This window comes from Actinomadura physcomitrii (genome assembly GCF_008923205.2).
Taxonomy (GTDB): Bacteria; Actinomycetota; Actinomycetes; order Streptosporangiales; family Streptosporangiaceae; genus Spirillospora; species Spirillospora physcomitrii.
Genome location: NZ_WBMS02000007.1, coordinates 1 through 57,671, shown reverse-complemented (window position 1 = coordinate 57,671; position 57,671 = coordinate 1). Strand labels below are relative to the sequence as shown.

Below are 57,671 nucleotides of genomic sequence, written 5' to 3'. Positions count from 1 at the left end.
ACCGACCATCTCGCCGGTCGTCAGGTATGCGTTGTGGTCGGCGAACTCGCCGGCGCAGAACGCCGAAGCCCCGGCCTTCTCGGCCTCCGCCGCCACCTCTGCTCCGGGCCAGGGAAGTCCCCACTGCATCAGTCCGCCTCCTCGTCAGTCCGTTCCATATGGTAGATAACCTAGTAAACCATGTATGCTTCGTTTGGGTAGAATCAAGTTCGAATCGACACGCGAGGAGGATGGATGTCCACCGTCCAGACCGGAGTCCAGGGATCGTCCCGCGACGCCGCGTCCGACACCGGCTCCGACTGGCGGGTGCGGTTGGGCGACTTCCTCACGGATCACCAGGGCCGTCCGCCCCGCGACCGGGAAGCCCGCCTCCAATGGGCCAGGGCGTTCCATGCGGACCTCGAAGAGGCGGGACTCGCCGCGCCGGGCTGGCCGGTCGACGCCGGAGGCATGGCGCTCGGTCTCGCCGACCAGATCGCCTACCACCGTCTGATGACCAAGGCGCGAGCACCGAAGCATCCCTGCGGCCTCTCGTTCATCGTTGCGCCCACGCTCATCAAGCACGGAACCCCCGAGCAGAAGGCGCGTTTCCTTCGGCCGCTGCTGCGCGCCGACGAGTTCTGGTGCCAAGGCTTCTCCGAGCCCGGAGCCGGCAGCGACCTGACGGCCCTGTCGACCCGCGCGGTGCGCGACGGCGACGACTACCTCGTCACCGGCCAGAAGATCTGGACGTCGATGGCCGACAAGGCCGACTGGATGTTCGCGCTCGTCCGCACCGGTCCGCCAGAGCCCGGCCCGGCAGGCATCAGCTACCTGCTCATTCCGATGGACGCGCCTGGTATCACCGTTCGGCCGCTGCGCGACATCAGCGGCGGAGCCCACTTCGCCGAAGTGTTCCTCGACGATGTCCGTGTTCCGGCGGCGAACCTGGTGGGTGAGGAAGGCGGTGGCTGGGCCATCGCCCGCACGAGCCTCGGCCACGAGCGCGCGACCGCGTTCCTCTCCGATGAGTTCCGCTACCGCCGGATCGTGGACGAGCTGTTCTCCCTGGCCCTCAGTACGGGCGAGGCCGATGATCCCGTTGTTCGACAGGCGCTCGCCGGCCTTGAAGCGGCGGTGCGCGTACTGGCGTCCAACAGCCGGCGCGCTTTGGAGGCCGTACTTCGCGGAGACGACCCCGGGGCGGCCGCTTCGGTGAACCGGCTCGTCAAGTCGGAATTCGACCAGCGGCTGCACGAAGTGGCGCTCCGCGTGCTCGGCCCGGCCGCGGTCCTCGGCCAGCGGGAGCCGTCCGCGCCCGAACGCGGCCGATGGACGTACGGATACCTGATGAGCCGCTCGTCGACGATCGGTGCGGGCACGGCCGAGATCCAGCGCAACACGATCGCGGAGAAGGTGCTCGGGCTGCCCTCCCACCGCGGTGATCTGCAGATCGGAGGCGGCCGATGAGCGGATCCGAGGTCGAAACGGAGCTGCGCGGCGCGATCGCCCGTCTGCTGCGGGACCGCTGCGCCGTCGACACCGTGGCCGCTCTGGCGGACGGCCCCGAGCAGTGGGACGAGGGGCTCTGGGGCGCCCTCGCCGAAGTGGGCGTGCCCGGACTGGCCGTGGGCGAGGAGCACGGCGGCGGCGGAGCGGGATTCGCGCTCGCCGCCGCCGTCCAGGAGGAACTGGGGCGCCGGCTGGCGCCGGTTCCGACCGTCTCGCTGTTCGCCGTGCAGGCCGCGCTGATGGCCGCCGGATCCGACATTGCGGAACGGTGGCTGCCACGGCTGGCGTCCGGCGAGGTCATCGCCGCGGTCGCCACCGGCCGGACCGCGAACGGCTGGGGCGCCGCCGAAGACGTCCATGCGGTCCGCGGACGCGATGGCTGGTCGCTTCATGGCCACGTGCCGGTCGTCGCCGACGCCGCCGCAGCCGGACTGCTGCTCGTCGCGTCCATCACCGACGACGGGGACCCGAGCCTCTTCCTCACCGAGATCGATCCGTCGACCGGAGTGCACGCCCTGGAAGCCCTGGACCCGACGCGGTCCCTCGGCGCCGTCACGCTGGACGGCCCCGCGGAATGCGTCACCGGGCCGTTCAAATACGACACCGTACTGGCCATTGCGGAGAACGCCGCACTGGTGATGCTGGCCGCCGACATGGTGGGCGTCGGTGCCGAGGCGACCGACCTCGCCGTCGAATACGCCAAGACCCGCCACCAGTTCGGCCGTGCCATCGGCTCGTTCCAGGCGATCTCGCACCGCGCCGCCGACATGTTCGTGGCCGTCGAGTCGGCCCGTGCGCTGGTCGCCGCCGCGGCGGGCGCGCTCGATGAGGACCCGGGTTCCGGCGAGACCCGGATCGCGGTCCGGCTCGCCGCCGCGCAAGCCCTCGACGCGGCCGTCGCCGCCACCCAGGGCTGCGTCCAGATCCACGGCGGGATGGGCTTCACCTGGGAGCATCCCGCCCACCGTTACCTGCGCCGAGCCAAGGGCGCCGAGGCGCTGATCGCCCTTCCCGACCGCCTGCGCGAGCAGGCCGTGACCGCTGTGCTCCACAGCCGAAAAGAGGACTCCCATGCGTGACGCAGTGATCGTCGATGCGGTCCGTACCCCGGTCGGCCGCCGCAACGGCGCGCTGTCCGGCGTCCACCCGGTCGACCTGTCCGCGACGGTACTGACCGCGCTGGCAGCGCGCACCGGTGTCGACCCGTCCCTCGTCGACGATGTCATCTGGGGTTGCGTCCAGCAGGTCGCCGACCAGGCGAACAACATCGCCCGCAGCGCGGTGCTGTCGGCGGGATGGCCCGAGTCGGTGCCCGGCACCTCCGTGGACCGGCAGTGCGGATCGTCTCAGCAGACCGTGCACTTCGCCGCCGCCGGACTGATCTCCGGACAGTACGACGTGGTCGTCGCCGGCGGTGTGGAGAGCATGTCCCGCGTCCCCATGGGCACCTCCGTGCTCGATGGGAACCCGATGGGGCCGGGCTTCCAGAAGCGCTACGGCATCGCGATGGCCAACCAGGGCATCGGCGCCGAGATGATCGTCGAGCGGTGGGGGATGTCCCGCCAGCGGCTGGACGAGTTCTCCCTCGCCTCGCACGCCAAGGCCGCCGCCGCGATCGACGCCGGCCGGTTCCAGGACCAGATCGTCCCGGTCACCCTGGACGACGGCGCCCGCGTCGACACCGACGAGGGCGTCCGGCGCGGCGGGACTCTGGAGTCACTGGCCAAGCTCAAGCCGGCCTTCAAGGAGGACGGGACGATCCACGCGGGCAACAGCTCGCAGATCAGCGACGGCGCGGCGGGGCTGCTGATGACCACCTCGGAGAAGGCCGCCGAGCTGGGGTTGACGCCGATCGCCCGCGTGCACACCGCCGTGGTCGCCGCCGACGACCCGGTGATCATGCTGACGGCGCCGATCCCGGCCACCCGCAGGGCTCTCGAGCGCAGCGGCCTGTCGCTCGACCAGATCGGCGTGTTCGAGGTGAACGAGGCGTTCGCGCCCGTGCCGCTGGCCTGGCTGCAGGACCTCGGCGCCGACGAGAAGGCCCTCAACGTCAACGGTGGCGCCATCGCGCTGGGTCATCCGCTCGGTGGCAGCGGGGCTCGGCTGATGACCACCCTCGTCCACCAGATGCGCGACTCCGGCACCACCTACGGGCTCCAGACGATGTGCGAGGGCGGCGGCATGGCCAACGCCACCATCCTCGAACTGCTGTGAAGGAGACCTCGGTGACCTCGTCCACGATCGCCGGGCGGTTGCGGGCCTTGCAGGACGTCGGCGACGACGTCCCGGCCGTCGAGTTCGGCGGCGCCTGGGTCGCCTGGGGCGACCTGCGACGACTGGCCGAACGGGCGTCCGCGGAGCTTGACGCCCTCGGCCTGGGGGAGGGCGCGCGGGTCGGGGTCGTCCTGGAGAACCGGCCGGAGTCGATCGCGCTGGTCTGGCTCGCCCTGACGACCGGCCGGTGCCTGACCGTCTTCAATCCGCTCCAGCCGATGGAGCGGCTGAGCGCCGAAATCGGACGCGGCGCCCCACCGGTGCTGTTCGCCACTTCGCGGTTCTGGGAAGACCAGGCGTTCACGTTCGCGGCCGTGAAGGCGGGAGCCGCCGGGTTCGTCATGGACGGTCCCGAAGCGCGCTCCGCCGAGCTCCCGTCCGTCCTGCAGCCGGCGACCCCGGCGCGCACCGCGCCGGGGATCGCCGTCGAACTGTCGACTTCCGGGACGACAGGGCCGCCCAAACGGATCCCGCTGTCCTACCACCAGATCGAAGCGGCGCTCGGCTCGGTCAACGGCCACATGGCACCCGGGCAGCGCCGACGTGCGCCGTTCACCGGCGGCGTCGGCCTCGTCACCACGCCGATGGTCCACATCGGCGGGCTCTGGGGCGTGTTGCAAGGGCTGGCCGAGACCCGCCGGCTCGTCCTGCTGGAACGCTTCACCGTGGACGCCTGGCGCGACGCCGTGCGCCGGCACCGCCCGCGGATCGCGGGACTGCCGCCGGCCGCCATCCGCAGCGTGCTCGATGCGGACGTCCCGGCCGAGGACCTGGAGAGTCTGCGGGCCATCACCGCGGGCGCCGCGCCGACTCCGCCCGAGCTGGCCGACGCGTTCCTCGACCGGTACGGAATACCCGTGCTGGTGGTGTACGGGGCGACGGAGTTCTCCGGCGCCGTGGCGGGCTGGTCGCTGCGCGACCACGGCAAGTGGTGGGTGCGCAAGCGCGGCAGCGTCGGCCGCCCGTTCCCCGGCGTCGAACTGCGCGTGACCGGTGAGGACGGAGAACCGCTCGCCACCGGCAGGGTCGGCGTGCTGGAGATCCGGACTCCGCAGGCCGGCGGTGACGGTGGCTGGATCCGCACCAGCGATCTCGCCCGAGTGGACGAAGACGGGTTCCTGTGGCTGCGCGGCCGCGCGGACGACGTGATCATCCGGGGCGGGTTCAAGGTGCTGCCCTCGACCGTCGTGAGCGCGCTCGAGCGGCATCCCGCCATCGCCGAGGCGGCGGTCGCGGGGGTGCCCGACCGTCGGCTCGGGCATGTGCCCGTCGCCGCTTTCGAGCTGGCGCCCGGCCACGATGCGCCGGCCGACGACGAGCTGCGCACCTTCTGCCGTAAGGAACTGCTGCCCTATGAGGTGCCTGTCCGGTTCTTGCCGGTCGACGCCCTGCCGCGCGGCGTCTCGCAGAAGGTCAGCCGCACCGATCTGCTCGCCCTCTTTGCCGAAACCGAAAGGAAGTGACCGCCATGGAACGCGACGTATTCGAGGCCGATCACCGGGCGTTCCGCGAGGTCGTCCGGGACTTCGTCACCCGCGAGATGGCGCCCCACATGGAGCGCTGGGAGAAGGCGGGGATCGCCGACCGGGAGATCTTCGCCGCCGCGGCGAAGGTCGGGCTGGTGGGGTTCAACGTGCCCGAGGAGTTCGGCGGGGGAGGCGTGGACGACTTCCGTTTCAACGCCATCGTCGCCGAGGAACTCGCCGCCTCGGATGTCCACGGGCCCGGGTTCACTCTGCACAACGACGTCGTCGCGCCGTACCTGCTGAAGATGGCGAACGATGAGCAGAAGGCCCGCTGGCTGCCGCCGTTCGCCTCTGGCGAGGAGATCTGGGCGATCGCGATGACCGAGCCCGGCACGGGCAGCGACCTGAAGGGCATCGCCACGACGGCGGTGCGCGACGGTGACGACTGGATCATCAACGGTGCGAAGACCTTCATCTCGAACGGCATCAACTCCGACCGGGTCATCGTCGTCGCCAAGACCGACCCGGCGGGCGGCAGCAAAGCCTTCACTCTCTTCGTCGTCGAGCGGGGTATGGACGGGTTCACCCGTGGCCGCAACCTGGACAAGATGGGCCTGCACGCGCAGGACACCGCGGAGCTGAACTTCGACAACGTGCGCGTCCCCGCCGCGAACCTGCTCGGCGAGGAGGGCAGGGGCTTCTACCAGCTCATGACCAACCTCCCCGAGGAGCGGATGTCCATTGCCGTGTCGGCGGTCGCCGCCTCCCGCTCGATCCTGGACCAGACGATCGAGTACGCCAAGACGCGCACCGCGTTCGGGCAGCCGATCGGCTCCTTCCAGAACAGCCGGTTCCTGCTCGCCGAGCTCGACACCGAGGTCGACATCGCCCAGGTGTTCGTCGACCGCTGCCTGCGCGCCCTGTCGGCCAAGAAGCTGACCCACGTCGAGGCGGCCAAGGCCAAGTGGTGGACGACCGAGCTGCAGCAGCGCGTCGTCGACCGCTGCGTGCAGTTGCACGGCGGATACGGGTACATGAACGAGTATCCGGTCGCGAAGGCGTTCGTGAACGCCCGGATCCAGACCATCTACGGCGGCACCACCGAAATCATGAAGGAGATCGTGGGCCGCGCCCTGGGCGTCTGAGACCCGCCCCGCCGGCCGCAGGCCGGCACCGCAGACCGCAGCCGGACCGCCGCCACGGCGGTCCGGCTCAGCCGAGGAGGAGAACGACCGTGGAGTTCGGTGCCGGTACACCGCTGGAGGACTTCCGCCGGGAAGTGCGGGAATTCGTCGCCGCGCACGCGCCTCGCTTCAAGGTGCGCGCGGGGGTGCGAAGCCCGGAGGACGAAGGCGAGCTGAAGGCGTCACTGCGGTGGACGGCCGAGCTTTACGCCGCCGGATACCTGGGCGCCGACTGGCCCGAGCGGTTCGGCGGTGTCCCGGATCACGACCCGCTCCGCGACGTGGTCGTCCGGGAGGAGATCGCGCGAGCCCGGGCGCCGATGCCCGGCTCCGGCAGCGATCTCGCCGCGCATGCGCTGATCGGCTTCGGCACGGAAGCGCAGAGGCAGACGTACCTGCCGGCGATCCGGGCGGGCGAGCAGCTCTGGTGCCAGCTGTTCAGCGAACCCGATGCGGGCAGCGACCTGGCGTCGCTGCGCACTTCGGCCGTCAAGGACGGCGACGACTGGGTGATCAACGGCCAGAAGGTGTGGACCACCAACGGGCATTGGGCCGACCTCGGCTACCTGCTCGCCCGCACGGACCCCGACGCGCCCAAGCACAAGGGCATCAGCGCCTTCGTCCTGGACATGCGGGCCCCCGGTGTCCAGGTGAGGCCGCTGCGCGAGCTGACCGGGACCTCCGACTTCAACGAGGTCTTCTTCGACCAGGTGCGCGTCCCCGCCGAGGCGATGATCGGGAAGCCCGGGCAGGGCTGGGCCATCGCCAACACCTCGCTCGCGCAGGAGCGGCACGGGGTCGGCGCCTCCGTCGTCTCGGTGGAGATGGCTTGGGAGGACCTCGTCGAGACCGCCCGCGCCCTGAAGATCGACGGGCGGCCCGCGATCGACCTGGAGGACGTCCGGCAGCAACTCGCCGCCTTCCGCGCCGAGGTCGACGCGGTCGCGACTCTTGCGCACGCGTCGCTGATGCGCTGGAGCGCGGGCAAGGACCGCATCACCGACGCGCCGATGGCCAAGCTCGGCTTCAGCGAGCTGAACCTGCGCCTCGCCGAGTACGCGGTGTCGCTGCTCGGCGAGCGCGGCGTGCTGACCGAAGGCGACGACGAGGCCGTCGACGAGGGCCGCTGGCAGGACGCCTACCTGTACGCCCGCGCCTACACGATCGCGGGCGGCAGCTCCGAGGTCATGCGCAACATCATCGCCGAGCGCGGCCTCGGCCTGCCGCGCGAGCCGCGCTGAGGAGGGACGGTGCACCTGTCGGAACTGGCCCGCCGGTACCCGGACAAACCGGCCGTCATCACCGCGGCCACCGGCGCGGTCGTCACCTACCGGGAGCTGGACGACGCCTCCGTCCGGCTGGCCCGGCTGCTGGACCGGCACGGCATCGGCTACGGCGACCACATCGCGCTGCTGTTCGACAACACCGACGGCTACTTCACCGCCGCCTGGGCGTGCCAGCGGTCGGGCATCCTCTGGACGCCGGTCAACCACCACCTGACCGCGGACGAGGCCGCCTACATCGTCCGGGACTGCGGCGCCCGCGCCCTCATCGCCTCCGCGGGCCTCGGCGACCTGCCGAAGCAGGTCGCCGACGCCTCGCCCGGCGTCGAACTGCGGCTGATGTCAGGCGGACCAGGCGGTGGCGGCTTCGTAGGTCTCGCCGAGGCCACCGCATCGGTGCCGGCGGGAGAGCGCAGCGGCGAGCGCGAGGGCTACTACATGTTCTATTCGTCCGGGACGACCGGGCGGCCCAAGGGCATCCTCCCCTCCCTGCAGGGCGAACCGTTCGGGACGGGCCTGCGTATCGACCACACCATGCCGCGGCTCTTCGGCTTCGACGCCCAGACCGTCTACCTGTGCCCGGCCCCGCTCTACCATGCCGCGCCGACCGGCTGGACTCTCGGCACCATGCGCAACGGCGGAACCGTCGTGATCATGGACCGCTTCCATCCCGAGCGCACCCTCGCCTTCATCGAGAAGTACCGGGTGACGCATGCCCAGTTCGTCCCGACGATGCTCGTCCGGATGCTGAAGCTTCCGGGCGACGTCCGCCGGAGATACGACCTGTCGAGCCTGCGGATGGTCGTGCACGCCGCGGCGCCCTGCCCGGTGGAGGTCAAACGGCGGATCATCGAGTGGCTCGGCCCGATCGTTCATGAGTACTACTCGGGCAGCGAGGGCAACTGCTTCTTCCTCATCGACTCCCATGATTGGCTCGCCCACCCCGGTTCGGTCGGTCGCCCCACCTTCGGCAAGGTGCACGTGCTTGACGACGCCCACCACGAGCTTCCGCCCGGTGAAGTCGGCACCATCTGGTTCGAGGGAGCGCCCAAGTTCAGCTATCACAACGACCCGGACAAGACCGCCGGAGCCTTCGACGAACGGGGCTGGAGCACGCTCGGCGACGTGGGGCGGGTCGACGCCGACGGCAACCTTTACTTGGTCGACCGCCGTACGGACCTCATCATCACCGGCGGCGTCAACATCTACCCGCAGGAGATCGAGGACGTCCTGCTTCCGCATCCGGCGGTCGAGGATGTCGCGGTCATCGGCGTGCCCGATTCCGACCTGGGACGGCGCGTGCACGCTGTCGTCCAGCCTGCGGACCCGTCGGCAGCCGGTCCGGAACTGGAGGCGGCGCTCATCGCGCACTGCCGTGAGCACCTCGCGCTCTACAAGACGCCGCGTTCCCTCGAGTTCGTCACAGAACTTCCTCGCACCCCCACCGGCAAGCTGCTGCGACGTGTTCTGGTCGCCGCGGCCGAAGAGAGGCTGACATGAAGCTGAGCATGACCCTGAAGTACGCCGGCGACCCCGTGGAGACGATCGAGCAGGCTGCCGCCATGGAGCGCGCGGGTGTGGACGTCCTGTGGGTCGCCGAGGCCTACGGGTTCGACGCCCCGACCCTCATGGGCTACCTCGCGGCCCGCACCGACCGCGTCCGGATCGGCTCCGGCATCCTCAACGTCTACTCTCGCACTCCGGCGCTGATGGCACAGACCGCCGCAGGCCTCGACGCGATCTCCGGCGGCCGCGGGATTCTCGGTCTCGGTGCCTCGGGGCCGCAGGTCATCGAGGGCTTCCACGGTGTGCCCTACGAGCGGCCGCTCGCCCGGACCCGCGACGTCGTCGAGATCGTCCGGCAGGGGCTGCGCCGCGAGCCGCTGCGCTACGAGGGCCGGACCGCGACCGTCCCGCTCCCCGCCGATCAGGGAACCGGGCTCGGCAAGCCGCTGAAGATGCTGACCAGGCCCGTCCGCGACTCGATCCCGATCTACCTGGCGGCGCTGGGCGCGAAGAACGTCGAACTGGCGGCGGAGATCGCCGAGGGCTGGCTTCCGCTGTTCTACCTGCCCGAGCGGGCGAAGGAGACCTGGGGTGAGGCCGTCGCCACGGGAGAGGCGCGCCGCGATCCCGAGCGCGGCGCTCTGCAGGTCGTGGCGGGCGGCATCCTCGCCATCGGCGAGAACCGCGACGAGCTGCGCGATCTGGCTCGCCCGCACCTCGCCCTCTACGTGGGCGGGATGGGCGCCAAGGGGCGCAATTTCTACAACGACCTGGTCCGCCGGTACGGCTTCGAGAAGGAGGCCGAGCGGATTCAGGAGCTGTACCTGTCGGGTCGCAAGAACGAGGCCATCGCGGCCGTCCCGGACGAGTTGGTCGACCTGACGAACCTGATCGGCCCGGAGTCCTTCGTCCGGGAGCGCATCGCCGCCTACCGCGAGTCGGGCGTCACCATGCTCAACCTCGACCCGGTCGGACCGGACCCGGTGGCCGCGATGGAGAAGGTGCGCGGATGGCTGTAGACGCCGCGGGCGCCGACATCGCCTCGCTGGTGCTGCGAGTGTCGGTCGGCGGCACGCTCATCGCGCACGGCTGGAACCACGCATTCGGGGGCGGCCGGATCGAGGGCACCGCCGGCTGGTTCGAGTCCATGGGCCTGCGTCCCGGGCGCCTGCACGCCCTGATGGCCACGGGCACCGAACTGGGCGCCGGGCTGCTGCTGATCCTCGGCCTGCTGACGCCCCTCGCCGCCGCCGGCGCGGTCGGGACGATGGCCGTCGCCTTCGTCACCGCCCATCTGCGCAACGGCTTCTTCATCTTCCGGCCCGGACAGGGCTACGAGTACGTCGTCATGATCATTCTCGTGGCGTGCGGTATCGGGGCCCTGGGCGGCGGAGGAGCCTCTCTCGACGCAGCCTTGAACATCTCCGACGATCTGTCCGGCTGGACCGGGCTGATCATCACGGCGGGAGCCGGGATCCTGGGCGCCGCCCTCCTCTTGGCGGTCTTCTGGCGCCCTGGCCGCCTCGCCGAGCAGGAATGAACGCCCGGGCTCGGGGGGGCGTCGCAGATGGCACCCCCCAAGCCCAGGTGCATCACAGGGAGTCCCGAAGCCAGCCCGATAAGGCGTCCAGGTGACGCGCCATGCGGTGCCGGGCCAGGCTCGCATCGCCGGTCAGAGCCGCATCGGCGATCTGCTCGTGGATCGCCGCCGAGCGTTCCCGGTACTCGTCGTTCCCGGGCAGCCTGAGCGGGGTCGTCGCGGCCAGCACGGCGGTGAAGAGCGTGAGCAGCCGGTTGCCGCTCAACCGCGACAGCGCCACGTGCAGGTCGGCGTGCGCGCGATGGCGGACCTCGGCGACCCGTTCGTGGCGGAGGGCCGCGACCACCTCCTGTCGCTGTTCCGCGGCCGCCGGTTCCGCCGCACGGGCCGCCGCCAGTTCGACAGCCTTGAGTTCAACGGCCGTCCGCACCTCGAAGAGGTCTGTGGACTTCACCTTCAGGTAGCGCAGGTACAGCGCGAGAGCCTCGACGACCCTGGCGGGGTCCGGAGCGAGCACCATCAGCCCGCCGCCCGGTCCCTGCCGCATCCGCGCCACCCCGTTGTGCTCGAGGATGCGCACCGCCTCGCGGAAGACCGCCCTGCTCACGCCCAGCTCCTCGCACAGCGTCGGCTCGTTCCCGAGGACGTCCCCGGTCGGCCAGCCGAGCCGGTGAATCTCCTGGCGGACGATCAGCGCGACCTTCTCGGGCAGCTTGGCGGAGGCGGAGTCCGCCCCGGCCTCTGCGAGTTGTTCGGCGAGTGACAGGGGCGGCGCGACCGCACGGCCGGCGGTTCGCGCCTCCCGCACGCCGAGCAGCCAGGTGCGCTCGCCCTGCAGATGGCTGCGGACACGCCGTTCGGCCTTGACCTCGTCGCCGGACACGATCGCCTCGGCAATGGCGCGCAGCGCTCTGCTCCGCTCGGCAGAGCTGCTCTCTCCGAGGTCGTAGTCATCGGCCGGGGGGCCGGCGAGGACGCCGGTCACTCTGGTCAGCGTCGGGATGAAGATCGACAGCACCGGATTGGCGCTGGCCCGCGCGATCGCGACGCTGAGCGGCCGGGCCACGGTGTCCGTGGCGGCGACGTCGCGCAGGTGCGCTATGTCGCCCTCGCCGATGCGGCGCGCGGCCAGCTGTGCGGCCAGGACTTCCAGCGTGATGCGAGCCTCGTACAGTTCGTCGACCGACACATCCGCGAAGTGGAAGAAGGCGGCCACCGACTCGGCGACCGCGGCGCCCGCGGGAGCCCGCACCACCAGCCCGCCACCCCTACCGCGCCGCATCGCCGCGACCTGCTTGTACTCCAGGATGCTGATCGCCTCGCGGATCGCCGCGCGCGAGACTCCGTAACGCTCGATCAACTCCGCCTCTGCGCCGAGCGCCTCGCCCACCGGCCAGCCGCGATCGATGATGTCGTCCTCGATGCGCCGGGCCACCTGCTCGGCGAGCTTGCGTCGTGGCTCCGCGGGAGCGGCTTCCTCGCGCACAGTCACTTCGCAACCCCCAGCCGGTTCTCTCCACGGTCGGGGAAATCGTAGCGAGCATCTTGGCGGCGCGGGTTAAACATGCTACTAATTTGCCAAGAGAGACCTGCATCACGAGATGGCCGGCACCCTTCCCGGCCATCGAAGTGGTGTGCGAACCCGTCCGAAGACCGGTTTCAGGTTGCTGAGCCCCCGTTCTCGGCCAGCTGATTCGATCGGTTCTGCGGAGAGAGGTGGCCTGATGGGGCCGATGGCGGACCTGGCGTCGACGCAACCGGACACTCATCCGATCATCTGCAAAATAGTGAACGAAATAGCCTTGATCACGCTCAACCGGCCGAGTCGCCTCAATGCCTTCACACCGGAGATGCGCGAGGCGTACCTGGAGGCCCTCGACCGCGCGGACCACGACGCGGACGTCCGCGCCATCGTGGTCACGGGAGCCGGCCGGGCGTTCTGCGCCGGCGCCGACTTCACCGCCCTGGACGGGCTGAACGCCGCGGCGATGCGGTCGCGCATGCAGAACCAGAAAGTTCCGTTCGACCGGGCGCTGCGGCTCGGCAAGCCGCTCATCGCCGCCGTGAACGGCGCCGTCGCCGGAATCGGAATGGCTCATGCGCTCATGGCCGACATCCGGTTCGCTGCGCCCGAGGCCAAGTTCACCACCGCGTTCGCCCGGCTCGGGCTCACCGCGGAGGGCGGCACGGCCTGGTTGCTGACCCGCCTGGTCGGCACGGCGCGGGCCATGGACATGCTCTGCTCGTCCCGCGTCATCGGGGCAGGCGAGGCCGAACGCATCGGCCTCGTCCAGTGGATCGTTCCCGCCGACGAACTGCTCGACCGGGCCCTCGCCTATGCCGCCGCCCTCGCCGCCAACTCCGCGTACTCCTTGGCACGGATGCGAGACCAGGTCTACTCCGCCTGGGAACAGGACTGGCCGTCCGCCTACGAGCGCTCCCAGCAGCTCGTCTACGAGAGCCTCGACCGCCCTGAGTTCACCGAACTCGCCGCGCGCCGCAATGCCGAACGCGGGAGCCGCGCGGCGTCCGCCGGGACGGAACCCGCTTGAACGGCCCTCCGCCGAGCCGACCGCGCCCCTCGCGGCGCCCGGCACCCTTCCCAGCAGCGCATGAAGGAGTTACAACCGTGACCCGAACGGCGACCGAGACGCCGGCCCGCCCGACCACCCTCACTCCGCTCGTCTCGCCGCGCTCGATCGCGGTGGTCGGCGCTTCCGACCAGCCGGCGCGCATCGGCGGGCGCATCCTCGCCCGTCTCAAGGAGACCTACGGCGGCGGGATCTTCCCGGTGAACAGTTCCCGCAGCACCGTCCAGGACCTGGAGGCCTTCCCCGACATCTCCGCGGTCCCCGAGCCGGTCGACCTCGCCATCGTCGCCGCGCCGGGCCCCGCGGTCCCGCAGATCGCCCGGGACGCCGCCGCACGCGGCGTCGGCGCGCTGCTCGTCCTGTCGGCCGGCTTCGGCGAGGTCGGCGAGGAAGGGCGCCGCGCCCAGGACGAGCTCGTGGCGATCGGCAGCGGGGCGGGCATGCGGATCTGCGGCCCGAACTGCATCGGCATCATGAACCTGACGGTCGGGCTCCGCGCCGTCTTCTCCACCATCACCGGCGTCCCGCAGGAGACCGGGAACGTCGGCATCGTCAGCCAGAGCGGCGGCTTCGGCATGGGGATGTTCGAGACCGCCCAGCAGTCCGGGCTGGGAGTCTCCTACATGCTCGCCACGGGCAACGAGGCGGACGTGACATGTGGCGAGATGGTCGCACATCTCGTCGAACAGCCCGACGTGCAGGTCGTCGCCCTCTTCATGGAGGGAGTGCGCAAACCCGGGACCCTCATGGCCGCGGCACGTCGGGCGGTGGAACTGGGCAAGCCGATCCTCGCGGTCCGTACGGGCCGGTCGAAGGTCGGTGCCCGTGCCGCGGCGAGCCACACCGGCGCGCTGTCGTCCGCCGACGACGTGGTGTCGGCCGCGTTCGAGGCGGCGGGCATCATCCGGGTGGACGGACCGGCCGAACTGGTGGAGTTCGCCCGTGTCTTCTCCGCCGGCCGCCGCCCGCGCGGCCGGCGCCTGGCGGTCATCACCTCCAGCGGCGGTGCAGGTGTACTGATGGCCGATGCCGCCGAAAGCGCCGGTCTGGAAATGCCGCGGCCCGCCGGGGCACTGGAGGGCGAACTCACGTCGCTGGTGCCGTCGTTCGGGTCGATCGCCAACCCCATCGATCCGACCGCGCAGATCGTCAACGACCAGTCGATGCTTCGCGAGCTGTTCACCAAGGTCGCGGGGGCCCCGGACTACGACATGGTGGTCGTCGCGGGTGCCGCGCGGGGCCTGGGGCCCCAGCTCCGCGAAACGATGCAGGCGGCGCACGAGGCCACTGCCAAGCCCTTCGCGGTGTGGGCGGGTCAGCCGGACGTCGCGCGCGACCTCATGGGACGCGGTGTGACGGCCTGCCACGACCCTAATCTGCTGATCCGCGCGATGGGGGAGCTGGCCCGGTACCAGGAGAGCCGCGAGCGGCTGCTGCAGGAGCCCGCGCGCCCGGAGGGCGGTGTTCCGGAGCCGGATGCGCGGCCGCGCCCGCTGGCGGAGCACGTCTCCCGACGCTATCTGACCGAGGTCGGCATTCCGGTGCCGCCCGAACGGATCGTGACCGGCGCGGCGGAGGCGGTGGCCGCCGCGGGCGAACTCGGCGGCCGGGTCGTGATGAAGCTCAGCGCCGACTGGCTCGCGCACAAGACCGAGCACGGTGCCGTTCGCATCGGTCTGTCGGATTCCGAGGCCATCCGGGTGGCGTTCGACCAGCTCAGCGATGTCGCGGAGGCGCTGCGCCCGGATGGCGCGTCCGCCGCGGAGATCCTGGTGCAGCGGATGGCCGAGCCTGGCCTGGAGCTGGTCTGTGGTCTGTTCACCGATCCGACTTTCGGGCCGGTCGTCACGGTGGGGCTCGGCGGGACGCTCGTCGAGATCACCAAGGACAGGCGGCTGGGGCTCGCTCCGGTCGGCCAGGCGGAGGCGGAGCGGCTGGTCGGAGAGCTTGCCGGAGGGCGCCTCGTCGGCGCGGTCCGCGGGCTCACGCGCGAGCAGGCCGCGGGCGTGGCGGGTGTGCTCGTCAAACTCGGCGAGATCGTCCGGCGCCATCCCGAGGTCCGCGAGCTCGAGCTGAACCCGCTGATCGTCGGCCCCTCGGGCGCCGTCGCGGTGGACGCCCTCGCGGTCGTGGCGGGAGACGGGCCATGCTGAGGACGGTCATCATCCGGCTGCTCGCGATGATCCCGCTGGTCTTCCTCGTGGCGACGGGGGTCTTCTTCCTCAGCCAGCTGTCCGACGTGGACCCGGCCGAGAACATCGTCGGGCCCGACGCGTCCGCCGCTCAGGTCGCGGCGGTCCGCGCCGAGCTGGGCCTGGACCGTCCCGTGCTGGAGCAGTACACCGACTGGCTGTCCGGAGCCGTCCACGGTGATCTCGGCCGGTCCCTCTACACCAAGGCCGACGTGGCGACCTCGCTGATGCAGGCGCTCCCCGTCACGCTCTCGCTGACCTTCGGCGGGCTGCTGGTGGGTCTGCTGCTCGGCGTGCCATCGGGGATATGGAGCGCGCTGCGCGCGGGCCGCGCCGGAGACAAGGCGATCAGCCTGGTCGCCACGGTCGGGCAGGCGGTGCCCGGATTCTGGCTGGGGCTGTTGCTGATCTTCGCGTTCGCGATCAGGCTGCCCTGGTTCCCGTCCATCGGGTACGTCCCGATCGACCAGGACCCCGCCGGCTGGCTGCGCAGCCTGACCTTGCCCTCCATCTCGCTCGGCCTGATCGCCGCGGCGGCGATCTCCCGGCAGACCAGGTCCAGCATGATCGGAGTCCTCCAGCAGGAGTACGTGCGGACGGCGCTGAGCAAGGGCCTGTCCAAGCGCCGTGTCGTTCTCAAGCACGCGCTGAAGAACGCGGCCGTGCCGATCGTCACGGTCGTCTCGTTCCAGGTGACGACCTTGCTCGGCGGCTCGATCGTCATCGAGCGGCTGTTCGCCATGCCCGGCCTCGGGCAGCTGGCGATCAATGCGGTGCTGCGCCGCGATCCCGACGTCATCCAGGGGATCGTCGTGCTCACCGTCATCGTGGTCGTCCTCGTCAACGTGCTGCTCGACCTGTCCTATGCATGGCTCAATCCCAAGGTGCGTGCGATATGACCGAGGCGCTCGCGACCGGGACGGCCGGAGCGGTCCTTGCTCCGGACCGCTCCGGAGCAAGGATCACCGCACGGCTCCTGCATTCGAAGGCCACGCTGTTCTGGGCGGCGGTCGTTCTGGTGGTCGTGCTCTGCGCGGTGCTCGCCCCCTTGATAGCTCCCTCCGACCCGCTCAAGGGCGACATCCGTGATGGGCTGCTCGGCCCGTCCGCCCACCATTGGCTGGGCACCGACAAACTCGGCAGGGACGTGCTCTCCCGCGTGCTGTACGGGGCGCGAACCGCGCTGCTGTCGGCCGTCGAGGCGGTCGGAATCGCCGCGGTGGTCGGTATCCCGCTCGGGCTGCTGTCGGGCTACCTCGGCGGCTGGACCGACCGGATCCTGATGCGGATCGTCGAGGGCGTCATGTCGGTGCCGTTCCTGGTGCTCGCCATCGCGCTGATCTCCGTCCTCGGGCCCGGCCTGTGGAAGTCCATGGCCGTCGTAGGTGTCGTCTACGCGATGACCCTGGTGCGGCTGGTCCGCGGCGAGGCGCTGGCCGCCCGCGAGGAACTCTACGTCGACGGGGTCCGGGTGGCCGGCGCCGGGAGCGGCAGGATCGTGTTCCGGCACATTCTGCCCAACATCACCCCGCCGCTGATCGTGCAGATCACCCTGATGATCGCCGGAGCGATCATCGCGGAGGCCACGCTGTCCTTCCTGGGCCTCGGCGCTCAGGCCGGGGACGCAAGCTGGGGCTCGATGCTGTCGGACGCGCAGGCGAGCATCCGCGAGAGCTTCTTCCTGGCGCTGCCGCCAGGGTTCGCGATTCTGCTCACGGTGCTGGCGTTCAACCAGGTCGGCGACGGGATACGCGACCTGTTCGCGCGCGAGGCCAAAGCCGGTTCGATGGGCGTGAACCCGGTGTTGAAGGCCGCCGGCCAGGGGGAGGCCCCACCGGCGGGCGTCTTCGTGGACGACCCGGTGCTGAGCGTCCGCGATCTCACCGTCTCGTTCCCGCAGCCGGGCGCGGGACGGGTCGCCGTCGTGCAGGGCATGTCCCTGGACGTCGGCAGGGGAGAGATCGTCGGCCTGGTCGGCGAATCCGGCAGTGGAAAGAGCGTCACGGCGATGTCGCTGCTCGGCCTCGTTCCCGATCCGGGACGGGTGCGGGCGGCGTCCATCCGGCTGGACGGCCGCGACCTGGCCGGGCTGAGCTTCGACGAGCTGCGCAAGGTGCGCGGCGGCGAGATCGGCGTGGTCTTCCAGGAGCCGATCGCCAGCCTGAACCCCGCGTACACGGTGGGCGACCAGGTCGCCGAGGTACTCCGCGAGCACGCGGGCCTGAGCCGGGCGCAGGCACGGGAACGCGTGGTGAGCCTGTTCGGGCAGGTGCACATACCGGACCCGGCCGCGCGCCTCGGTGACTATCCGCACCAGTTCTCGGGTGGCATGGCGCAGCGCGTGATGATCGCGATGGCCCTGGCCAGCGGGCCCCGCCTGCTGGTCGCGGACGAGCCGACCACCGCCCTGGACGTCACCGTCCAGGGCCAGGTGCTCGACCTGCTCCTGGAGCTGCGGGAGCAGACCGGCATGTCCATTCTGGTGATCACACACGACCTCGGCGTGGTCGCCGACGTCGCGGATCGTGTCGCCGTGATGTACGCCGGGCAGCTCGTCGAGTGCGGGCCCACCGAGGAGGTCTTCCGCCGGCCGTCCCATCCGTACACCGAAGGGCTGCTGACCTCCCTGCCGCGCAACGTGCGCCGCGCGGGCCGGCTGCCCTCGATCCCGGGCGTTGTCCCGCCACCGAGCGCCTGGGCGGAAGGCTGCCGATTCGCGCCGCGATGCGCGCACGCCCGGCCGGAATGCTCGGCCGGCCCGATCGAGCTGGCGGCAGGAGGACGGGACCGCGCGGCCCGGTGCGTTCGGTCCCACGACCTCACCCTGACCGGCGTGCGTGCTCTCGCCGGCGAGCCGTCCGCCGCGCCCCTGGCGTCCGTCCGGATCGAGAAGAAGCCATGACGATCACGACAGGCGATGGCACCGCGCGCGACGCCGAGCTGCTGCGGGTGCGGAACCTGACCGTCACGTTCCCGGGACGCCGCAGCGCGCCCTGGCGGCGGCCCGGCAAGGTGGTCGCCGTCAACGGGTTGGACCTCGATCTCGCCGGCGGGGAGACGCTCGGACTGGTCGGTGAGTCGGGATCCGGCAAGACCACCACGGCACGAGCGATTCTCCGGCTGCTGCGACCGTCCGGCGGCACGATCGAGGCCGCCGGGTTCACGGTCGGCGCGTTCGGCCGGCGGGTTCCGCTCGGGTACCGCCGTGCTGTGCAGGCCGTGTTCCAGGACCCGCTGGGTTCCCTCGATCCGACCAAGGTGATCGGTGACATCCTGGCCGAGCCCCTGGCCGTCCACTTCGGCCTGCGCGGAACGGAACGGGACCGGCGCGTGGCCGCGCTCCTGGAGCAGGTCGGGCTCGCCGGCCATCACCTTCGCCGCTACCCCTACGAGCTGTCGGGCGGGCAACGGCAGCGGGTCTCGATCGCCCGCGCGCTGGCGGTCGAGCCGAAGCTGATCGTCTTGGACGAGCCGGTGAGCGCCTTGGACGTGTCGGTTCAGAGCCAGGTCGTCAACCTCCTGGAGGACGTACAGGAGCGCACCGGCGTGGCGTACCTGTTCGTCGCGCACGACCTCGCCGTCGTCCGCCACGCCTGCGACCGCATCGCCGTGATGTACCGGAGCCGCATCGTGGAGGAGGGCCCGGCCGACCGGATCTGCGAGTCTCCGGCGCACCCCTATACCGAGGCACTGCTGGCGGCCGTCCCGGACCCCGACCCGGCACGGCAGCGAATACAGCGGCGCCGGCGACGAGAACTGGGCGCACCCGCCCCCACGGGCGCCGTCCCGGCGACCGGATGCCCGTTCGCCTCGCGATGCCCTCACCGGATGCCGGTGTGCACCGAATCCTTCCCCGACTGGACCCCCGTCACGGGCGGCGGCCGAGTGGCCTGCCATCTGCACGGCGGTTCACCCACCACCCCGGAGGAGACATGACGATCCGGAACCCGGCAAAGGGCCGGGCGCTGACGACGGCCATCGCGCTCGCGGCAGCCCTCGTACTGGCCGCCTGCGGCGGCGGCACGACCGGAGGCGGAGCCTCGGGTCCGCTGGTCGACACCGCCGGTGCGCCCGCCTCGCCCACCGGCACGCTGCGCTTCGCCGCCTGGCAGGAGACGCCGTCGATGGATCCGGCGCGCACCACCACCCAGAACGGTGCGCTGATCTTTCCCGAGTACGACACCCTCACGGCCGTCGACGGCAACTTCGATCCGAAGCCGTGGCTGGCGACGTCCTGGTCCCAGCCCGACCCCAGGACCTGGGAGTTCAAGCTCCGCACCGATGTGACCTTCCATGACGGCTCGAAGTTCGACGCCGAGACCGTCAAGCTCAACCTCGACCGGGCGAGGAAGGTCACCGGCGGCCCGTACACCAACATCTACGCACCGATCGCCTCGGTGAAGGTCGTGGACACCGCAACGGTGGACGTGTCGTTCTCCGAACCGCAACCCGACTTCCCCTACAGCATGTCCACGGTCGCCGGAGCGATGGTCAGCCCGAAGGCGATCAAGGACGGCACCGACCTGACCCGCACGGCGGCCGGCAGCGGCGGCTGGATCTGGCAGAAGGACGCCCACAAGGAGGGCGCCGAGCACGTTTACAAGGCGAACCCGAACTACTGGAACAAGGCGGCCGTCCGGGCGCAGACGATCGATGTGAAGATCATTCAGGAGGACAACGCCCGGCTGAACGCCGTGCAGACCGGCCAGATCGATGTCATGGGGACGCTGCAACCGGGCCAGATGCAGCCGGCCCAGGCCGCCGGCCTCAGGGTGCTGTCCGACTTCACTTTCACCGGCACGTTCCTGATCATGGACCGCGGCGGGAAGAAGGTGCCGGCCTTCGCCAAGCCGCAGGTCAGGCAGGCCATCGGTCTGCTGCTGGACCGGGACGCCTACAACAAGGCGCTGCTGTCGGGCAAGGGCGACGCCAAGAGCGGTGGTTTCGCGGCGCCGGGCTCGCGCTGGTACGACGCCTCGCTCGATGGGCTGAACAAGCCGGACATCGCGAAGGCCAAGCAGTTGCTCGCCCAGGCCGGCTATCCGAACGGCTTCACCTTCGAGGTCGGCAACGCCCCGGTCATACGGCAGATGAACGAGACCATCGCGCAGCTGCTGAAGGAGGGCGGCATCACGATGAAGATCACCGACGTCGCCGACGGCCAGTACACGGCGGAGGTCCGCAAGGGGCGCTTCCCGGCCGGCTACTTCGTGCCGACCTCCATCGACCCGTACCAGTGGTGGAGCCGGACCATCTCCAACAACGGCATCTACAACTCCTTCGGGCTGAAGGACCTCGCCGACCTTGAGAGCGTCTACGACAAGGCGCGCGCGATGACGGACGACGATGCTCGCAAGCCTCTGATCAGCCGGTTGCAGAAGGAGACCGTCGAGCGCGGCGTCGCCTTCCCGCTGAGCCAGAACCCGCGGGCCGCCGCTCTGACGGCTTCGGTCCACGCTTCGCAGCAGCCGATCTTCGCGCCGGAGGACATAGCCCCGCGCCCGTACTTCCTCTGGACCAAGTAATCTATGTTCACGAAGTCATCTATGTGGATGTGGGCTGAGTGGACGAACTGACCCCGACGGCATGGCTGTTCGACGTGGACGGCACTCTCCTGGACTCCGTGACCGGGACGTCCCTGCGCCCGCTGGCCAAGGAACTGCTCAGCGGTCTGGCCGAGCGGGGCGTGCCCGTGCTGCTGTGGAGCGCGGGCGGTGCCGACTACGCGCGCCGCCGCGCGGACGGGGCGGGCATCGCCGGATACGTCGCGGCCGTGCATGACAAGGAACGGCGGGACGGGGACGGCCGCTGGGTCCTGCCCGACCTGCCGCCGGAGCACACTCCCGCCGTCCTCGTCGACGACCAGCCGGACGAGCTCCCCCCGGCCGGGGAGGTGCTGGGAGTCTCGCCGTACGTCGGCCCGAATCCGCGCGACACCGGACTCGCCTCCCTGCTGGCAAGGCTTGCGCGCCCCAGGGAGTCGGTCCGGGTGCTCGAACGAAGGGAAGCAATGAACGACGTCGGCCCCGAATGCGGGCGGCCTCTGTCCGCTCGACTGTGCCGGATGATCGCCATCGATCCTTCGGCGACCGCCCTCACATTCGGTGATCGGACCTACTCGTGGTCCTTCTACCGCGAGGCGATCGAGGATCTGGAGCATCTGCTGGACGGGACGGGCGCAAGGCGCATCGGCATCGTGCTGCGCAACCGTCCCGCTCACGTGGCGGCACTGATCGCCGTGCTGGCGACGGGCCGCGAGGTCATCACGCTCAGCCCGTTCCACGGGGACTCCGGACTGGCCGAGGACATCGCGGAACTCGCACCGCAGGCCGTCATCGCGGATCCGGAGGACTGGGCCAGGGAGGGCATCGCCGCAGCGGCGCGGGGGGTGGGGTCGGTCGCGATCGAGACCGGTGACGCCCGCGCCCTCATCCGGCACGCGGCCGCCTGGACTCCGGATCCGCGCCCGGCCGAGGCCTCCGACGTGGCGATCCTGATGCTCACCAGCGGGACCACCGGCAAGCCCAAGCGGGTCGAGTTGACCTACGACCGGTTCACCGCGGCGTTCAACGCCGCCGGCACGGGCGCCGCGATGGACGCGGAGGCGCGCCTGCGCCCCGAGACCGGCATCCTCTGGGCGTCCCTCGTGCACATCGGCGGATTCTATTTCGCCGTGAGCGCCGTCCTGGAGGGCCGGGCCACGGCGCTGATGGAACGGTTCGACGTCGAGATCTGGACGGCCCTCGTCCGCGAGTACCGTCCCAAGATCGTCGGGCTGCCGCCGGCGGCCATGCGCATGGTCATGGACGCCGACGTTCCGCTCGACGTGTTCGACGGTGTGCGCGGGGTCCTGTCCGGCACCGCGCCGCTGGACCCCTCCGAGGCCGAGCGCTTCGAGGCCCGCTACGGCGTTCCCGTGCTGACCAACTACGGCGCCACGGAGTTCGCCGGTGCCATCGCCGGCTGGCATCTGAAACTGCGCAGTGAATGGGGCCATCTGAAGAAGGGCAGTGTCGGGCGCCCGCACCCGGGCATCGAGTTGCGCATTGTCGACCGCGAGAGCGGAGCGCCCTTGGGCACCGGCGAGATCGGTGTCCTGGAGGCGCGCGGAGGCCAACTCCCGGGCGCCGGATGGACGCGCACCACCGACCTGGCCTCCCTGGACACGGACGGTTTCCTGTTCATCCACGGCCGTGCCGACGACGCCATCAACCGGGGCGGGTTCAAGATCGTTCCGAGCGTCATCGAGGACGCGCTCAAAGCGCATCCGGCGGTCACCGACGCCTGCGCCGTCGGACTGCCCGACGAGCGGCTCGGCGAGGTTCCGGTCGCCGCGGTCAGTCTCCGTGCCCCGGCCGAGGCCGTGGAACTCCGCGACTGGCTGGCAGGTCGGCTCGCCCGCTACCACCTGCCTACCGACATCAAGATCGTGGACGAGCTGCCGCGCACCCCGTCCATGAAGATCAGCCGCCCGGACGTCCGGGCCCTCTTCGTCACCGAAAGGACCGCCCGATGAGCGAGACGACCGATGAGCGCACCAAGGAGGAGTTCGAGCAGGCGACCTCCGCCGAGCTGAACGACGCCGACATCGACAAGGACCGCGCGATCGTCGGCCGCGACTGGGCGAGCCGGTCGCAGGAGTTCCTCGGCACCGCGACGCCGGAGGCCATCCGCAACTTCGCCAACGGCTACGGGGACGACAACCCGCTGTTCACCGACCCGGAGTACGGGCGGGGCACCCGCTGGGGTGGGCAGATCGCTCCGCCGATCATGGCGGCGATCCTGAACGCCCCGCTGCGCGGTGAGCGGCCGTCCAAGCAGGAGCGGGGCGGCAGCTACCGCGGCATCCACGCCTTCGTGTCCGGGGGCACGTGGGAGTGGTACCGGCCGATCCGGCCCGGCGACACCCTTTACAGCTTCGGAGGCCTGGAGTCGGTCGAGGTCAAGCGCTCGGAGTTCGCGGGACGGTCGGTCGTCAAGGTGAACCGCGAGGTCAAGATGAACGGGAACGCCGAGGTCGTCGGCGTCTACCGCACCCTGGTCATCTACACCGAGCGCAAGAAGGCCCGCGAGCGCGGCAAGTACAGCAACATCGAGGAGCCGAACTACACCGACGAGGACCTCGCCAAGATCGACGAGATCTACGCGGCGGAGAAGCCGCGCGGCCGCGAGCCGCGCTACTTCGAGGACATCAAGGTCGGCGAGGAGCTCCCGCCGATGGTCAAGGGCCCGCTGACCACCACCGACATGGTGGTCTTCCATGCCGGCGGCTACGGCTTCGTCCCGTACGGGTTGAAGACCGGTCGGCTCGCCTACCGGAACCGGCAGCGGATCGCCCCCTTCTACATCAAGAACGACTACGGGGTGCCGGACGTCGCGCAGCGCGTCCACTGGGACTCCGCCTGGGCGCGGGCCATCGGCAACCCCCGTGCCTATGACTACGGCGTCCTCCGCGAGTGCTGGGCGCACCACTACCTGACGGACTGGGCCGGCGACGACGCCTGGGTCGTCGCGCAGCACGACGAGATCCGCAAGTTCAACTACCAGGGCGACACCCAGTTCCTGTCGGGCGAGGTCACGGCGAAGGACGATCGGGAGGGCCGGTGCCTGGTCGACATCGCGTTCAAGGCCACCAACCAGCGCGGCGAGGACACGATGAAGGGCACCGCGACCGTCGCCGTGCCGAGCCGTGAGCAGGGCCCGGCGCTGCTGCCGGAGGTTCCCGCCGACCTGCAGCGCAAGGCGATCGAGATGATGGCACGGCACGGCGAACTGCTGCGCGAGGACCGGCGATGACGGCCGATGAGGGCGGCGCGATCCGTTCCGTCCTCACCGAGGGCGTCCTGCGGATCACCCTGGCACGCCCAGGAAAGGCGAACGCCCTGCGCCGCGAGGACATGACCGCTCTGCTCGACGTCCTCGAACGTGCGGCGGCGACCGGCGACGTGCGGGCCGTGCTCATCGACGCGGAGGGACGGAACTTCTGCGCCGGCGCGGACCTGGTGACCGCCAATGCGCCGGGGGCCGGCAAGCCGCCGCTCGGCTCGATGATCCGTTCACTGGCCGCGACTGCGCACCGGCTGATCCAGACGCTGTGGGACTTCCCGGCGCCGACGGTCGCGGCGGTGCAGGGCCGGGCGGCCGCACTCGGGCTGAACATCGCGCTGGCGACCGACTTCGTGGTGGCCGCCGACACGGCCTCGTTCGCCCACCCGTTCGCGCAGCGGGGCTTCACCGCCGACAGCGGCGCCACCTACCTGCTGCCGAGGCTCATCGGAGTGGCGCGCGCGAAACGGATGCTGATCCGCGGGACGGTCGTCCCGGCACCGCAGGCGCTGGAGTGGGGGCTGATCGGGGACGTGGTCCGAGCAGAGGAACTGCCGGGGGCGGCGGAGGCCCTCGCGGTCGAGTTGGCGGCCGGGCCGACGCTCGTCCATGCGCTCACCAAGGCACTGGTGTCGGACCATCTGACCTCCGACCTGCCGCGCGCCCTGGCGGCGGAGGCCCGCACGGTCGAGCTCAGCCTGCGAGGCGACGACTTCAAGGAGGGCGTGCGCGCCTTCCTCGGCCATCGCCCCCCGGTCTTCACCGGCCGTTGACCAGGAGGAACAGCGTGGAGATCGGATTCACCCCCGAGCAGGAGGAACTACGCGCCGTGCTGCGCGCCTTCCTGGACGAACATGCCGACAGGCGGAGCCTGATCGCCACCGAGGACCGGCACGCCCCGGAGCTGTGGCGGCGCATGGCCACGGAGATCGGCGTGCAGGGGCTCGCCGTTCCCGAGGAGTACGGCGGCGCGGGTTTCGGGGCGGCTGAAATGTGCGTGGCGTTCGAGGAACTCGGCCGTTCGCTCGCCGGCGGGCCGATGCTGGCGACTGCCGGGTTGGTCGTGCCGGCGCTGCTGGCCTGTGAGGGCGAGGACGCAAGGGCGGAGTTCCTGCCGGGTATCGCAGATGGCTCCACGGTCGCGACGCTGGCGTTCGTCGAGGCCGAGGGCACCTGGGAGACCGGCGCGGTCCACACCCGTGCGAAGCGGACTGGCGACGGCCACATCATCGATGGCACCAAGTACTTCGTGCTGGACGGAGCGATCGCCGACCTGGTCCTCGTCACCGCCCGCACCGATGACGGGACGGCGCTCTTCGCGGTCTCCGGCGATGCCGCCGGGCTGTCCCGTCGCGCGCACGAAGCCGTCGACCTGACGCGGGGAATGGCCCGGCTGGACTTCGCATCCGTGCCCGCTCGCCTGCTGTCGTCCGATCCGTCCGTGGTCGAGACCGCGCTGGACCGGGCTCGGATCGCCCTCGCGGCAGAGCAGGCCGGGGGAGCGCAGTGGTGCCTCGACACGGCTGTCGCCTACGCCAAGACCCGTCACCAGTTCGGACGTCCCATCGGGAGCTTCCAGGCGGTGAAGCACCGCTGCGCCGACATGATGGTCGCGGTCGAAGCGGCGCGCTCCGCCACTTACCTCGCTGCGCTCACCGCGCATGGCGCCCCTCAGGATCTGGCCGTCGCCGCCACGAGCGCCCAGGTCTGCTGTTCGCGTGCGTACACGGAGGTCGCGGCAGGCGCCATACAGGTCCACGGCGGCATCGGCTTCACCTGGGAGCACGATGCGCACCTGTTCTACAAGCGCGCCAAGACCGACGAGCTGCTCTTCGGTACGGCCGACTGGCACCGCGAGCGGCTCGCGCGGCTCACCGGAATGGGGACGGCCGAGACCACGGAAGGGGCCGTGAATGTCTGACGACACCGAGTTCCGCGAGTCATTGCGCGCGTTCCTGAAGGAGCACGCGCCGGGCAGGGCGCCGAAGGGCGCGGCCGAACGACTGGCCTTCGCCAAGGCGTGGGCGGCGACCAAGTACGACCACGGCTTCGCCGGGCCTGCCTGGCCTCGTGACGCGGGAGGCATGGGCCTGCCGTTCGAGCAGCAGGTCATCTACCACGAGGAGATGGCCAGGTACCGGCTGCCGGCGATGCCAGGGACCGGCTGGGAGATGGTCGGACCGACGATCATCAAGTACGGAACGCCCGAGCAGAAGGAGAAGTATCTGCGCGCGACGCTGCGCGCCGACATCGTGTGGGCGCAGGGTTTCTCGGAGCCCGAGGCCGGCTCCGATCTGCCCGGTCTGCGCACGACCGCCCGCCGCGAGGGCGACCACTACGTGGTGAACGGCCAGAAGGTGTGGAACACCAACGCCGAGAAGGCCGACATGCTGTTCGTGCTCGTCCGGACCGGCACCCAGGAGGCGCGGCAGAAGGGCATCAGCTACCTGCTGATCGACGCGCACGCTCCTGGCGTGACCGTCCGTCCGATCCGCGACATCACCGGCGGCGAGCACTTCTGCGAGATCTTCTTCGACGAGGTCAGGGTGCCCGTGTCGCAGCGCGTGGGGGAGGAGAACGAGGGCTGGCGCATCGCCCGGACGACCCTCGGCCACGAGCGTTCGGCGGGAGCGCTGAACCAGGCCGCGTTCTACCGCCGGATCGTGGACGAACTGATCGCGCTGGCCCGCGAGCGCGGCGCCGTCGCGGACACCGGCATCCGCCGCAGGCTCGCCGACTTCGATGTGCGCGTCCGGGTGATGAACGCGCACGCGGCCCGGACGATCGCCTCGATCGTCGCCACCGGCGAACCCGGCCCCACATCCTCGGTGTCCCGCCTCTACAACAGCGTGTTCGAGCAGGAACTGCACGAGTTCGCAGTCGAGCTGCTCGGCCCGTTCGGGCTGCTCGGACGCGATGACCCTGACACGGTGCAGCGCGGCCGGTGGACGGGCGGATGGCTGGCCACCCGCGCCTCCACCATCGGGGCGGGTACCGCCGAGATCCAGCGCAACACCATCGCCGAGCAGGTGCTCGGCCTGCCCCGCGACCCGGCAATGCCGCCTCGCTCATGACCTCGACCTGTAATGAGGATACTCTTTAGCTATGAGAACCAAGGAATCTTTCCAGAAGGCGCCAACTCGGCAGCAGTTCGGGATACTGACCGATGAGGCCATCGAGCAGTCACGAAAGCGCCTCGGCGTTCCGCAGCCGCAGCACAACCCGCCTCACAACTACGAGGTGACGTGGGACGGCGTCCGGCATTTCGCGTTCGGATACGGTGACGACAACCCTCTGTACTGCGACCCCGGGTACGCGGCGTCCTCCCGGTGGGGCAAGCTGATCGCACCGCCCACCTTCCTGTACACGATGGGTGAGGACGCGGCCCCCAAGCCGTCTCCAGAGACCAAGGCGCTGCTGAAGGGTGATCCTTTCGCCGGGCTCGGCTCTTACCAGGCGGTCATGGAGTTCGAGTGGTGGCGTCCCCTGGAGCAGGGCGATCGCTGCAGGGTCCTGCAGGCGCAGGTGGGCGTCCAGCCGAAGCCGAGCAGGTTCGGCAAGCGGACCGTCCACATCACCCACGACTACATCTACACCAATGGTGCCGGCGATCTGCATGCGGTCAGACGCGGCACCTGGATCAACGCCGAGCGGCACACCTCCAAGAAGGTGGCCAAGGAGAAGCTCGTCCAGGAGCCCTACACACCTGAACAACTGGCCGAGATCGACGCCGCCTACGCGGCCGAGACCCGCCGGGGGGCCGAGCCGCGCCACTTCGAGGACGTCCGAATCGGTGATGAACTGCAGCCGCGGGTCAAAGGCCCGCTGACCACCACCGACGTCGTGGTCTGGCATCTCGGCTGGGGCATGCAGCTCACCCCGCCCGGGTCGTTCCGCCTGGCCCACCGCATCCGCCGGAAGGCGCCCGGTCTCTACCCGCCGAACGACCTCAACATCCCCGACACCGTGCAGCGGCTGCACTGGGAACCGAAGCGCGCCCAGGAACTCGGCCTCCCGAGTTCCTACGACTACGGAGGCATGCGCGAGACGTGGCTCTGCCACATCATCACCGACTGGATGGGCGACGACGCCTGGCTGTGGAAGCTGCGTTGCGAGCACCGGAAGTTCAACTACATCGGTGACGTGACATGGGTGCGCGGAAAGGTCGTTGACAAGGTCCGGCAGGACGGCCGGAACGAGGTGCACCTCGAGGTCTGGTGCGAGAACCAGCGCGGCGAGACCACCACTCCCGGCACCGCGGTCGTCCTCCTGCCGTCCCGGAGCGCCCCCAGGGTCGAGTTGCCCGCACCCCCGGCCACGGATCTGGACGGAATGGTCCGGCACGAACTCGTCCGCTACGGCGTCGGTGACCAGGAAGACACCGAATGACCCGAAGGATTCGTGTCACCGTCGACTACCCGGTCAGTGTCCGAGGCTACGATCCGAGCCTGCTCGCACCCGAAGGCATGCGCCGGATCGCCACGGCCGCTGAAGACGCAGGGCTGGACGCCATCGCCTTCACCGAGCACCCGGCCCCGTCCAAACGGTGGCTGGACGCGGGCGGCCACGAGGCGCTGGACGTCACCGCGGCGCTTTCCTTCTGCGCCGCGGTGACCGAGCGGCTGCGGCTCCACTCCTACCTTCTCGTCCTGCCCTATCGAAATCCGTTCCTGACGGCGAAGAGCGTCGCGACCGTGGACGTGCTGTCGGGCGGGCGGATGACGCTCGTTGCAGGTGCCGGCTACATGAAGTCGGAGTTCAAGGCGCTCGGCGTTCCGTTCGAGAACCGCAACGACCTGTTCGATGAGGCCCTGGAGGTGCTACGGGGCGCCTGGACGCAGACTCCCTACACGTTCCAGGGCGGTGCCTTCGAAGCCGATGCGATCGCCCCGCTCCCCCGGCCCGTCCAGAAGCCGGACGGCCCGCCGATCTGGATCGGTGGGAACAGCGCGCGAGCCCGCCGGCGTGCAGCGGAACACCAGGGGTGGAGCCCCCTGCTCATCGACGAGACCCTGTCCCGCACTACGCGCACCCGAGCGCTGAGCAGCGTGAAGGAACTGGCCCAGGCCATCTCGTCCGTCCGCGACATGGCCGCCGACATACAAGGCAAGGACGCTCGCCTGGACGTTCAGGTCCAGACTCCGCAGAGCGGCTGGCTCCGAACCGGCGGCTCAGCGGAGGAGCACCGCGAGCACCTGGGCCGCCTGGTGGAGGCCGGGGTCACCTGGTTCGTCATCCAACCCCCGGGTGACAGCGTCAGCGCGACGGCCGAGGCGCTGGCCAGGTACGGCGAGGTTCTTTCCGCCTTCTAGACCCATCTGCCTCCAGCACACGAAGAGCGGCCGACGTGAAGGCACGTCGGCCGCTCTCTTGCGTCGTCTGTCAGGGCTGTCCGGGCTTGAGTGCCACGAACAGGCCCTCCGCTTCGGCGCAGAGGGTCTCGCCGTCGAGAATGACACCCCTGAGGAAGCGCTTGCGGCCCTCCTCGCGGTCGAACCACGCCTCGGCGTGCAGATCGCGATCCAGGGGGGTGATGCTGCGGTAGTCGACGCGAAGGTAGGCGGTGCGGGAGATGGGACGTCCGCCTGCGTTGGCCAGCCTTCCGAGCATCTCGTCGAACACCAACGGGATCGCCCCGCCGTGGGCGGCGCCGTTGCCACCGAGGTAGTAGCGGCCGAACCGGACACTGCCCTGGACATGCTCGTCGTCGGACTCGTCGACCGTGAACACGGGAACGAGCGCTTGCCCCCGTCCGGGCAGGTCGATGCGGTGCCCGGTGATCTGCTCCCGCTCGGGGACGGCGTAGCGCCCCAGCTCCACTGCCAGGTCCTCGAAAGCCCGGGTCATCTCCTTGAGCAGCTCCGGTGGCGGAGCCGCACCGGTGATCCGGTCGTGGAGCAGGCGCAGCGACTCGATCATGCCGGCGAACTCGGGGCCACCGGGAGCGGAGTCGTCCCCATTCCCGGCTCCCCAGCCTGCGGTGCCGTAGCGGCTCATCCGCGCGCCACGGGGCGGAACAGCGGCAGCAGCCAGCCGTCGGAGATCGGCGAGAACAGGACTTCGAGCTCCATGCCGATCTCGACCTTCTCCGGCTCCACGTCGATGACGTTGCTGACCAGTCGGGCACCCGGAGCGTCCGGCAGATCGAGGATGACCGGGACCAGGGTGATGTCCGGCAGGCCGGGGAAGCCGTGGACGACGGAGAAGCTGAAGACGGTCGCGCGGCCGGACAGCTCCGTCCAGTCCACCTCGGTCGACTGGCATTCCGGGCAGAACGGCGTCGGCGGAAGCCGGAACGTTCCGCAGGCGGCGCACTTGGGCGCGACCAGCCGTTCCTGCTTGGCCGCCTGCCAGAACGGCTCGGTCGAGGTGTCGGTAGTGATCCGCACGCGGTCGGCCGGAAGGGCCTGTGCCTTCATGTTCGCTCCCATGCTGTTCACGCGTCCCGGCCGAGGATGAGCCCGCTGACCGGCAGCGCCGCGGGGCCGCCGGAGACCAGCGCCAGCTCCGCGCCGGCCACCTGGTTGACGGCGGTGCCGCGCATCTGCTCGACGGCCTCGCGAATGTGGGTCATGCCGATGATGTAGGCCTCCGACAGCTGCCCGCCGTGGGTGTTCACCGGTATCGAACCGCCCTTGTAGCGGATCGCGCCGCTCTCGACGAACTCGCCGCCCTCGCCCTTCTTGCAGAAGCCGTAGTCCTCGAGCTGCATGAGGACCATCGGTGAGAAGTGGTCGTAGAGCAGTGCGACGTCGATGTCGGTGGGCGCGACCCCGGCGCGCTGGTACAGGTGCTTGGCGACCGGGGCGTGTCCGGATGAGGCGAACGCCTCGCCGGGCATGCCCATCCAGGCGAAGGCTCGACCCCAGTCGCGGTGGCCGCCGTGGGCCGCGGCGATGACCGGGACGGGCTTCTGCCGGAGGTCGCGCGCCTTGTCCAGGCTCGTGGTGATCACCGCGACGGCGCCGTCGGTCTCCAGGCAGAAGTCGAACAGGCACAGCGGCTCGGCGATCATCCGGGCGTTGAAGTAGTCGTCCAGGGTCATCGGCTCGCGCTTGAGGGCCGTCTCCCGGTTGCTCGCGTTCTGCCGCTGCGACATGGCGATCTCGGCGAACGCCTCGCGGCGCGTCCCGTAGTCGTGCATGTGGCGGCGGGTGAGCACCGACATCAGGTGACCGGGGCCGGAGAGCCCTGACGGCTGAAGGAACGAGTTGATGGGGCTCGGCGCCGCGGCCGCGAAGACGCTGCCGAGCCGCTGCCTGGCCTGCTGCAGGGCCATCACCGTGACGACGACGGTGGCGTCCCCGGCGAGGATCGCCGCGCGGGCGAGGCCGATCGAGCCGGCCGAGCCGCCGCCGCCCGACGTCAGCGCGGCGCTGAAGGTGACCTCGGGGATGCCGAGGGTCTCCATGAACTCCGCCGTGTCCATCTGGGAGCCGTATCCCGCGCCGGCGCCCGAGTAGTAGGCGAACCCGTCGATGTCCTTGACCGAGAGACCCGCGTCCTCGCAGGCCGCGAGGATCGCCTTGCCGGCCAGCTCCGTGATCGTCTGCGGAACGGACTGCCCGCGCGGGTAGTACGGCGTCGCGCCGACTCCGACGATCGCGACCTGCGTTGCGTTGCGGCTCACATATGCCTCCACTGTGCCGTGTACCGGCCGGTGCTCTGCACGGGGCGGTTGCCTCTATTCGTTATACCGTTCATCGCCAACACCCCGAGAGTCAGGGGTCGAAGGGAGTCGAGGTCGGTAAAAAGAAGATACTCATCTCTCCACTTTCCGAAGTCGTCGCCCTATAGTGAGAGCCCACCCCCGTACTCGCCCCGCCCTGCCCGGACGTGTCAGGGCGGGGCGGGGGCACGTACGTCTGTGGAGGAAACCCCATGAAGCTTCGCCCAGGTCAGCAGATCGCCAGCACCGTGGATGGGACGAGGTTGATCGTCGTCCGGGCCCCCGCCGAAGAAGTGGCCCTGACCTGCGGCGGCGTTGAGATGGTCGATGCCAAGCAGGCGCCCGCCCCGTCCGGTGTCCCCGCCGACGATGCGCGCGAGGGGACCCAGCTCGGCAAGCGCTACGCCGCGGAGGCACTCGGCATCGAGCTGCTCTGCACCAAGCCCGGTGAGGGGACGGTGGCCGCCAACGGGACGCCGCTGGTGCTCCAGGGCGCCAAGCCGCTGCCCGCCTCCGACTGAGCCCGTAACCGATTCCGAACTCGGGGCCGGGAACGCGTCGGCGGACCAGTCCCCGATCGGCGAGTGGAGCATGCGATGAACGTGACGATGCTGCTGGACATGGCGGCGGACGGATTCGGCGATCGGACGGTGATCGGCTCGCGGAAGGACGGACTCACCGCCGCGCGGCTGCGAGAGCTCTCGGCGGCGGCCGCCGCGCAGGTGCGCGCCGCCGGTGCCGAGGCCGTCGTCTACCTCGCGGTGAACGGCCCCGCGTTCCCGCTGGCGATGTTCACCGCGGCGCGAGCGGGCGTTCCGCTCGTCCCGGTGAACTACCGGCTCGGCGCCGAGCAGCTGGCGACCCTGCTCGCCAACCACCCGAACGCGTACGGCATCGCCGACGAGGCGCAGAGCGAGGCGCTGACCCGCGCGGGACTCTCCGTCCGGACGCCGGAGGACTTCATCCTCGAGGCCGCCCAGGCCGCTGAGAAGGGCATCGGCGACCAGGACGACGCCGATGACGCGCCCGATGCGCCCAATGCGCCCGCCGTCATCATCTACACGAGCGGGACCACGTCCGCCCCCAAGGGCGTCCTGCTGCACCATCGCAATCTGGTGTCGTACGTGCTCGGAACGGTCGAGTTCGCCGCGGCCGGCGATGATGAGGCATCGCTGATGAGCGTTCCGCCGTACCACATCGCGGCCGTGTCCAACGTGCTCACCAACCTGTACGCGGGACGCCGGTTCCTGACCCTCCGGAACTTCAGCCCCGAGGGCTGGCTCGACCTGGTGCGCGCCGAGTCGGTGACCAACGCGATGGTGGTTCCCACCATGCTCGCCCGCATCGTGGACGCCGACGGCGTGGACCGCTCCGTTCCCAGCCTTCGCGCGCTCGCCTACGGCGGGGCGAAGATGACCCCGCGCGTGATCGAGCGGGCCCTGAAGGAGTGGCCGCACATCGATTTCGTCAACGCCTACGGGTTGACGGAGACCAGTTCCACGATCGCGATCCTGGGGCCCGAGGACCACCGGGCCGCGATCACGTCGGACGACCCGCTGGTCCGGGCGAGGCTCGCGTCGGCCGGACGGCCCGTCCCGTCGGTCGAGGTGGAGATCCGGGACGAGGCGGGCCGGCCCGTTCCGGCGGGTGAGGCCGGACGGATCTACGTGCGCGGCGAGCAGGTGTCGGGGGAGTACGCCGGATCCGGGCCCGCCGTCGACGAGCGCGGGTTCTTCGACACCCGCGACTGGGGCCGGCTGGACGAGGACGGCTACCTTTTCGTGGAGGGCAGGATCGACGACACGATCATCCGCGGTGCGGAGAACATCGCACCGGCCGAGATCGAGGACGTTCTGCTGCGCCATCCAGGGGTCGCGGACGCCGCCGTGGTCGGCGTCCCGGACGAGGAGTGGGGCCAGCGCGTCGAGGCGGTCGTCGTGCCGCTCCCGGGCGCCGATCTGGACAGTGAGACTCTGCGCGCATACGCGCGCGAGAGGCTGCGCGGGTCTCGCACTCCGGACCGGATCGCACTCTGGACCGAGCTGCCCCGAACCCCCACCGGAAAGATCGTCAAGCGGGATGTGGTCGCCGGTCTCACGGCGGCCGGCCGGCAGACGGCCTGAACGCCGGCGGGAGGACGAAACGGCCCCCAGGACCCTTGCGGTCTCGGGGGCCGTTTCGCTGTTCACCATGCCGGAAGGCCGCCCGTCACACTTCCGTGCCGGTGTGGACGCGGGCCAGCCGCAGCCCTTCGGCCCGGCCGGGGGCGATGATGTCCCACCGGCCGCATGAGCACGCGCAGCGGTAGCCGCCGTCGCCCACGGGGATGACGGACTGGGCGACGCACCGTCCGTCCTCACTCGCCACGTCGTGGAGGAACTCGGTGGGCGAGTCGTGCATGACGTTGCCGCTCATCCCTACACCGCCACCGCGTCAGCCGTCGGCAGCGGCGGCACGCCTGGGAACAGTTCGGTGAAGGCGCCGACGGTGATCCGGTGTTTCAGCGCGGAGGGCACGTCGTCGAACAGGCCGTGGAGGGTCTCCTGGGTGTGGCCGTAGGTCCCCTCCATGTGGGGGTAGTCGCTGCCCCACATGACGTTGCTGTAGCCCATCGACCGGGCGGCGGCGACCGCCGTGGCGTCGTGCTGGAAGGAGGCGTACACCTGCGAGTAAATGATCTCCCGCGGCGAGCGCTTCAGCTTCGGGCGCACCGCCATCGCGTGCTGGCGGTAGCCCTCCTCGATCCGGTCGGCGATGAACGGCACCCACGTGGCGCCGCCCTCGGAGATCAGTACCTTCAGGTTCGGGTGCCGGTCCAGGGCGCCGGAGGCGACCATCTTCACCACTGCGCGCTGCCCGCCGAACGTCGTCTCGGTGTAGTTGAGGACGGCGCCGCCCGGGCCCCGGTAGACCTGGCCGGCCATGCCGCCGCTCGACAGGTCGATGGGGTCGGTGCCGATGTGGAACGCCAGCACGATCCCGGCTTCCTCGGCGGTCGCCCAGAAGGGCTCCCAGACGTCCTGGTTGTAGTCCTTCTGCCGCGGGTGCGGGCTGACCGGCATGAAGACCGCCCGGAAGCCCATCTCCGCGCACCGCTTCAGCTCGGTGACCGCGTCGTCGATGTCGAGCGTGGACACCTGGGCGGTGCTGATCAGCCTGGGCGAGTACTTGTCGATCGTCTCGTAGGCCCAGTCGTTGGACACGCGCAGAGCTTCCCGGAGCACCTCCGGAGTCCGGAAGGAGCTGCTCCACATTCCCAGCGAGGGGAACACCAGCTCCGACCAGATGCCCTCCTGGTCCAGGTCCGGTAGCCGCTTGGTGATGTCGGCCGCCCCGGGCGCACGGTGCGACGCCTCGAGAAACTCGAGCGCCTTGCCGGTGGGCAGCTTGCGGCGGAACGACATCCCGTCGATGTGGACGGTCTCCCACTGCCCGTCGGGGTCCTTCTCCGTCCGCGGCACCAGCTCGGCGAGCCTCGGGGGCAGGGACTCGCGCCACAGCTCGTCCGGCTCGAGGAAATGCGAGTCGCCCGAGTTCGCCCAGATCTTCTGCGTGTCGCTCATCGGGTCCTCCGTTCGTTGTCGTGGTTGCGGTTCACTGCGCGGTCCAGGAGAGCGGGTACGTCCTCCAGGGCGCGCAGCATGTCGTTGAGGTGCGTGCAGGTCGTGGTGCCGGTGAACCGGTCGCGGACGTGCTTGCGCAGTCCGGCGAGCGGGACGCCGGCCAGCCGGGAGGCGCTCGCCACGGCGGCCGGGCATTCCACCCACGGCAGGACACGGGCGCGAGCCTCGCATCTGGTGAGGGCCCCGCCCTCGACGTCAGCGGTCAGGGTGTACTCGTGGATGACCGTCTCGAGCCCGCCCGGAAGGACGTAGGAGTCCCGGAAGAACGCGTCCACGGTCGCGTGCTCGCCTGGAACCACGTCGATCCGGCGGGCACGACGCATCCCGTGCGGCGGCAGGGAAGCCGTCTCGTGCCAGGCGTCTGGGTCGTCCTCGGCCCTGAGGGAGGGTGCTGTCGGGCCGGTCACGGTCGGAGGCAGTCCGGTCGCCTCGATTCCATTCATGATCGTCCCGCCGGTGGCGAATCCGGCGCAGAGACCGGCGACGAACCCCGGGCGGCCGGCGCGGCCCGGCATCGTGCCCTGCCGCGCCAATTCCGCCTTCATCGCCTGCTCGGAGGTCCCGGCGCTGACCGCCTGCCCAGAGATCAGCGTGGTGACCGGGACCTCGTCCAGCAGGAGATAGAGCAGATCATGCTCCGCGGCCAGGTGCGGATCGGCCTCGTCCAGCCGGCCCCGGAACCCGGAGCTCGCTCGGACGCCGATCAGGGAGTCCAGCGGGCGGACGGGATCAGTGCTCAATTCCCGCACGAACCGTCCGCCGACGAAGTCCACAACGGCGCGCATGCCCGCCTGCGACACGGTGCGGGCCTCGCCGGCCGCGTCTGTGAGCAGGTCGCGCCCCCGGCCGGCCAGGATCAACGGGCCCCGCAGGCCGCCTGGTCGGAGCATGTCGACGGTACTGGTCCGGCGCACCGAGCCGGGAAGCCGCGGGGGCGTGCCCGAGGTGGGCTCGTGCAGCCCGTGACGCGGGTGCAGGGTGCGCGTCGCCGGCGTGAGGGTCATCGCTGCTCCAAGAAGGCGGGCCAGAGGAGAGTCGGCCCGGTGTGTCCATGCTTGCGTGAAAACGGCTTTTTCAGTCCTAGCGCATAGATACCCATCTTGTCAATAGTGGTCTCGTCGGCGTCAGCCGATGACGCCGCGCTCGCGCAGGGCGGCGATGGCGCTCTCGTCGTAGCCGAGCTCGCTCAGCACGGCATCGGTGTGCTCGCCGACCGAGCACCCGCCCTCGGCTCTGGTCGCCGAACGCGAGAAGCGCACGAGCGGTCCCATCCGCAGATGCTCATCGAAGATCGCGTTGGCCGCCGTGACGCAGTACTCCGCCGCGAGCGCCTCGTCGGTCTGCAGGAGAAGTTCCGGAAGCCGTTCGGTGACCTGCACGCACCCGACGTCGGCCTTGGTGAGAAGAGCCTCCCACTCGCCGGCCGGCCGGCGCGAGAACACTCCGGCCAGCGTTTCCGCCAGCGCCTCGTCGTTCCTGCGCCGCGCCTCCCGCGTCGCGAAGCGTTCGCCGCCGAGGTCGGCCTCCCCGGCGAGCGCCGCCGCCAGCTGCTCCCATTCCCCGGGCTCGGGGGCCGCGAGGAACACCCACCCTTCGGAGGCCTCGTACATCCGGTAGAGCGCGTTGAACCCGTGCCCGTCCGGATCCGGCGCCGGCGCCGGCGCGCGCCCCGGGTAGTCGACGACCTGCTCCAGAATCGCATGCGTCGCGCTCCCTACCATGGTGGCGGTCAGCTGCCCCATCGGCCGGCCGAGCCGCCGGGCCAGCGCGCCGAGCAGGATCGTGGACGCGACGCCGAGGGCCGCGATGCCGTCGGCTTGCATGGTCGGTACCGCGGTCGCGGTCTGCAGCCGCATGGCCCCGGCCTTGATCTCCCTCAGAGACTCCGTCGCGTGCGCGGCGTCCGGTGCGTCCGTGAGCGCCAGCCCGAAAGCGGCACCGATGGAGGGAGCGTAGGCGGGCCGCTTGCCGGAGGGGCCGCCGGTCCCATAGCCGGGCGCGTTGACGTAGATCAGGTCCGGGTTGACCCTGCGCAGCGCCTCGGCGTCCACACCCGCGCGCTCTGCCGCGCCCGCACGGAAACTCTGCAGAACCACGTCCGCCTTGGCGGCCAGCTCGCGAACGATGCGCAGCCCTTCCTCCGTCGTGAGGTCCAGCGCGACGCTTTCCTTGCCTTGCAGCACCTTCGCGCCACCGGACTCCGGGAACGGACCGATGTTGCGGATGCCGTCGCCTTCCTTCGCCTCGACCTTGATCACGCGGGCGCCGAAGTCGGTGAGGACCGTCGCACCGTACGGTCCGGCGAACATCGTCCCGAGCTCCAAAATCGTGAGGCCCTCGAGCGGAAGCGTCGGCGGTGCCTCCGGTGGGGCGGCCGCGGGTGATGCGGGCGCCGCGGACGCCGCCCTCTGCCGCAGCTCGTCGCCATGCTCGTCCTCACGTGGCGCGGGACGGGGCGCGCTGAGCGGCATCTCGTTCTCGTGCACGAGCGTGGACGGCTGGACGACCCGGCCGAACTCCGGGTCGTCGACCTCGGCCACCCGCCGGTCGTGGTCCAGCTGCGGATGGTTCAGCACATCCGGACCGGCCCGGAACACCTCGGCCATGATGTCGGGGTTGGTGTCGAAGACCTGCTGCCACTCGGCGAGCGTCCGCTCCTGCACCTTCCTGATCATGATTTCCCAGAGCTCGGTTCGCAGCTCCTGGGTCTCCAGGACCGGAAGCCCCTTCCACTTCGGATCCGCCAGCATCTCCGTCAGGCCGAACTCCTTGAGCATGGCGGCGAACAGCCGGGGGGCCGTCTGCGCGAACTGCAGCCAGTGGCCGTCCTTGGTCGGTGCGATGAGCAGCGGGTAGACCAGTGGCGCTTGCGGCTCACCGTCTTCGGTGAACGCCTCGACGTTCTGGTAGGCGTCGGGCCAGCGGAGCCCGACCATCTCGGTGAACCATGTCCAGGTGTCAAGAGCGGTGACGCCGCGGACCATGTCCGCCTCGACGTGCTGGCCGCGGCCGCTCGACGCGCGTTCGAAGAGCGCGGTGAGAATGCCGTGGACCGCGGTCTGTGAGGCGCCCCATCCCGCATAGGGAACGGACACGAAGGCCGGCCCGGGCCGTGTGACCATCCGGCTCTTCGTCTGGAACATGCCGAGCTTGGCCATCACCATGCCCTCGTAGCCCTTGAGGTGGGCCCAGGGACCGGACGCGCCGAACCCCGTGATGGCCGCGCTGACCAGGCGCGGGTTGAGAGCGGCGAGGTCGGCTGGGGCGAGTCGCAGCCGGGCGGCCGTCTGCGGCCGGAGGGTCATGACGAATACGTCGGCGGTGGCGATCAGGCCGTTCAACGTCGCTCGGCCGGCGTCGGCATGCAGGTCCAGGCTGATGCTCCGCTTCCCGCGGGCCAGGGCCGGCCAGGCGGCCCGGTCGCGCAGCGGGCTGCCACCAGGCGGCTCGACCTGGACGACGTCCGCGCCCGCGTCGGCGAGGAACTGCGTCGCCTGCGCCCCGGGGAACGTGCTCGACAGATCGACGACCGTGATCCCGGCAAGCGGACCCCCCGGGCGTCGCTCGTGCCCGGCCACCGTGTTCGCCGCAGGACCTTCGCCCACCGTGCCACCTCCATGAAGAGCAAGAATCTATATTCTTTAACTCGGTACGATACGTAGTGGACTGTGAGCCGGGCAACACACCGGACACAAAAGATTGCACTGAATAGGCCGAGGGTTGCTAGAGGCGTCCGCTCCGCGCTGGGAGCGGGGTCCTAGTTCGCGGGGCGGCCCGCGCCGAGCGCACGCAGCGCGAAACCGGTGATCTGCGCGGCGACGGTCACCGCGTCGTCACGCGCTGCCCCGGTCATCTGGTCCTCGAAGGCCTGCCCCAGCACGGCGCGAATCGAACGCGCGTCGGGTTCCGGGTCGGTCCAGGGGAACGAGCCGTCCGCCTGACCGGCCCGCAGGATCTCGACGATGAGCTCCTCCTGCTCGGCGAGCGCCCGAGCGCGCTCCTCGGCGTAGCCGCGTGCGCGAGTCGCCTCACCCGAGCTGAGAGCCAGCACGCGCCTGCGACGTCGGTCGTCGGCGGTGATGTGCAGCATCCCGTTGACCAGGGCCCCGAGTGCCTCGGCCGGACTGTTCGCGGTAGAGGTGAGCGAGCGCAACTCCGTCATGACCCGGATGCCGTCCCGGCGGAACATGGCCAGGAACAGGGCGTCCTTGGACTCGAAATGCCGGTAGAAGGCACGCGTCGACAGTCCGGCGGCGGTGAGGATCTCCGTGATGGACACCGGTGCGCCCTCGGCCCCGGCCAGGCAGCGGTAAGCGGCGTCGATTATGCGCACCCTCTCCGCGGCCTGACCTTGCACCGGCACGATCCCTTCCTACGTCTCGCGGCCCGGACAGCGCATGCGGCGGTCTTCGGCTCCTTGAGACAGCCTATCCGGGCAGGGACGCGTCGGCGGGGTGGCGCGGAGCGACGCGGGCGGGCGAGATCAGTGCCACCACTCGTTGAGGATGGCGAGGTGACGGCGCATCCGGTAGCGGGCGAGGCTCTCGTCACCCGCGAGGATCGCCTCCAGGATGCCCTGGTGGACCCGCTCGACCTCCACCGCCGTTTCGGCGCCCGGCAACGGCGGTGTCTGGGTGCTCGCGTGCCGCGTCCACAACTCGGTGAGGACGCGCAGGAACAGCATCAGTACGGGGTTGCCCGCCAGCAGCGCCAGTTCCCTATGAAAGGGGTCCTGCGGTGCTCCGCGATCGTCGTGCGGCCAGATCACTTTCACGGCGTTCCGCAGGCGGGTGGAGACGCCTGGCTCGTCGCGCCGGGCGATGACCGGGCCGAGCGACCCGAGCTCGATCGCTTCGCGGACCGACAGAAGATTCGCCACGCCGGCGCGCTGGTAGTCGAGATACAGCGCCATCGTCTCGATACTGGCGCGCGGGTCCGGTGCGGTGACCAGCAGGCCGCCGCCGGGCCCTCTGCGCATCCGGGCGACTCCGTGGTACTCCAGCAGGCGGACGGCCTCGCGGAGTACCGCGCGGCTGACGCCGTGACGTGCGAGAAGCTCCGCCTCCGAGCCGAGCGCCTCCCCGATCGGCCAGTCGTCGGCGGCGATCTGGTGATGGATCCTGGAGGCCACCACTTCGCCGAGTTTGCCGTCGGGCGCCTCGATCAGCGGCGGCGCTATCCGGGCGTCCGGGCCGCCGTTCCGGTGCGTCCTCAGCCAGTCGGCCGTCGCGGTGAGGTGCTCTGCGATCAGTGCCCCGGCCTGTCCGGTGCCGCCGGAGATGACGGCCTCGACGATCGCCGTATGGTGGCGGCCGGCTGACTCCTTGCTGCGCACCGCCTCTGCCTTCGGCGTGTGCGTCGCGGTGTGCGCGTACCGGGTCGTCAACCGCGTGAGGATCTCGATGAACGCCCGGAGCACCGGATTGCCGGACAACTCCCCGAGCGCGAGGTGCAGCGCGTCCTGGGACCAGATGCCCGGCTCTTCGCGCCGTTGTGCCTCCTCTTCCAAGAGGTTCCTCAGCCGCCGGACTCCGTCCTCGGTAAGGCGTTCGGCCGCCAGTTCCGCGGCGCGCGGCTCCAGCAGCAGCCGCGCGCCGATCAGGTCGTCGACACTGGTGCCGACATAGTCGAGATAGATGACCATCGCTCGGGTGGCGGGCGCCGCGTCGGGTGCCGTCACGAACAGGCCCCCGCCGGGACCGCGGCGCATCCGGGCCACCTGATGATGCTCCACCAGGCGCAGGGCCTCGCGCAGGACGGCCCGGCTCACGCCGTACCGGTCCTGGAGGTCCTGTTCGGACCCGAGGTTGCGGCCGACCGGCCAGCCGGCCGACATGATCCCGTCTTCGATCCGTCGGGCGACCTGTGCTCCGAGCGATCCGCCGCGTGCGTCGGATCGGGAGTCCCGTTCGGATGCGGTCTCGGCTTCGCCCACTGGCGAGAGGCCCGCAGCAGGCGTCGTCATGTGGCGGGGAGCTCCTCACAGATCGGGGATGAGTATCCTCAGTTTAGTCGATCAGGAGGACGCCACGAAGCGCCGACCGGACGAGCGTCAGCGCGGAGCGAAGCGCTGGCCGGCGTCCAGCCGCAGGCACTGCCCGTTCAGCATCTGGTTGTCGACGATCGAGAGCACCAGCTTGGCGTACTCCTCCGGGCGGCCCATCCGCTTAGGGAACGCGGCGTCCTTGGTCAGCGCCTTGGCGAAGTCGTCCGGGATCTTGGACGTGATGCCCGTCGCGAAGAGGCTCGGTGCGATGGCGAGGACCCGGATGCCGAGCGAGCCGAGGTCGCGGGCCATGGTGAGGCACATGCCGGCGATTCCGGCCTTGGCGGCGGTGTAGGCGACCTGACCGATCTGCCCCTCGAACGCGGCGATGGACGCCGTGTTGACGATCACGCCGCGCTCCTCGTCCTCCGGCTCGTTGGCGCTCATGTGCGCGGCCATCAGCCGGGAGATATTGAAGGTGGCGACCAGGTTCAGGTCGATGACCCCCCGGAAGCTCTCCAGGTCGTGCGGCCCTTCCTTGCCCAGCGTCCGCTTGGCGATTCCGCCACCCGCCGTGGTGACGCTGACGTGCACCCCGCCGAGGTCCTCGACCGCGGCGTTGATCGCGGTCTCGGCGGCTTCGAAGTCGGTGATGTCGACCGGGTGGAACGGCCCGTCCAGCTGCGCGGCCACCTTCTCGCCCTCCGACTCCGGGCGGTCCAGGATGGCCACCTTCGCCCCGCGTCGCGCGAGGAGTTCGGCCGACGCCCGTCCCATGCCGGACGCTCCGCCGACCACGATGGCCTTCTTGCCGTTGATCTCCATGCTGTCCTCCTCAACCGGCGTGCACGCTCGCGGGATGCACGCTCCCGGGCGGCACTAAGATAACTAAGTTAGTCTAGTATGTCGATGACCTGGCGGCGAGCGGCGCCCGGGTCCTCGAACAGGTGCTCCTGCGCCCGGCGCATGTGCTCCGCCCAGTGCCGCTCAGCGCCGGCGCCGTCCCGCCGGCGGACCAGTTCCACGAGCCGCTTGTACGAACGCAGCGCCAGCCGGTTGCTCTCCTCGAGCGCCGCGCCTTGCCGCGGCGTCTCGTCGTAGGCGGTGGCGATCTGCCGCGACATGATCTCGCCGAGCAGCGTCACCATGGTCGACAGCGTGCGGTTGCCCGACAACTCCACGACCCGTTGATGGAATCGGACCGTTGCGGCCCCGAACCGTCCGTCGACGGCGGCCTCGACCTTCTCCAACTCCGCGGCCAGCGCATCGTGGTCGGCGTCGGACCCCGCCTCGGCCAGCAGCCGTGCCGCTGGTGGTTCGATCACCATCCGTGCCGCGTAGACGTCCTCGACCGTCGTGTCCTGCAGTGCCAGAAGGAGGCTGAAGATCGGTGCGGCCGCCTCGGGCCCCGGGATGCTGACCCGTGCCCCGCCCGGCGGTCCACGCCGGACCCGCACCAGCGAGTCCGCCTCCAGTAGGCGGAACGCCTCGCGCAGTGTCGGCCGCGACACCCCGAACCGCTCGATGAGTTCGGGCTCCGTCGGCAGCCAGTCGCCTTCCCGCAGTTCGCCGCGCACGATCTGCTTGCGGATCTGATCGGCCACCAGATCCGCCATCTTCTTCGGCCGCAGTTCGGGCCCTCGCCGCATCAGCGCAGCGCCCATTCGCGCCTCGACACGGCCGAACGCTCGACCTCTGCCTGCCCGATCGGGTTGCCGATCTGCGTGTAGGACAGTCCGGTCCGCAGTGCCTGCGTCCGGGTGGAATCGAGTGATTCCCACACGGCCCGGACGGTTCCCTGCACGGCCGCCGGCGGCTTTGCGGCAATGATCCGCGCGAGCTCAGCGCCCCGGTCCCAGAGCTCCTCGCGCGGCAGGACCTCGCTGACGAGGCCGATCTCCAGCGCCCGCTTCGCGGACATGCGCTCGTCCAGGCCGAGCAGTGCGATGCGCATGACCTCGCCGACCGGGATGCGCCGGGCGAGCCCGATCGGCTCCAGCGCCGCGGTGAGCCCGTAGCTCACGTGCGGGTCGAAGAACGTGGCGTCCTCCGAACAGATCACTATGTCCGACTCGTTGATCCAGTAGAAAGCGCCGCCCGCGGCCATCCCGTGCACGCAGCAGACCACGGGCTTCCACACGTAGTTGAGCTTCGGGGACAGCTGGGCGCCCGGGTCCTCCTGCGTCCAGACGTTTTCGGGGCGGTGGATGCCCTGCTTGACGTCGACGCCGGTGCAGAAGGCCCGGTCTCCGGCCGCGCGGAGGACGACGACATGGACGTCGTCGTCCTCCCGGACCATCTTCCAGATGTCGGTGAACTCGCCGCACATCGCCTGGTTGAAGCTGTTCATCGCCTCTGGCCGGTTCAACGTGACCGTCGCGACGTGGCCGGTGACCTCGTAGGTCACGGTCGTGAAGCCCATCCGTCCTCCAGATCTGAAGAATCTATATTCATAAGATCTATAGCGCCTCCCGCGCCAGAACGGAAGTCGAGGGCGGCCTTCGACGAGCCGTCCCGGGATCGAGACGCACCGCATGGCGGCTTGAAAGATCATCGGTATTGACAAGTAATATTCATAACGACAACATGTTGTCATGTTCCCGGATGACGATCACCCGCTGGCCGAGCTCGTCGACGAGGTGCTGCGCTGCCATGGCAGATTGCTCACCGCGACCGCGAACCTCGGCACCGGGGACGGGCTGACCGGCGCCCAGCTGCTCGTGCTCACCACCGTCGTCCGGGCGGACCACGCGCCCACCGTCCCCCAGATAGGCCGCAGTCTCGGCCATTCACGGCAGGCCGTGCAGCGGCTCGCCGACGCGCTCACGGAGCGCGGACTGATCGAGGCCGTGGACAACCCCGACCACAAGCGCGCACGCCGGCTCGTCCCGACCGAGGCCGGGCGGCGCGCCTACGAGAGCAGCAACGCGCGCAGCCGCGACTGGGCCGCGCGCATTACCGAGGACATGAGCCCCGCCGAACTGACCGCGGCCACCGAGACCCTCAGGCGGTTGCGCCGGCGGCTGGAGGCCGACAACCCCCGATGAGCTCCGAGGAGGCCCCGTGTGGGACTTCAGCACTGATCCCGAGTTCCAGGCGAAGCTGGACTGGATGGACACCTTCGTCCGCGAGGAGGTCGAGCCACTCGACCTGCTGTTCCCGAGCGGCGGTGCTCCTTATGACGTAAGCGACTCGGCGGCACGCGCGATCCTTCGTCCGCTGCAGGTACAGGTCAAGGAGCAGGGGTTGTGGGCCTGCCACCTCGGCCCCGAGCTGGGCGGCCAAGGGTACGGCCAGCTCAAGCTGGCCCTCATGAACGAGATCCTCGGACGGTCGTACTGGGCACCGACGGTCTTCGGCACGGCGGCGCCCGACACCGGCAACGCCGAGATCCTCGCCATGTTCGGAACGGAGGAGCAGAAGGCCGTCTACCTGCGCCCCCTGCTGGACGGGGAGATCGTGTCCGCGTACTCGATGACCGAGCCGCATGCTGGTGCCGACCCCAAGGAGTTCACGTGCCGGGCGTACCGGGACGGTGACGGCTGGGTCATCGACGGGGAGAAATGGTTCACCTCGAACGCCCGGTACGCCGAGTTCATCATCGTCATGGCGGTGACCGACCCGGATGCGCGGCCGCACGAGCGGATGTCGATGTTCGTCGTCCCCGCGGACACCCCCGGCATCGAGATCAAGCGCAACGTCGCGACGATGGCCGAGCGCGACGACCTGGACGAAGGGATCCACGCGTACATCCGCTACGACCATGTCCGCGTGCCCGCCGACGCACTGCTCGGAGGCCCGGGGGAGGGGTTCCGGGTAGCGCAGGCGCGGCTGGGCGGCGGCCGCGTGCACCACGCGATGCGGACGGTCGGCCAATGCCGGCGCGCGTTCGACATGATGTGCGAGCGCGCGCTGTCCCGGCGGACGCAGGGAGAACGCCTCGCCGACAAACAGGCCGTGCAGGCGTTCATCGCCGACTCGTGGATCGAGCTGCAGCAGTACCGGCTGCTCGTCCTCAACACCGCCTGGACCATCGACACCCAGCCGCACGGCGCCGCGCGCACACAGATCGCGATGTGCAAGGTCGCGATGGCGAAGGTCTACCACGACATCGTCCAGCGAGCGCTCCACCTGCACGGCTCGCTGGGGACCACACACGAAACGCCGCTGGCGGGCATGTGGATGAGCGTCCCGGCCCTCGCGCTCGCCGACGGCCCGACCGAGGTGCACCGGACCACGATCGCCAAGCAGATGCTGCGGCGGTACCGGCCCGCGGAGGGCCTGTTCCCATCGGAGCACATCCCGCCCAGGCTTGCGGCGGCGCGCGAGCGCTACGCCTCGATCCTTGAGGAGCACGGCGTCAAGGAGCATGTGCGATGAGCGATCTCTTCGACCTGGGCGGCAAGGTCGCACTGATCACGGGAGGCAGCCGCGGACTCGGCCGAGAGATGGCTCTTGCGTTCGCCCGTGCCGGCGCTGATGTCGTCGTCACAAGCAGGAAGGTGGACGCCTGCCGGGAGGTGGCCACCGAGATCGAGTCGCTCGGACGCCGCGCGCTGCCGTACGCCTGCCACGTCGGAAAGTGGGACGAGATCGACGCCCTCGTAGAGGCGGCGTACGCCACGTTCGGGCACGTCGACATCCTGGTCAACAACGCGGGGATGTCTCCGCTGGCGCCCTCGTCGGCGGAGACCAGCGAGGACCTGTTCGACAAGGTCGTGGCCGTCAATTTCAAGGGCCCGTTCCGGCTCGGCGCCCTGGTCGGCCGGCGCATGGCCGACGGCGATGGCGGCTCGATCATCAACGTCTCCTCCTCCGGTGCGCTGATGCCGCGACCACGTTTCGGGCCCTATGCCGGCGCCAAGGCGGCCCTGAACGCCCTCACTCAGGTGCTCGCTTTGGAGTACGGGCCGTCGGTCCGGGTGAACACGATCTCGGCGGGCCCGTTCCTCACGGACATCTCCAAGGCCTGGCCGGCGGAGGCTCGCGAGCGCGCCCGCAGCGCGGCGGGCCGTCCCGGGCGGCCAGAAGAGATCGTGACAAGCGCCCTCTACCTGGCCAGCCCCGCGTCCAGCTTCACCACGGGAGCGCTGCTACGCGTGGACGGGGGTCTCTACTGATGACGGACGAACTGGAGTTCTCATTACGAGAACGCGCGACCAAGGCGGCACAGACGTGGGCGCCTGGTGCCGAGGTCACCGAAGTCGCGCCACTGACCGGCGGTGCCTCCAGCCTCACATTCGTGGCGCATCTTCGATCGGAGGGGCGGCAGGAGGAGCGAGTGGTGCTCAAGGTCGCGCCACCGGGGCTCTCGCCGGTACGAAACCGGGACGTACTGCGACAGGCGCGGGTCATGCGAGCGTTGCACGGACGACCCGGTGTCCGAGTCCCTCCGGTGCTGTTCGAAGACCCGGGTGAGCCACCGGACACGCCCCCCTTCCTCGCGATGGGGCTGGTACCGGGGGAGTGCGCTGAGCCGGTGCTCGAAGAAGAGCGGGATCCTGCCGGATTCGCGGCTGTGCGGTCCAGCGCGCTCGACGCCGCAGCGGTGCTCGCTGCGATTCACTCGGTCCCTCCGAGGGGGGCGGGGCTGGAGGCCGAACCGGTCGTGACGCTCGCGGACGAGATCGACCGTTGGACGCGCGCCTTCGCGACGGTCCCGCCCGATCTGCAACACGAGTACGAACGGTGTGCCCGCGCACTCCACGCGACGATTCCCGCTCCTCTCGATCCCGTCATCAACCACGGCGACTACCGGCTCGGCAACACGCTGTGCCGTCGCGGCCGGGTCGAGGCGGTGATCGACTGGGAGATCTGGTCGGTCGGCGATCCACGGGTCGACCTCGCCTGGTTCACCTTCTTCACCGACGAGGCCAGGCACCCGGCGGCGCCATCCGATGAGCCGAGCGGCATGCCGCCGGGCACGGAACTGCTCGCCGCCTACGTCGCGGCCGGCGGCCGGCAAGTGCCCGACCTCACCTGGTTCGAGGCGCTCACCCATTACAAGGAGGCGGGAGCGACGGCACTGCTGATCAAACGCGGACGGCGTGCAGGAGAGCTCGCTCCGGCGATCGCCCGGATGGTGCCGGCGCTCCCTGGTCTGCTCGCCAAGGCCGAGGCACTCCTCGGCTGAGGGGCCAGGACGAAGCGAGTAGCGGAGCATTCCTTATACTGATCCTCACATGTTCCGTGGAGGAAAAATGAGCGATGGCCCCGTCATTCTCGCAGCCGACACTGGCGCCGTGCGAATCCTCACACTCAACCGTCCTGGTGCCCGCAATGCGCTGAGCAGTGAGCTGAACAACGCCCTGTATCGAGCTCTGGAGGAGGCGGACGGCGACGACGCGGTGAAGGCCGTGGTGGTCACCGGCGCCGATCCGGCGTTCTGCGCGGGACTGGACCTCAAGGAGGCGGGGGCCGAGGGCGCCGCGTTCTTCGAGCGGTTCCGCGGCGCCAACTGCATCGTGCGGATCGGTGAGATGCGCAAGCCGGTGGTCGGGGCGGTGAACGGCGCAGCGTTCACCGGGGGTCTGGAGATCGCGCTTGGGTGCGACTTCCTCGTGGCTTCCGAGCGCGCCGTGTTCGCCGACACCCATGTCCGCGTCGGCGTGCTGCCCGGGGGCGGCCTGACCGCCCGGCTGCCCCGGGTCGTCGGTGCGGCCAATGCGCGGCGGATGTCGATGACGGGTGAAGTGGTGGACGCGGCGTGCGCCGAGCGGATCGGGCTGGTGAGCGAGGTGGTGCCGCACGGCGAGCTTCTGGCGCGGGCACTGGCGTTGGCGTCCTCCGTCGCCGAGGTTCCGGCCGAAGCCATGCAGGACCTCAAGCGGATGTACAGCGAGAATCGCGGACTGGTGGACGACCTCGCCGCTGAGGTGGCCATCGCCGGTGCCTATCGCGCGGATTTCGACGGGATCGAAGGCCGGCGTGCCCAGGTGCAGAGCCGGAACCGTGCGCAGATCTCCCAGGAGGAGCGTTGAGCGAGATCGTGGTGACCCGGCCGCGGTCGGGCGTCACCCGTGTTGAGATGAACCGGCCCGAGCGGTTGAACGCGATGACCGTCGGGATGGTCGAGGGCCTGCACGCGGCGCTGGCCGAGGCGGGCGCGGACCCGGCCTGCCGGGTGGTCGTGCTGACCGGCGCGGGCCGCGGCTTCTGCGCGGGCCTCGACCTGGGCGGCTACGGCGACCCGGAGGGTGCGGAAGGTGCGGGCGCGGTGCAGCGGGGCCTGGCGACGCAGCGGCACATCGCCGGTCTGGTGCAGCGGATCCGGCGGCTGCCGCAGCCGGTGGTCGCGGAGGTGAACGGCGCGGCGGCGGGCGGCGGGCTGGCGCTGGTTCTGGCGTCGGACCTGCGGATCGCCGCGACGTCGGCGGTGTTCGCGGTGTCGTTCATGCGGGTCGGGTTCTCGGCCTGCGACATCGGCACGTCGTGGATGCTGCCGCGGCTGGTCGGCGCGGGGCGGGCGCACGAGCTGATGATGACCGCGCGGCGCTTCGACGCCGAGGAGGCGCTGCGCATCGGCATGCTCGCCGACGCCGTCGCGCCCGAGGAGCTGTCCGGACGTGTGGAAAGGGCGGTGGACGACCTGCTGTCGATGCCGCCGCTGTCGCTGTCGCTGACCAAGCAGGCGATGTGGCTGTCGCTGGAGATCCCCTCGTTCGACGCGGCCGTCGAGCTGGAGAACCGGCAGCAGGTCCTGACGATGATGACCGCCGACCAGACCGAGGCCATGACCGCCTACATGCAGAAGCGCGCCCCCGACTACGGCAACCACTGACGGGAGAACAGGGCGGCGCGTCGGGGCGGGGCGCTCCGCCTAAGGCTCCAGCAAGCGCATGACGAGGTCGACCGTCGATGTGCAGCGCGTCGCGAGGTCTGAGTCGCTCGCGAACGGCCTGCCAAGGCCGCGGTTGAGGACCTGCATCGTCACCGCGCCGTAGAGACATTCGACGACCGGGTCGACGGCGGCCTCGTCGATGGCGTCGCCACGTTCGCGTGCGCGCTCGAACACCCGCCGCGCGGCATGGCGGTGCCGCTGCGCGAGCTCCTTCGCGACGTTCTCGTAAGCAGGGTTCGCGACGGCGTCGACCGTGATCCGGAATGTCGCGTAGCCGACCGGCTCCAGTAGGAAGCGCAGAAGGTTCGTCGTCAGCTGGATGAGATCGCCGCGGAGCGATCCGGTGTCCACGGCCTCGATGCTCCTCGAACGCGCTCGGACGCTCTCTACCAGGAGTGCATCGCGATCCGCCCAACGCAGGTACAGGGTGGACTTTCCGACCCCGGCGCGGCGGGCGACGCCGTCCATCGTGAAGCGCGCCGCGCCGCGTTCGAGGAACTCGTTGATCGCCGCGTCGAGGATGCGCTGTTCGGCAATGGGGTCGCGCGGCCGGCCAGGACGTTTGCGAATCGTCGCGGCGGCACCGGTGTGCCGCTCATGAATGCCGGACATCGCGGTCATCACACCATGCCCTCCCCTCCCTGTCACGTGCTGGGGCTAATTTCCGACGATCTCGTCCGTAACTCTTGACCAAGCGCCCCCAGACGCAGATGATTGGGTAACTTAGTTAACCCGGTCGGTCTCGAGGAGTGCCGCATGTCCGACGTCGACCGCATGCCGCCGAAGGTCCACCTCCGGATCAACGGCGAGAAGCTCGAGAAGGGGTCCGGGGGGACCTACGAGCACATCAGCCCCGTCACCGAGCAGGTGGACGCCCGGATCCCGCTCGCCGGCGAAGAGGAGGTGGACCTCGCCGTCTCCAAGGCGCACGAGGCGTTCCAGATCTGGAAGCGCATGTCGCCGGCGCAGCGCCGGGAGCCGCTGAGGAAGCTGGCCGACCTGATCGAGGCGAACAGCGCGGAGTTCGCCAGGCTCGGCGCGCTCGACAACGGCACCCCCGTCACCATCGGTTCGGCGTTCCCCGCGACCTCCGCCGAGTGGACCCGTTACTACGCCGGATGGGCCGACAAGATCCAGGGAGACGTCACCGGCAACCCCGTCCAGGACGGTGAGCTCGGCTACACCCTCGCCCAGCCGTACGGTGTGGTCGGGATCATCATCACCTGGAACGGGCCGCTGATCTCGCTCGCGATGAAGATCCCGCCGGCGGTCGCAGCCGGCAACGCGGTGGTCGTCAAGCCGTCGGAGCTGACCCCGTTCAGCGGCGAGCTCTTCATGGACCTCGTCGAGGAGGCGGGCTTCCCGCCGGGCGTCATCAACGTCCTTCCCGGTACGGCGGAGGCCGGTGCCCGGCTGGTGGCCCATCCTCTGGTGAAGAAGGTCAGCTTCACGGGCGGTCCGGCCACGGCCACCAAGATCCTTGAGACCTGCGCGCCCGACATGAAGCCGGCGGTGCTGGAACTCGGTGGCAAGTCGGCCAACATCGTCTTCGAAGACGCCGACATCGAGGCCGCGTGCCACCTCGGCACGACATTCTCGCTGATCGCCCTGTCGGGGCAGGGATGCGCCTTCGCCACCCGGATGATCGTTCACGAGGACGTCTACGACCAGGTCGTCGATCAAGTGAAACTGATCGCCGGCAACATCCCGATCGGCGACCCGTTCGACCCCGGCATCATGTCCGGCCCGGTCGTCAACGAGGCCGCGGCTGAACGGATCATCAGCATGATCGAGCGCGCCAAGGAGCAGGGGGCGACCCTGGTGACCGGTGGCGCCCGGCTCGACCGGGTCGGCTACTTCATCCAGCCGACGGTGTTCACCGACGTCGACCCGGCCTCCGAGCTTGCGCAGACGGAGGTCTTCGGCCCGGTGCTCGCGATCTTCAAGTTCTCGACCGAGGAAGAGGCGATCGCGCTCGCCAACGGCACGCGCTACGCCCTCTCGTCGTACGTCCAGACCAGGGACCTCAAGCGTGCGATCCGCGTCGCCGCCGAGCTCGAGGCCGGCGAGACCCTCATCAACGGCGCCGTGAACCTCCAGGTGGGCCGCCCGTTCGGCGGCTTCGGCCTGTCGGGGGCGGGCAAGGAGGGTGGCCGGCAGGGGATCGAGGAGTTCCTCCGTATCCGCAGTGTCGGCATCGCCATCTGACCAGGCCCTCGAAGGACAGGAGACCCATCATGACCGGAAGCCTCGAGGGCCGCGTCGCCTTCATCACCGGAGCCGCCCGCGGTCAGGGGCGCGCGCACGCCGTGCGCCTCGCACGAGAGGGCGCCGACATCATCGGGCTCGACATATGCGAGGACATCGCCAGCTTCGACTACTCCTGTGCCACCTGGGAGGAACTTGAGGAGACCGCCGCCCTGGTCGCGAAGGAAGGGCGGAGGATGGTCACCGGCAAGGCCGACGTCCGCAACCCTGCGGCGGTGAAGCGGGTCTTCGATGACGGCTACGCCCAGCTCGGTCGCATCGACATCGTCATCGCCAACGCGGGAATGATCCGTTACGGCACCCCCCAGGACCCTGCCCAGGAATGGCAGGACACACTCGACGTCATCCTCACCGGCGCGTTCAACACCGTGCAGGCTTCGATCGGGAAGCTCATTGAGGGAGGCAACGGAGGATCGATCGTCCTGGTCAGCTCCAGCGCGGGGCTCAAGGGCACCGGCAGCGACCTGCCCTCAGCGCAGGCCTATACCGCGGCCAAGCGCGGCCTGGTCGGCTACATGCAGGTGCTCGCCCAGCAGTATGCCGAGCACTCGATCCGGGTCAACACCATTCACCCGACCGGCGTGGTCTCGGGCATGACCACGAACGAGGCGATGATGAAGATGGCCGCCGACCCGAACACCAACATCGCGGCCATGCAGAACCTGCTGCCCATCCAGATCCTCCAGCCGGAGGACATCGCCAACGCGGTGGCCTATCTCGTGAGCGACGAGGCGGCCTTCATCACCGGCACCCAGTGGGCGCTCGACGCCGGCTTCTCGGTGCGCTGAGAGATCGGACGGACATGGCGCTCACAGATCACCGGATGGTCGGAACAGGGCCGGTCGAAGATGCCGGCCGCCGGTTCGACGATCTCCGAAGGGAGCACCGGATCGTCAAGGTCGAGGAGCCCGAGCGTGACTACTGGATGGTGCTCGGCCACGACCTGACGCGCGAGTGCCTGCAGAACCCGTCCGCCTTCTCCAGCGAGGTCATCAACCCGCTTAACCCGGATCCACCGTTCAGGATGATTCCCATCCAGCTCGATCCGCCGGAGCACACGCGGTGGCGCCGCCTTCTGGCGCGGTATTTCTCACCGCGCCAGATGGCGCTGCTCCGGCCACGGCTCGAGCAGCGGACCAGGGAACTCGTGGCGGAGATCAGGAAGAAGGGGGAGTGCGACTACGTCTCCGAGTTCGCACTCCAGTTCCCGACCGTGGTCTTCCTCGAGATGATGGGCCTCCCGGTCGACGAGCTCCCGAGATTCCTGGAATGGGAGAAGCTCGCGCTGGCGCCCTCCGCGGACGGCACCTTCGACGCCGACCGTCAGGTCGCGGGGATCCTGTCCGTGGTCGGCTACTTCCAGGCCACGATCGCGCGCCTGCGCGACGGCGGCGCACCCGGCGATGATCTGCTCTCCCAGATGATGGAGTGGGAGTGGGACGGCGACCCGATCCCGGACGACGACCTGGTCAACTGCTGCCTCCTCCTGTTCCTCGCAGGCCTCGACACGGTCGCGATGAGTTTGTCGTTCGCGATGTACCACCTCGCGACCCATGACGCGGACCGTGCGCACGTCGCAGCGGTCGCGGCGGCGGGCGGTTCCATGGACGAGATCGTCGAGGAGATGCTGCGCTTCTACGCGGTGCCCGAGATCGGCAGGAAGGTCGTCCACGACATGGAGATCGACGGCCACCGGCTCAAGGCCGGTGACCTCGTCCTCTTCCCGCTGGTCGCAGGGAACCGCGACCACGCGCTGGTCGCGGGCGCTGACCACGTGGACCTGCAGCGGGGCCGTACCACTCCCCACCTGGCGTTCGGCGGCGGACCACATCGGTGCCTCGGCTCGCATCTGGCCCGGATCGAAATGAACATCGCGCTCCGCGGATGGCACGAGGCCATACCCGAGTACCGCCTGGTGCAGGGTGCGATGCCGAAGGCGTACTGGTCAAACGTGCATGGCCTTATGGAACTCCGGCTATCCGGCTTCGGGAAGCGTGAAGGCGTGGGGTGAGTCCAGAACCGTCGAGCCGTAGTACAAGGTTGACTTAGATAACCTGCTGTGTAGGGTATTCGAGCGGGGAGGGCCGCTGTGCGACCGTTGGACCAGTGTTTCGACGTCACCGAGAAGATCGGGACAGGAGAGCCGCTGAGCCAGACGGCCTGGATCCTCGCGCCGGAGGACGCCGAGGTGAAGGGTGCGATCCTGTGCCTGGCCTTCGGCACGTACGACAAGCGGTACTACCACAACTTTGCGGGGCGCCGGCGGGAGCTCTGGCATCGCCTCGCGTCCTGGGGTGACACGATCTCCGCCCGGCGCGGGACGCCCGTCGACAGCTTGAAGGGCGATGTGGAATGACGGTCGAGTACACGGCCGAGGTCCAGGCGAGTGCCCCTGCCGACCTGGCGGCCGCCTTGCGGGAAGGCGCTGCTCGGCGCCCCGCTGATCTGGTCTTTCACGGTGAATCGGGGACGACCGAGACCACGTCTCCGGAAATTCTCGAACGGGCCGGTCGGGTCGCCGCCGGGCTTGCCGGGCTCGGTGTCCGGCCTGGAGATGTCGTCGCCTTCCAGTTGACGAACCGGGTCGAGAACGCGATCGTCCACGCCGCCGTGCTGCTGTGCGGTGCGGTCGCGCTGCCCATCGTGCCGATCTACAAGCTCCGGGAGGTCTCCTTCGTCCTGCGTCAGTCCGGTGCAACGGCGCTGATCGCCTTCTGCGGGATGGCAGCGGAAATACAGGCCATCCGGGGTGGCCTTCCTGATCTCTGCGCTGTCATCGCGATCCGTGAGGGCAGCGACGTTCCGGTGCCGCGAGGTGCGACCGATTGGACGGAACTCGAGCTCAGCGAACCTTTGCCGATCCGGGCTCCCGCACCGTCGGAAGAGGTGGCCGTGCTGGTCTACACGTCCGGTACCACCACCGAGCCGAAGGGCGTTCAGCACACGCACCGGACGCTCATGGCGGAGATGGCCACGCTCCCCGGTGTCCGCCGCAACGCGGACGGTGTCGTCTACCTGGACGCATTCCCGCCCGGCCATGTCGCCGGCCTGAACGTCGTCCTTCGCGCATTGATCCATGGACTGTCGACCGTCTTCATGGAGCGCTGGAACGCCGAGGTCGCGCTGGATCTCATCCATCGCCACGGCGTCACCTCTTCGGCAGGTGTCCCGTTCCACTTGGCGGCGCTGCTCGACGCGGCGGACCACACCGGACTCGGCACCGGCACCTTGCGCGACTACCTCGTTGGCGCGGCCAGCGTTCCGCCCGTGCTGGTCGAACGCGCTCAACGCGCAGGCGTCGCGGCCTACCGTTCGTACGGATCCAGCGAGCACCCCACGATCAGCTCCGGCACTCCGGACGACCCGCTTATCAAACGCGCGCACACCGATGGACGACCGATGCCCGGCAACGAGATCCGCATCGTGGACGCCCAAGGTCGTGACGTGCCGCTCGGTCAGGACGGCGAGATCCTCTCTCGTGGTCCCGAACTGTTTCCGGGTTACCGCGACGATGCTTTGAACGCGACCACGTTCACGCAGGACGGTTGGCTCCGCACAGGGGATGTCGGGCGGATCGACGAGGACGGGTATCTGACGGTCACCGACCGGTTGAAGGACATCATCGTCCGGGGTGGAGAGAAGATCTCATCGAAAGAGGTTGAGGACCTGCTCGCCGCACACCCCGCCGTCGCCGAGGCCGTCGCCGTCGCCGAGCCCGACGAGCGCTACGGCGAACGCGTTTGCGCGTTCGCCGTACTGCATCCTGGTGCCTCCCTCGACCTGGACACCGTGCGTGAGCATTTCGCGGCTGCAGGAGCGGCCCGGCAAAAGACCCCGGAACGCCTTATCCTCGTCGACACCTTGCCGCGCACCGCGGCCGGGAAGGTCCGTAAGACCGAGCTGAGAGCCTCGCTCAACGGGTAGCCTGTTCGCGGCGCCGAAGCGATCCGAAGCCACCGCTGTGAGCCGTCGTCGCACCCAAGCAAAGGGACACCACCCAGGCTGGCAGGCAGACCTACGGTCCTTGCGCACGGATGCCCCAGTGGCGTGCTCCTGCGTAACACCGCTTCCGGCGCCCTGCCGATCCTTCGCCGCTCAGCGCAGCCGACCCGGAGCGCGCCACATGCACAGCGCAAGCGTGACCCGCTACCGCGCCACCCCTCGGTGACGACGAGGCCCCGCCCCGTCGACCGCGCTCGAAGTCGCTCGTTGGCCACCGCCCCCCAGGCGGCACCTGACTCCCTCGTCACGTCCACGGCAACCTGGCACGAGCCACCGGCGCCCCAGTGCACCTCGCACCAGCCCGCCGGCCAGGCCCGGGGACGCGAACAGCGCCCAGACCACCAGCGAGGAGTACGACCCGGCCTGGGGAGCGGCACACCTGGACCTACGGCTACGACATCCGCGGCCGCAAGACTGTCGAGAGCGACCCCGACAAGGGACCAGCCGGTACACCTACGACGACCTTGACCGACTCACCGTGACCGAGAACGCGGCGGGCGAGAAGGCGGCGTTCGTCTACGACGGCTCGGCCGCAAGACAGAGGAGCATGCCGGCTCGCCCACGGGGACGATGCTCGCGGAATGGGTGTACGACACCGTCCGCAAGGGGCAGCTTACGTCCGCCACCCGCTATGACGGGGCCGCCACCTACACCAGCAAGATCAATTACTACGATCCGCTCGACCGGCCGACCAGCACGACAGTCAAGCTCTCTGGGCTCCCGGCGGGCGACGCCCAGCTCGCCGCCACCAACGGCTACACCTTTACCAGCACCTACAACCCCGACGGGAGCCTCAAGACCCAGGGGATCCCCGCAGCTGGCGACCTGCCCGGCGAGAGCATGACGTTCACCTACGACGACTTCGGCCGTTCTACAAGGATGGCGAGCCAGCTGTCGTCGTACGTTGTCGGAACCGACTACGGCAAGACCGGCAAACTCATCGGCCTGCAACTGGCCACCGGCGCCGGTGACCGCAAGACCAGCCTCAGCTACACCTATGAGCTCGGGACGCAGCGGCTCAAGAGCGCCACGGTCGTCCACGACGGCCAGTCCGGAGTCGACCGCAGCGCGGTCTACAGCTACCAGGACGCCGGGAACATCAGCCAGATCGTCGATACCTCCCGCCAGGGCGTCGACAACCAGTGCTTCAAATACGACGATCTGCAGCGTCTCACCGACGCCTGGACCCAGAACGTCTCGGACGGCGGCACGGCCGCGTGCGCCGGAACCGCCGCCGGCGCCACCCTCGGCGGGCCCGCCCCGTACCGGGTGAGCTACGGCTACGACGAGACCGGCGACCGCAAGACTGAGACCTCCTACGGGTCGGGGGACCAGGTCCTGTCCAACCGGACCTATCGGTACGCCAACGGCGACGGCGTCGATCCGGCGTACGAGGGGCACGAACTCGCCGACGTCACACAGACGGGAGCGAGCCCCCACACCGAGACCTACGGGTACGACGCCACCGGCAACACCGTCACCCGAAAGATCGGGACCACGACCCAGCACTTGACCTGGAACGTCGAAGGGCGGCTCGTCAAGGTCGCCGACTCCGGCAAGGGCGACACGTCCTACGCCTACACCGCCGACGGTGACAGGTTGCTGCGCCGCGATCCCGGGGGCACGACCCTCTACCTGCCCGGCATGGAGGTGCGGCTGGACAAGGGAGCCTCGACCGCCAAGGCCGTCCGTTATTACAGCCACAACGAGCAGACCGTCGCCATGAGGAGCGGCGACGGGGTGACCTTCCTTGCCACCGATCCGCAAGGGACGGCGCAACTCGCCGTCAATCCGGCGAACGGCACTTCCAGTGAACGTTTTTCACCAGCAGCCGCGCGACGAATGATCACAGCATGATCGCGGACGGTGCGGCGGGCCCTGGAACGTGAAGAAGCCCTGGTAGGACGGGTGATCTCTCACAACCCAC

51 protein-coding genes (1 of these 51 running past the window's edge) are annotated in these 57,671 nt (G+C 69.9%); 36 read left to right on the top strand and 15 right to left on the bottom strand.

Translation table 11 applies throughout. The features are described from left to right. Window positions 1-129, bottom strand: partial view of an LLM class flavin-dependent oxidoreductase gene (locus tag F8568_RS10875; RefSeq protein WP_151593406.1) — the start only. 861 nt of this gene lie to the left of the window's left edge; 129 of the gene's 990 nt are visible here — the first part of the coding sequence; its start codon is at window positions 127-129; the stop codon falls past the left edge of the window. A 105-nt stretch (window positions 130-234) separates the two neighbouring features. Here F8568_RS10875 and F8568_RS46700 point away from each other — a divergent pair, with 105 nt between their 5' ends. The 9 genes from F8568_RS46700 to F8568_RS10835 all read left to right on the top strand — a co-directional run bounded on the left by F8568_RS46700 (window position 235) and on the right by F8568_RS10835 (window position 10,747). Continuing rightward, window positions 235-1,449 (top strand): acyl-CoA dehydrogenase family protein, encoded by a 1,215-nt coding sequence (locus F8568_RS46700; protein WP_202124783.1) that lies wholly within the window; start codon window positions 235-237, stop codon window positions 1,447-1,449. Further along, the gene (locus F8568_RS46695) at window positions 1,446-2,570 is read left to right on the top strand and encodes an acyl-CoA dehydrogenase family protein (protein ID WP_202124782.1); all 1,125 of its coding nucleotides are present in this window, start codon (window positions 1,446-1,448) and stop codon (window positions 2,568-2,570) included. Before F8568_RS46700 ends, F8568_RS46695 begins: the two co-directional genes overlap by 4 nt. Then, complete coding sequence (locus F8568_RS10865; RefSeq protein WP_151593405.1) at window positions 2,563-3,708, top strand: thiolase family protein; 1,146 nt, start codon at window positions 2,563-2,565, stop codon at window positions 3,706-3,708. The genes F8568_RS46695 and F8568_RS10865 overlap by 8 nt, the downstream gene beginning before the upstream one ends. A gap of 11 nt (window positions 3,709-3,719) precedes the next feature. Further along, window positions 3,720-5,231, top strand: a complete 1,512-nt coding sequence (locus F8568_RS10860) for a class I adenylate-forming enzyme family protein (protein WP_202124781.1) — start codon at window positions 3,720-3,722, stop codon at window positions 5,229-5,231. 5 nt (window positions 5,232-5,236) lie between these two features. Continuing rightward, window positions 5,237-6,379 (top strand): acyl-CoA dehydrogenase family protein, encoded by a 1,143-nt coding sequence (locus tag F8568_RS10855; protein ID WP_151593404.1) that lies wholly within the window; start codon window positions 5,237-5,239, stop codon window positions 6,377-6,379. Window positions 6,380-6,468: 89 nt separating this feature from the next. Continuing rightward, on the top strand, window positions 6,469-7,659 hold the full coding sequence (locus F8568_RS10850) for an acyl-CoA dehydrogenase family protein (RefSeq protein WP_151593403.1): 1,191 nt from the start codon (window positions 6,469-6,471) through the stop codon (window positions 7,657-7,659). Window positions 7,660-7,668: 9 nt separating this feature from the next. Beyond that, on the top strand, window positions 7,669-9,201 hold the full coding sequence (locus F8568_RS10845; RefSeq protein WP_151593402.1) for an AMP-binding protein: 1,533 nt from the start codon (window positions 7,669-7,671) through the stop codon (window positions 9,199-9,201). Further along, entirely contained in the window at window positions 9,198-10,226 is a 1,029-nt protein-coding gene (locus F8568_RS10840) for an LLM class F420-dependent oxidoreductase (protein ID WP_151593401.1), read from the top strand. Before F8568_RS10845 ends, F8568_RS10840 begins: the two co-directional genes overlap by 4 nt. Beyond that, the gene (locus F8568_RS10835) at window positions 10,217-10,747 is read left to right on the top strand and encodes a DoxX family protein (protein ID WP_151593400.1); all 531 of its coding nucleotides are present in this window, start codon (window positions 10,217-10,219) and stop codon (window positions 10,745-10,747) included. The genes F8568_RS10840 and F8568_RS10835 overlap by 10 nt, the downstream gene beginning before the upstream one ends. 52 nt (window positions 10,748-10,799) lie before the next feature. Here the strand turns inward: F8568_RS10835 and F8568_RS50275 are convergent, their stop codons facing one another. Further along, window positions 10,800-12,233, bottom strand: a complete 1,434-nt coding sequence (locus F8568_RS50275) for a FadR/GntR family transcriptional regulator (protein ID WP_160573579.1) — start codon at window positions 12,231-12,233, stop codon at window positions 10,800-10,802. Between the two features lie 316 nt (window positions 12,234-12,549). Between F8568_RS50275 and F8568_RS10825 the strand changes: the two genes are divergently transcribed. The 13 genes from F8568_RS10825 (at window position 12,550) to F8568_RS10765 (ending at window position 29,668) form a co-directional block, all read left to right on the top strand. Further along, window positions 12,550-13,299 (top strand): enoyl-CoA hydratase-related protein, encoded by a 750-nt coding sequence (locus F8568_RS10825; protein WP_160573578.1) that lies wholly within the window; start codon window positions 12,550-12,552, stop codon window positions 13,297-13,299. 77 nt (window positions 13,300-13,376) lie between these two features. Next, window positions 13,377-15,491 carry an acetate--CoA ligase family protein gene (locus F8568_RS10820; protein WP_160573577.1) on the top strand — a complete coding sequence of 705 codons (2,115 nt, stop codon included), beginning with the start codon at window positions 13,377-13,379 and terminating at the stop codon, window positions 15,489-15,491. After that, window positions 15,485-16,429 carry an ABC transporter permease gene (locus F8568_RS10815; RefSeq protein WP_151593396.1) on the top strand — a complete coding sequence of 315 codons (945 nt, stop codon included), beginning with the start codon at window positions 15,485-15,487 and terminating at the stop codon, window positions 16,427-16,429. Before F8568_RS10820 ends, F8568_RS10815 begins: the two co-directional genes overlap by 7 nt. Beyond that, on the top strand, window positions 16,426-18,432 hold the full coding sequence (locus tag F8568_RS10810) for a dipeptide/oligopeptide/nickel ABC transporter permease/ATP-binding protein (RefSeq protein ID WP_160573576.1): 2,007 nt from the start codon (window positions 16,426-16,428) through the stop codon (window positions 18,430-18,432). The genes F8568_RS10815 and F8568_RS10810 overlap by 4 nt, the downstream gene beginning before the upstream one ends. Then, on the top strand, window positions 18,429-19,466 hold the full coding sequence (locus tag F8568_RS10805) for an ABC transporter ATP-binding protein (protein ID WP_151593394.1): 1,038 nt from the start codon (window positions 18,429-18,431) through the stop codon (window positions 19,464-19,466). Before F8568_RS10810 ends, F8568_RS10805 begins: the two co-directional genes overlap by 4 nt. Further along, entirely contained in the window at window positions 19,463-21,055 is a 1,593-nt protein-coding gene (locus tag F8568_RS10800; protein WP_160573575.1) for an ABC transporter substrate-binding protein, read from the top strand. The genes F8568_RS10805 and F8568_RS10800 overlap by 4 nt, the downstream gene beginning before the upstream one ends. Window positions 21,056-21,093: 38 nt before the next feature. Then, window positions 21,094-23,046: an AMP-binding protein gene (locus tag F8568_RS10795; protein ID WP_202124780.1), complete on the top strand. Its 1,953-nt coding sequence runs from the start codon at window positions 21,094-21,096 to the stop codon at window positions 23,044-23,046. Further along, window positions 23,043-24,326 (top strand): FAS1-like dehydratase domain-containing protein, encoded by a 1,284-nt coding sequence (locus F8568_RS10790; protein WP_151593392.1) that lies wholly within the window; start codon window positions 23,043-23,045, stop codon window positions 24,324-24,326. The genes F8568_RS10795 and F8568_RS10790 overlap by 4 nt, the downstream gene beginning before the upstream one ends. After that, complete coding sequence (locus tag F8568_RS10785) at window positions 24,323-25,129, top strand: enoyl-CoA hydratase/isomerase family protein (RefSeq protein WP_151593391.1); 807 nt, start codon at window positions 24,323-24,325, stop codon at window positions 25,127-25,129. The genes F8568_RS10790 and F8568_RS10785 overlap by 4 nt, the downstream gene beginning before the upstream one ends. Window positions 25,130-25,143: 14 nt before the next feature. After that, window positions 25,144-26,277, top strand: coding sequence for an acyl-CoA dehydrogenase family protein (locus tag F8568_RS10780; RefSeq protein WP_151593390.1), 1,134 nt, complete (start codon window positions 25,144-25,146; stop codon window positions 26,275-26,277). Then, entirely contained in the window at window positions 26,270-27,430 is a 1,161-nt protein-coding gene (locus tag F8568_RS10775; RefSeq protein WP_151593389.1) for an acyl-CoA dehydrogenase family protein, read from the top strand. Before F8568_RS10780 ends, F8568_RS10775 begins: the two co-directional genes overlap by 8 nt. A gap of 31 nt (window positions 27,431-27,461) precedes the next feature. Continuing rightward, a complete protein-coding gene (locus F8568_RS10770) occupies window positions 27,462-28,745 on the top strand; it encodes an FAS1-like dehydratase domain-containing protein (protein ID WP_151593388.1) in 1,284 nt (427 codons plus the stop codon). Next, complete coding sequence (locus tag F8568_RS10765) at window positions 28,742-29,668, top strand: LLM class F420-dependent oxidoreductase (RefSeq protein WP_202124778.1); 927 nt, start codon at window positions 28,742-28,744, stop codon at window positions 29,666-29,668. The genes F8568_RS10770 and F8568_RS10765 overlap by 4 nt, the downstream gene beginning before the upstream one ends. Before the next feature lie 70 nt (window positions 29,669-29,738). Here F8568_RS10765 and F8568_RS10760 read toward each other — a convergent pair whose 3' ends face one another. From F8568_RS10760 to F8568_RS10750, 3 genes are all read right to left on the bottom strand, one after another. Further along, the gene (locus F8568_RS10760) at window positions 29,739-30,275 is read right to left on the bottom strand and encodes a hotdog family protein (RefSeq protein WP_151593387.1); all 537 of its coding nucleotides are present in this window, start codon (window positions 30,273-30,275) and stop codon (window positions 29,739-29,741) included. 74 nt (window positions 30,276-30,349) lie between these two features. After that, on the bottom strand, window positions 30,350-30,775 hold the full coding sequence (locus tag F8568_RS10755) for a Zn-ribbon domain-containing OB-fold protein (protein WP_202124777.1): 426 nt from the start codon (window positions 30,773-30,775) through the stop codon (window positions 30,350-30,352). Window positions 30,776-30,792: 17 nt separating this feature from the next. Further along, entirely contained in the window at window positions 30,793-31,986 is a 1,194-nt protein-coding gene (locus F8568_RS10750) for a thiolase C-terminal domain-containing protein (protein ID WP_151593386.1), read from the bottom strand. A gap of 251 nt (window positions 31,987-32,237) precedes the next feature. On the opposite strand from F8568_RS10750, the gene F8568_RS10745 reads away from it, so the two are divergent. Together F8568_RS10745 and F8568_RS10740 are read left to right on the top strand one after the other, a co-directional pair. Next, window positions 32,238-32,546: a hypothetical protein gene (locus tag F8568_RS10745; protein ID WP_151593385.1), complete on the top strand. Its 309-nt coding sequence runs from the start codon at window positions 32,238-32,240 to the stop codon at window positions 32,544-32,546. 75 nt (window positions 32,547-32,621) lie between these two features. After that, on the top strand, window positions 32,622-34,148 hold the full coding sequence (locus F8568_RS10740; RefSeq protein ID WP_151593384.1) for a class I adenylate-forming enzyme family protein: 1,527 nt from the start codon (window positions 32,622-32,624) through the stop codon (window positions 34,146-34,148). Window positions 34,149-34,233: 85 nt separating this feature from the next. On the opposite strand, the gene F8568_RS10735 is transcribed toward F8568_RS10740, so the two are convergent. From F8568_RS10735 to F8568_RS10695, 9 genes are all read right to left on the bottom strand, one after another. After that, window positions 34,234-34,440 carry a hypothetical protein gene (locus F8568_RS10735; protein ID WP_151593383.1) on the bottom strand — a complete coding sequence of 69 codons (207 nt, stop codon included), beginning with the start codon at window positions 34,438-34,440 and terminating at the stop codon, window positions 34,234-34,236. Between the two features lie 2 nt (window positions 34,441-34,442). After that, a complete protein-coding gene (locus F8568_RS10730) occupies window positions 34,443-35,588 on the bottom strand; it encodes an amidohydrolase family protein (protein WP_151593382.1) in 1,146 nt (381 codons plus the stop codon). Then, complete coding sequence (locus F8568_RS10725) at window positions 35,585-36,652, bottom strand: DUF2889 domain-containing protein (RefSeq protein ID WP_151593381.1); 1,068 nt, start codon at window positions 36,650-36,652, stop codon at window positions 35,585-35,587. The genes F8568_RS10730 and F8568_RS10725 overlap by 4 nt, the downstream gene beginning before the upstream one ends. 120 nt (window positions 36,653-36,772) lie before the next feature. Then, window positions 36,773-39,253 (bottom strand): CaiB/BaiF CoA transferase family protein, encoded by a 2,481-nt coding sequence (locus tag F8568_RS50270; protein ID WP_202124776.1) that lies wholly within the window; start codon window positions 39,251-39,253, stop codon window positions 36,773-36,775. Window positions 39,254-39,405: 152 nt separating this feature from the next. Continuing rightward, complete coding sequence (locus F8568_RS10715; protein WP_151593380.1) at window positions 39,406-40,011, bottom strand: TetR/AcrR family transcriptional regulator; 606 nt, start codon at window positions 40,009-40,011, stop codon at window positions 39,406-39,408. Between the two features lie 120 nt (window positions 40,012-40,131). Continuing rightward, a complete protein-coding gene (locus F8568_RS10710) occupies window positions 40,132-41,613 on the bottom strand; it encodes a FadR/GntR family transcriptional regulator (protein WP_151593379.1) in 1,482 nt (493 codons plus the stop codon). Between the two features lie 87 nt (window positions 41,614-41,700). Next, window positions 41,701-42,459 (bottom strand): SDR family NAD(P)-dependent oxidoreductase, encoded by a 759-nt coding sequence (locus F8568_RS10705; RefSeq protein WP_151593378.1) that lies wholly within the window; start codon window positions 42,457-42,459, stop codon window positions 41,701-41,703. A 68-nt stretch (window positions 42,460-42,527) separates the two neighbouring features. Next, complete coding sequence (locus tag F8568_RS49475) at window positions 42,528-43,298, bottom strand: FadR/GntR family transcriptional regulator (protein ID WP_151593377.1); 771 nt, start codon at window positions 43,296-43,298, stop codon at window positions 42,528-42,530. Then, window positions 43,283-44,056, bottom strand: a complete 774-nt coding sequence (locus tag F8568_RS10695; protein ID WP_151593376.1) for an enoyl-CoA hydratase/isomerase family protein — start codon at window positions 44,054-44,056, stop codon at window positions 43,283-43,285. The genes F8568_RS49475 and F8568_RS10695 overlap by 16 nt, the downstream gene beginning before the upstream one ends. A gap of 172 nt (window positions 44,057-44,228) precedes the next feature. Here F8568_RS10695 and F8568_RS10690 point away from each other — a divergent pair, with 172 nt between their 5' ends. The 6 genes from F8568_RS10690 (at window position 44,229) to F8568_RS10665 (ending at window position 49,414) form a co-directional block, all read left to right on the top strand. Continuing rightward, complete coding sequence (locus F8568_RS10690) at window positions 44,229-44,681, top strand: MarR family winged helix-turn-helix transcriptional regulator (protein ID WP_151593375.1); 453 nt, start codon at window positions 44,229-44,231, stop codon at window positions 44,679-44,681. Window positions 44,682-44,697: 16 nt separating this feature from the next. After that, window positions 44,698-46,014, top strand: a complete 1,317-nt coding sequence (locus F8568_RS10685) for an acyl-CoA dehydrogenase family protein (RefSeq protein ID WP_151593374.1) — start codon at window positions 44,698-44,700, stop codon at window positions 46,012-46,014. Beyond that, window positions 46,011-46,754 (top strand): SDR family NAD(P)-dependent oxidoreductase, encoded by a 744-nt coding sequence (locus F8568_RS10680; protein ID WP_151593373.1) that lies wholly within the window; start codon window positions 46,011-46,013, stop codon window positions 46,752-46,754. The genes F8568_RS10685 and F8568_RS10680 overlap by 4 nt, the downstream gene beginning before the upstream one ends. Then, window positions 46,754-47,767, top strand: coding sequence for a phosphotransferase family protein (locus F8568_RS10675; RefSeq protein WP_151593372.1), 1,014 nt, complete (start codon window positions 46,754-46,756; stop codon window positions 47,765-47,767). The genes F8568_RS10680 and F8568_RS10675 overlap by 1 nt, the downstream gene beginning before the upstream one ends. Before the next feature lie 67 nt (window positions 47,768-47,834). Beyond that, entirely contained in the window at window positions 47,835-48,614 is a 780-nt protein-coding gene (locus F8568_RS10670) for an enoyl-CoA hydratase (RefSeq protein WP_151593371.1), read from the top strand. Then, window positions 48,611-49,414 (top strand): enoyl-CoA hydratase/isomerase family protein, encoded by an 804-nt coding sequence (locus F8568_RS10665; protein WP_151593370.1) that lies wholly within the window; start codon window positions 48,611-48,613, stop codon window positions 49,412-49,414. Before F8568_RS10670 ends, F8568_RS10665 begins: the two co-directional genes overlap by 4 nt. Window positions 49,415-49,453: 39 nt before the next feature. On the opposite strand, the gene F8568_RS10660 is transcribed toward F8568_RS10665, so the two are convergent. After that, window positions 49,454-50,095 carry a TetR/AcrR family transcriptional regulator gene (locus F8568_RS10660; protein ID WP_202124775.1) on the bottom strand — a complete coding sequence of 214 codons (642 nt, stop codon included), beginning with the start codon at window positions 50,093-50,095 and terminating at the stop codon, window positions 49,454-49,456. Between the two features lie 135 nt (window positions 50,096-50,230). Here F8568_RS10660 and F8568_RS10655 point away from each other — a divergent pair, with 135 nt between their 5' ends. From F8568_RS10655 to F8568_RS10630, 6 genes are all read left to right on the top strand, one after another. Then, on the top strand, window positions 50,231-51,682 hold the full coding sequence (locus F8568_RS10655) for an aldehyde dehydrogenase family protein (protein WP_151593369.1): 1,452 nt from the start codon (window positions 50,231-50,233) through the stop codon (window positions 51,680-51,682). A gap of 29 nt (window positions 51,683-51,711) precedes the next feature. Continuing rightward, window positions 51,712-52,530 carry a mycofactocin-coupled SDR family oxidoreductase gene (locus F8568_RS10650; RefSeq protein WP_151593368.1) on the top strand — a complete coding sequence of 273 codons (819 nt, stop codon included), beginning with the start codon at window positions 51,712-51,714 and terminating at the stop codon, window positions 52,528-52,530. A gap of 14 nt (window positions 52,531-52,544) precedes the next feature. Further along, window positions 52,545-53,753, top strand: coding sequence for a cytochrome P450 (locus tag F8568_RS10645; protein ID WP_151593367.1), 1,209 nt, complete (start codon window positions 52,545-52,547; stop codon window positions 53,751-53,753). 78 nt (window positions 53,754-53,831) lie between these two features. After that, window positions 53,832-54,098 carry a hypothetical protein gene (locus F8568_RS10640; protein WP_151593366.1) on the top strand — a complete coding sequence of 89 codons (267 nt, stop codon included), beginning with the start codon at window positions 53,832-53,834 and terminating at the stop codon, window positions 54,096-54,098. Beyond that, complete coding sequence (locus F8568_RS10635; protein WP_151593365.1) at window positions 54,095-55,666, top strand: class I adenylate-forming enzyme family protein; 1,572 nt, start codon at window positions 54,095-54,097, stop codon at window positions 55,664-55,666. The genes F8568_RS10640 and F8568_RS10635 overlap by 4 nt, the downstream gene beginning before the upstream one ends. A gap of 648 nt (window positions 55,667-56,314) precedes the next feature. Next, window positions 56,315-57,601 carry a hypothetical protein gene (locus F8568_RS10630; RefSeq protein WP_151593364.1) on the top strand — a complete coding sequence of 429 codons (1,287 nt, stop codon included), beginning with the start codon at window positions 56,315-56,317 and terminating at the stop codon, window positions 57,599-57,601. Window positions 57,602-57,671 lie beyond the last annotated feature (70 nt).

Bases quoted from the DNA above. Each gene is read 5' to 3' on its own strand.
- F8568_RS46700 (WP_202124783.1), top strand. From the start codon at position 235: ATGTCCACCGTCCAGACCGGAGTCCAGGGATCGTCCCGCGACGCCGCG.
- F8568_RS46695 (WP_202124782.1), top strand. From the start codon at position 1,446: ATGAGCGGATCCGAGGTCGAAACGGAGCTGCGCGGCGCGATCGCCCGT.
- F8568_RS10865 (WP_151593405.1), top strand. From the start codon at position 2,563: ATGCGTGACGCAGTGATCGTCGATGCGGTCCGTACCCCGGTCGGCCGC.
- F8568_RS10855 (WP_151593404.1), top strand. From the start codon at position 5,237: ATGGAACGCGACGTATTCGAGGCCGATCACCGGGCGTTCCGCGAGGTC.
- F8568_RS10840 (WP_151593401.1), top strand. From the start codon at position 9,198: ATGAAGCTGAGCATGACCCTGAAGTACGCCGGCGACCCCGTGGAGACG.
- F8568_RS10835 (WP_151593400.1), top strand. From the start codon at position 10,217: ATGGCTGTAGACGCCGCGGGCGCCGACATCGCCTCGCTGGTGCTGCGA.
- F8568_RS10815 (WP_151593396.1), top strand. From the start codon at position 15,485: ATGCTGAGGACGGTCATCATCCGGCTGCTCGCGATGATCCCGCTGGTC.
- F8568_RS10810 (WP_160573576.1), top strand. From the start codon at position 16,426: ATGACCGAGGCGCTCGCGACCGGGACGGCCGGAGCGGTCCTTGCTCCG.
- F8568_RS10805 (WP_151593394.1), top strand. From the start codon at position 18,429: ATGACGATCACGACAGGCGATGGCACCGCGCGCGACGCCGAGCTGCTG.
- F8568_RS10800 (WP_160573575.1), top strand. From the start codon at position 19,463: ATGACGATCCGGAACCCGGCAAAGGGCCGGGCGCTGACGACGGCCATC.
- F8568_RS10790 (WP_151593392.1), top strand. From the start codon at position 23,043: ATGAGCGAGACGACCGATGAGCGCACCAAGGAGGAGTTCGAGCAGGCG.
- F8568_RS10785 (WP_151593391.1), top strand. From the start codon at position 24,323: ATGACGGCCGATGAGGGCGGCGCGATCCGTTCCGTCCTCACCGAGGGC.
- F8568_RS10775 (WP_151593389.1), top strand. From the start codon at position 26,270: ATGTCTGACGACACCGAGTTCCGCGAGTCATTGCGCGCGTTCCTGAAG.
- F8568_RS10770 (WP_151593388.1), top strand. From the start codon at position 27,462: ATGAGAACCAAGGAATCTTTCCAGAAGGCGCCAACTCGGCAGCAGTTC.
- F8568_RS10765 (WP_202124778.1), top strand. From the start codon at position 28,742: ATGACCCGAAGGATTCGTGTCACCGTCGACTACCCGGTCAGTGTCCGA.
- F8568_RS10760 (WP_151593387.1), bottom strand. From the start codon at position 30,275: ATGATCGAGTCGCTGCGCCTGCTCCACGACCGGATCACCGGTGCGGCT.
- F8568_RS10755 (WP_202124777.1), bottom strand. From the start codon at position 30,775: ATGAAGGCACAGGCCCTTCCGGCCGACCGCGTGCGGATCACTACCGAC.
- F8568_RS10745 (WP_151593385.1), top strand. From the start codon at position 32,238: ATGAAGCTTCGCCCAGGTCAGCAGATCGCCAGCACCGTGGATGGGACG.
- F8568_RS10740 (WP_151593384.1), top strand. From the start codon at position 32,622: ATGAACGTGACGATGCTGCTGGACATGGCGGCGGACGGATTCGGCGAT.
- F8568_RS10735 (WP_151593383.1), bottom strand. From the start codon at position 34,440: ATGAGCGGCAACGTCATGCACGACTCGCCCACCGAGTTCCTCCACGAC.
- F8568_RS10730 (WP_151593382.1), bottom strand. From the start codon at position 35,588: ATGAGCGACACGCAGAAGATCTGGGCGAACTCGGGCGACTCGCATTTC.
- F8568_RS10725 (WP_151593381.1), bottom strand. From the start codon at position 36,652: ATGACCCTCACGCCGGCGACGCGCACCCTGCACCCGCGTCACGGGCTG.
- F8568_RS10710 (WP_151593379.1), bottom strand. From the start codon at position 41,613: ATGACGACGCCTGCTGCGGGCCTCTCGCCAGTGGGCGAAGCCGAGACC.
- F8568_RS10705 (WP_151593378.1), bottom strand. From the start codon at position 42,459: ATGGAGATCAACGGCAAGAAGGCCATCGTGGTCGGCGGAGCGTCCGGC.
- F8568_RS49475 (WP_151593377.1), bottom strand. From the start codon at position 43,298: ATGGGCGCTGCGCTGATGCGGCGAGGGCCCGAACTGCGGCCGAAGAAG.
- F8568_RS10695 (WP_151593376.1), bottom strand. From the start codon at position 44,056: ATGGGCTTCACGACCGTGACCTACGAGGTCACCGGCCACGTCGCGACG.
- F8568_RS10690 (WP_151593375.1), top strand. From the start codon at position 44,229: ATGTTCCCGGATGACGATCACCCGCTGGCCGAGCTCGTCGACGAGGTG.
- F8568_RS10680 (WP_151593373.1), top strand. From the start codon at position 46,011: ATGAGCGATCTCTTCGACCTGGGCGGCAAGGTCGCACTGATCACGGGA.
- F8568_RS10675 (WP_151593372.1), top strand. From the start codon at position 46,754: ATGACGGACGAACTGGAGTTCTCATTACGAGAACGCGCGACCAAGGCG.
- F8568_RS10670 (WP_151593371.1), top strand. From the start codon at position 47,835: ATGAGCGATGGCCCCGTCATTCTCGCAGCCGACACTGGCGCCGTGCGA.
- F8568_RS10660 (WP_202124775.1), bottom strand. From the start codon at position 50,095: ATGACCGCGATGTCCGGCATTCATGAGCGGCACACCGGTGCCGCCGCG.
- F8568_RS10655 (WP_151593369.1), top strand. From the start codon at position 50,231: ATGTCCGACGTCGACCGCATGCCGCCGAAGGTCCACCTCCGGATCAAC.
- F8568_RS10650 (WP_151593368.1), top strand. From the start codon at position 51,712: ATGACCGGAAGCCTCGAGGGCCGCGTCGCCTTCATCACCGGAGCCGCC.
- F8568_RS10645 (WP_151593367.1), top strand. From the start codon at position 52,545: ATGGCGCTCACAGATCACCGGATGGTCGGAACAGGGCCGGTCGAAGAT.
- F8568_RS10635 (WP_151593365.1), top strand. From the start codon at position 54,095: ATGACGGTCGAGTACACGGCCGAGGTCCAGGCGAGTGCCCCTGCCGAC.
- F8568_RS10630 (WP_151593364.1), top strand. From the start codon at position 56,315: ATGCTCGCGGAATGGGTGTACGACACCGTCCGCAAGGGGCAGCTTACG.